The sequence below is a fragment of the Mesorhizobium sp. WSM4810 genome, from assembly GCF_055811235.1.
In genome coordinates, this window is record NZ_JBVVQV010000037.1 from 1 (window position 1) to 53,064 (window position 53,064).

Genomic DNA, 53,064 nt, shown 5'->3' on the forward strand with positions numbered 1-53,064 from the left:
TAGGGCAGTAGGGCAGTAGGGCAGTAGGGCAGTAGGGCAGTAGGGCAGTAGGGCAGTAGGGCAGTAGGGCAGTAGGGAAAGATGGCGCCTCACGAGCGCAGTCTTTTGCAGTTCACCCCATACATACTCCCTTACTCCCTTACTCCCTTACTCCCTTACTCCCTTACTCCCTTACTCCCTTACTCCCCTACCTACTGCGCCGCCGCTCCGAAGCGGGCTGAAACGCAACGCGGGCGTGATACTTGCAATAGGGTCCGGTTTCGGCCGCGTCGTTGCCGCAGAAATGGAACTCCTCCGAAAGCGGATCGCCATTCGGCCATTTGCATGTCCGCTCGGTCAATTCGACGAGCTGCAGATGCCGCGAGATCGGCACGACGACGTTCTCGACCGGACGGACATAATGACGCGTCACCGGTACGGCGTCGAATTGCGCCTGCAGCGCGGTCGCGCCGATCGACGTGGTGATATGCCGCGCAGTGCTCGCGGCCCGCGACACCGATTTCTGCACGCTCGATCCCTGCACGCTCTTCTTCTGGCGTGCCGGCGTGGCAGTCGCGCGTCCGCGGCCCGACAGTTTCAGCCGATGCACCTTGCCGATGACGGCATTGCGGCTGACACCCCCAAGCTGTGCGGCGATCTGGCTGGCGCTCAGCCCCTCCGACCACAATTTTCTAAGAAGTTCGACCCGCTCGTCAGTCCAATTCATGAGACCGCGCTCCTGCTGAAATGTGCGGCGATCGGAATCCTTCCACGATCCGGCTTCCGCCGGGCAGACACCACATATATCGGGTGATTAGGTCCGCCGCACGAAATCTAGTTATTTCTCGACCTATAATTACCTTATGCGCTGACTCGGTGACAAGAGTCCGAGGGCCAACACGAATCGGTTTTTTCGGTTTTCCCCAACTTGCCCGGTCGCTGATGAGCCGGCGTCTCGCTGGAAAGCTTGCCGCGCGTCCTTGCGCGACGTTTTCGTTGACTTCATGGCCGAAAAACACGATAAGCCGCACAGGCCGCCGCTTTGGCGGCTTTTTGATTTTCCGGTTCCGGAGACGCATATAATGAGCGGTTCGGCGCTTTTCGAGACCTTTACCCGCGCACCCCTGGCCTTCGACCATGGGGAAGGCACTTGGCTGGTCACCGACAAGGGCGAGCGGTATCTCGATTTTGGCGGCGGCGTTGCCGTGAATTCGCTGGGCCACAGCCATCCGCATCTGGTCTCGGCACTCACCGAGCAGGCGGCCAAGCTCTGGCATGTCTCCAACCTGTACGAGATTCCGGGGCAGAGCCGTCTGGGCGAGCGGCTGGCCGACGCCACCTTCGCCGACAAGGTGTTCTTCACCAATTCCGGCGCCGAGGCGCTGGAATGCGCCATCAAGACGGCGCGGCGCTACCATTTCGTCAAGGGCCATCCCGAGCGCTTTCGCATCATCACCTTCGAAGGCGCCTTTCATGGCCGCACGCTGGCGACCATCGCCGCCGGCGGCCAGTATAAATACCTGGAAGGTTTCGGCCCCAAGGTCGAAGGTTTCGACCAGGTCGGCTTCGACGACATCGACGCCGCCGAAAAGGCGATCACATCAGAGACCGCCGCGATCCTGATCGAGCCGGTGCAGGGCGAGGGCGGTATCCGCCCGGTGCCGACGCAGTCGCTGAAGCGGCTGAGGCAGCTCTGCGAACAGCATGATCTGCTGCTGATCTTCGACGAGGTCCAGTGCGGCATCGGCCGCACCGGAAAACTGTTCGCGCATGAATGGGCTGGCGTCACGCCCGACATCATGGCGGTCGCCAAGGGCATCGGCGGCGGCTTCCCGGTGGGCGCCTGCCTCGCCACCGACGAGGCCGCTGTCGGCATGACCGCCGGCGTGCACGGCACCACTTTCGGCGGCAATCCGCTGGCGATGGCGGTCGGCAACGCCGTGCTCGACGTCGTGCTGGCAGACGGTTTTCTGGAGGATGTGCAGCGCAAGGCGTTGCTGCTGAAGCAGGGGCTGGCGGGTGTCGCCGACGAATTTCCCGATGTCATCGAAGACATCAGAGGCAGCGGCCTGATGCTCGGCCTGAAATGCGCCGCGCCCAACACCAAGGTGAACATGGCGTTGCGCGACCAGCATCTGCTGGCGGTTCCGGCCGGCGACAACGTTCTTCGCCTGCTGCCGCCGCTCACCGTCACCGACGCCGAGATCCATGCGGCGCTCGACCGCATCCGCGCCGGCGCCCGGGGCCTGTCGGACGCCATCGCCGCGGCTGCGGCGAAATAACAGTCGGAAGACCCACATGAGCCTTCGCCATTTCACCGATCTTTCCGCCGTTTCCGAGGGCGATCTGCGCCTTATGCTGGACGATGCCGTCGTGCGAAAGGCAAGGCTCAAGGCTGGCGAGCGGACAAAACCGCTTGAAGGCAAGGTGCTGGCGATGATCTTCGACAAGCCGTCGACGCGCACGCGCGTGTCCTTCGACGTCGGCATGCGCCAGCTCGGCGGCGAGACCATCATGCTGACCGGCGCCGAGATGCAGCTCGGCCGCTCCGAAACCATCGCCGACACGGCCAAGGTGCTGTCGCGCTATGTCGATGCGATCATGATCCGCACCACGTCGCATGACCGGCTGCTGGAGCTGACCGAGAACGCCACCGTCCCCGTCATCAACGGGTTGACCGACGATACCCATCCCTGCCAGCTGATGGCCGACATCATGACCTTCGAGGAGCATCGCGGCCCGGTCGCCGGCAAGACCATCGCCTGGACCGGCGACGGCAACAACGTGCTGCATTCGCTGCTGGAGGCCTCGGCGCGGTTCCGCTTCAACCTCAACGTCGCCGTGCCGGAAGGCAGCGAGCCGGCGCAGAAGCATGTCGACTGGTCGAGGGCGCATGGCGGCAAGTTGAACTTCACCCGCTCGCCCGAGGAGGCCGTCCACGAGGCCGACTGTGTCGTTACCGATTGCTGGGTGTCGATGGGCCAAGAGCACCGTGCTCGCGGCCACAATGTCTTCTCACCCTATCAGGTCAATGCGGCACTGATGGCGAAGGCAAAGCCCGACGCGTTGTTCATGCACTGCCTGCCGGCGCATCGCGGCGAGGAGGTCACCGACGAAGTCATCGACGGGCCGCATTCGGTGGTGTTCGACGAGGCCGAGAACCGGCTCCACGCCCAGAAGGCGGTTTTGGCTTGGTGCCTCGGCGCTTGATCCGGGCTGCCGTTATCCTGGTCACCGTGATCCGGGCCGCCTTGATCCCGGCCGCCTTGATCCGGGAGTGCGTGATGCCTATCTCAGGCGCATCACGCAAATCGAGCGCGTTTCGACGCATGCGCCCCGGAGGGCGGCATCGCCGCGCCCCGGAGCTTTGTCATGTTGGAAACCCGTCAATTGGCTGAACATCAACCCAAACTCGGCGAATTCGGCTACGCCGGCGACGATCATGTCGTGCCCTTCGAGGTCGGCCCGCTCGACGTGCGCGGCCGTACCGTCCAGCTCGGGCCGATGCTCGACGCGATCCTCGGCCGGCATGACTATCCCGAGCCGGTCGCCCGCCTTCTGGCGGAAGCTTGCGTGCTGACGGTGCTGCTCGGCACTTCGCTCAAATTCGAAGGCAAGTTCATCCTGCAGACCCGCACCGACGGGCCGGTCGACATGCTGGTGGCGGATTTTTCCACGCCGCATGCGCTGCGCGCCTATGCCCGCTTCGACGCTGACCGGCTGGAGGCACTGACGTCTGCCGGCGAGACCTCGCAGCGGACGCTGCTTGGCAGCGGTGTCCTGGCGCTGACCATCGACCAGGGCGCCCACACGCAGCGCTATCAGGGCATCGTCCAGCTCGACGGCGAGACGCTGGAGGAGGCCGCGCGCACCTATTTCCGGCAGTCGGAGCAGATCCCGACCGATCTCAGGCTTTCGGTGGCCAAGCTGTTGACGCCCGGCATCGGCGGTGCCCGCGAGCAATGGCGCGCCGGTGGCATCCTGGCACAGTTCCTGCCGCAATCGCCCGAACGCATGCGCGTGCCCGACCTTCCGGGTGGCGACGGCGATCCGCGCGAGGAGATCCATGATCCGGCCGACAATTCCTGGCAGGAACTGCTGGCGTTGCTTGGCACCATCGAGCCGACGGAACTGATCGACCCGACGATCGGCGCCGAGCGGTTGCTTTACCGGCTGTTCCACGAGCACGGCGTGCGCGTCTTCGGCGGCGTGCCGGTAGCCGACCAGTGCTCATGCTCCAGGGAGAAGATCCGCGGCATTCTCGGAGGCTTCTCCGCCGACGAGATCAGGGACAGCACCGAGGATGGCGGCATTCACGTCGCCTGCGAATTCTGCTCAAAGCAATATGACTTCGACCCGGCGGAATTTGCTGCGGCTCAATAGAATTGAAATCACCGACGAAGCGTTGGCGCTGCCCCTCACCCTTACCCTCTCCCCGTGAAGAACGGGGAGAGGGGGCGCCAGCGTTGCGACAGGTTGTCCAGTTGATAGATGGGTTCCCTTTTACCCGTTCACTATACGGGGAGAAGGTGCCGGCAGGCGGATGAGGGGCAGCACGACCTTCCGGCCATCTATCTCTCTCAGTTCACCGTCCGCCGCGTGCCCGGCAGGTCGAGCGAAAAGGCGGGGATGGCGACGTCGAACGTCTCACCCCGCTTATTGCGCATCGTGTAGTGGCCGACCATGATGCCGGATGGCGTCGAGAGTGGGCAGCCAGACGTATACTGATAACTATCGCCGGGATTGAGTTCAGGCTGGTCGCCGACAACGCCGGCGCCGCGCACCTCCTCGACCCGGCCGGTGCCGTCGGTGATCTGCCAGTAGCGCGACAGAAGCTGCACGAATTCATCCGACTGGTTGTCGATGGTCACCTGGTAGCCCCAGACATAGCGGTTCTCCGACGGGTCGGAGCGATCTTCCAGATAGAACGGCCTGACCTGCACTTCGATGTCGCGCGTGACGGCGCTGTACATAAATCACTCCACACTATGCAGACGGAACATTCGACCCTCTCCGCAGTTCGGTCAACGGGGTGCGTCCCCTCGGTGTCTGCCATCGTTGCCCGAATTTGTTAAGCGCAGGTGCCGAAAAACAATGTCATTTAAGTGACACGTGACAATGATGGTGTGCAGGGCCGGGGATGGTGTGCAGGGCCGGGCGACTCAGCATTCTGTCGAACTGTTGAAAACGGCTTTCATGCGGCCGGTTTTTTCTGGAGCGACCAGATATTGATGGAATTGACAGTCACAGCCGCCTTGCTTTCCATAGCTCTGCTTGTTGTCAATCTCGCCAGCATCCTGCTCGCTTCGTTGAAGCTGAAGCGGCCTGGCAGGATCACGCCGCCAGCCGCCAAGGCGCCGCCGGTGTCGATCGTCGTGCCGTCGCGCGGCGTCGAGCCGTTTACCGAGGAGACGCTCGAGCGCGCCTTCTCTCTCGACTGGCCGCACTATGAGCTCATCTTCTGCGTCGCCCATGCCGATGACCCGGTGGTCGGGCCGATCACCGATGCGATCGCCCGCTTTCCGGCCGTGCCGGCCCGGCTGCTGGTCGGCGACGACCGCATCAGCGGCAATCCGAAACTCAACAATTGCGTGAAGGCCTGGGAGGCCGCGCGCCACCACTGGGTCATCCTTGCCGATTCCAACGTCTTGATGCCGAGGGACTATGTCCAGCATCTGATGACGGCATGGCGGCAGGACACCGGCCTCGTCTGCTCGACGCCGATCGGCTCGCGGCCGGACGGGTTCTGGGCGGAGGTCGAATGCGCTTTCCTCAACACGCTGCAGGCGCGCTGGCAATATACCGGCGAGGCGCTCGGCCTCGGTTTCGCCCAGGGCAAGAGCATGCTGTGGAACAAGCCATTGCTCGACGCCAATGGCGGCATCCGTGCGCTTGCCGCCGAGATTGCCGAGGATGCCGCCGCGACCAAGCTGGTCAACGGGCTCGGACTGCGCGTCAATCTCGTTGCCGCGCCCTTCGAACAGCCGCTCGGCTTGCGCACATTTGGCGAAATCTGGTCGCGCCAGGCCCGCTGGGCACGCCTGCGTCGCGTCACCTTCCCACTGTTTTTCGCGCCCGAGATCCTGATCGGAGCGGCGCCGCCGCTGGTGCTTGCGCTGGTTGCGGCAGCAGGCGCCGGTTTCAGCCTGCCGGCTACCGCCATCGCCGTGCTGATAGTCGCCTATCTGCCGGAATGCGCTCTCGCCTCGGCCAAGGGCTGGCACCTGTCGCTGCGCATGATCCCGGCGATGGTTGCGCGGGACGTGATGCTTCCCGCCATCTGGGTGCGCGGCTGGCTCAGCGGTGCCGTCGACTGGCGCGGCAACACGATGACCATCCAAACCAGCGCCGTTGCGGAATTGGAAGAGACGCCGTCGGGCGCCTGACGGCGCCTGCTTTGCAGATCAGAGCGCAGCAGTTCGGCGCGTATCCCTACCTGGCGGCTTTCAAGGCCTGCTCGATGTCTTCGAGCAGGTCGTCAGTGTCCTCCAGTCCGACGGACAGCCTGAGCGTGCCTGGCCCGATGCCAAGTTCGGCCCGCGCCTCGTCGCTCAGATTCTTGTGTGTCGTCGTCGCCGGATGGGTGATCAGGCTCTTGGCGTCACCGAGATTGTTGGAGATCAGTACGACATCGAGCGCGTTCTGGAAGGCGAAGGCCGCCTGCTTGCCTCCCTTGACGTCGAGGCAGATCAGCGTCGAGCCGCCCGACATCTGCTTCTTGACGATCGCCGCCTGCGGGTGATCGGCGCGGCCGGGATAGATGACACGGACAATTTCCGATCGCTCGGCGAGGAAGTCCGCGATCCGGCCGGCACTTTCCGTCTGCTGGCGCACGCGCAGCGGCAGCGTCTCCAGGCCCTTCAGCAGCGTCCAGGCATTGAAGGGCGAGAGGCTGGGACCGGTGTGGCGGAAGTAGTCGTGCAAATTCTCGTCGATCCACTTCTTGTCCGACAGGATGATGCCGCCGAGGCAGCGCCCCTGGCCGTCGATGTGCTTGGTCGCCGAATAGACGACGATATGGGCGCCGAGTTGCAACGGCTTCTGCTGCAAGGGCGTGGCAAAGACGTTGTCGACGATCAGCCGCGCGCCGATCGAATCGGCAAGCGAGGCTACGGCTGCGATGTCGACGACCTCCAGCGTTGGATTGGTCGGGCTTTCAAGGAAGAACAACTTGGTGTTGGGCCTGACCGCCTTTTCCCAATTGGCGATGTCGGTGCCGTCGACCAGCGTCGCCTCGATGCCGTATTTCGGCGCCAGCGTCTCGACCACCCAGCGACAGGAGCCGAACAGCGCGCGCGCCGCCACGATGTGGTCGCCGGCCCGGGCACTGCACAGCAACGCCGCCGTCACCGCCGCCATGCCGGATGCGGTGGCGCGGGCATCTTCGGCACCTTCCAGCGCACACATGCGCTTCTCGAGCATGTCGACCGTCGGATTGGCATAGCGCGAATAGATGAAGCCCGGTTCCTCGCCCTTGAAGCGGGCTTCCGCCGCTTGCGCCGTGTCGTAGACATAGCCTTGCGTGAGATACATCGCCTCGGAGGTTTCGCCGAAGCCGGAACGCAGCGTTCCTGCATGCACGAGGGCGGTCTGAGGCTTCCAGTTGCGCGTTTTGCTCGTCATCACCTTGTTCCAAACACAAAAAAATGGTCCAAACACAAAAAAACCGGCCGCGAAAGTCGCAACCGGTCGTACGGCCTTTCGGCCCGACGGTCCTTTAGCGACTTGTTTAACGTGGCTGCAAGCCGACCGGCCAAATCACCACGGGATAACGATCCTTTAGACCTGCGCAGCGCTTGCGTCAATTGCCGGCATGATTAAGAGGTTTGTACCAGCGGGTTCCACGGCAAGAACCTGCGACAAGACGAGACCACGCCCGGCCTTCGAGCGGAGCCAGACTTTGCGGCAGACAGGCATTCTTCCGGATCAGGATATTTCCGCGCTGTACCAGTCGGGCGCGCTGAAGTCGCCGCGCGCGCTCGACGCCGACCAGGTCCAGCCGGCCAGCCTGGACCTCAGGCTTGGCGACAAGGCCTGGCGGGTGCGCGCCTCCTTCCTGCCCGGCCCCAACCACAGGGTTGCTGAAAAACTCGACCGCCTGAAGCTGCACGAAATCAATCTCACCGATGGTGCGGTGCTGGAGACAGGCTGCGTCTATATCGTGCCGCTGCTCGAGAGCCTGGCGCTTCCGGCAAACATTTCCGCCTCGGCCAACCCAAAAAGCTCGACCGGGCGGCTCGACATCTTCACCCGCGTGATGACCGATCGCGGCCACGAGTTCGACAAGATCGCTGCCGGCTACAACGGCCCGCTCTATCTCGAAGTTAGCCCGCGCACCTTTCCGATCGTCGTCCGCGCCGGCTCGCGGCTGTCGCAGATCCGGTTCCGCACCGGCAATGCGCTTTTGTCGGAAAGCGAGCTGCACGAATTGCACCGTGCCGAGACGCTCGTCGCCACCGAGCCGCCGAACATTTCCGGCGGCGGCATCGCACTGTCGATCGACCTCGATGGCGACAAGGACGGGCTGGTCGGCTACCGCGGCAAGCACCACACCGGCCTGGTCGATGTCGACAAGCGCGCCGCGCAGGATGTCGTCGATTTCTGGGAGCCGCTCTACAAGAGCGGTGCCGGCGAACTGGTGCTCGACCCGGACGAATTTTATATCCTCGTCAGCCAGGAAGCGGTGCATGTGCCGCCGCTCTATGCCGCCGAGATGACGCCCTTCGATCCGCTGGTCGGCGAATTCCGCGTCCACTATGCCGGTTTCTTCGATCCGGGTTTCGGCCATTCGGCCTCGGGCGGCACCGGCAGCCGGGCCGTGCTCGAAGTGCGCAGCCACGAAGTGCCGTTCATCCTCGATCACGGCCAGATCGTCGGACGGCTGGTCTACGAGCACATGCTGAAGCGGCCGCAGGCGCTCTACGGCACAGATCTCGGCTCGAACTATCAGGCGCAGGGCCTGAAACTGTCCAAGCATTTTCGCGCCGCGCGCTGATCGCCCGCTATGATCAGACCATGCTTGCCTGACCTTACGGGTCGTGCTTGGCTGTCTTAGCCGTCAATACGGTTGGAACAAGGGGAACAAAAAATGCAGATTTCAAGATGGATCGCATCGGCAGCAACAGCCGTCATGCTGGCGATGTCAGTCGGGTCCCTGTCGGCGCAAGCACAGGAAAAGTTGAAGATCGCCACTGAAGGCGCCTATCCGCCGTTCAACACCATCACCGCAGACGGCAAGCTCGTCGGCTTCGACATCGACATCACCAATGCGCTTTGCGCTCAGATGAAGGTCGAATGCGAACTTGTCACGCAGGACTGGGACGGCATGATCCCGGCGCTCCAGGCCAAAAAGTTCGACGCCATCATCGCGTCCATGAGCATTACCGAGGAGCGCAAGAAGCAGGTCTCCTTCACCAACAAATACTATACGACGCCGCTTTCGCTGGTGGCCTTGAAGGACAGCGATATTGCCTCGACCGAACCGGCGGCACTCGCCGGCAAGACAGTCGGCGCCCAGGCTTCGACCACCCAGGCCGACTATGCCCAGGATGTCTATGGCAAGGCCGGCGCCGAGGCGAAGCTCTATCCAACCCAGGAGGAGGCGGTCGCCGACCTGATGAACGGCCGTCTCGATGCCGTCCTTTCAGACAAATTCGTGCTGATGGACTGGATGAAGAAGTCGAGCGACGACTGCTGCAAGATGGTCGGCGACGTCAAGGGCACCGAGACCGAAGCCGGTATCGCCGTGCGCCAGGAAGACAATGCGCTGCGCGAAAAGCTCAACGCCGCGATCGACGCGATCGTCGCAGACGGCACCTACAAGAAGATCCAGGCCAAATATTTCGACTTCGATATTTATTGAGAGGTCGAAGCTGCCAATCTCCCCCCTTGAGGGGGAGATGGCCGGGAGGCCAGAGGGGGTCGGTCCGGCCGGGCCCGGCTCTCTTTATCGCAGGCTCTCTTTATCGCAGACGCAGGGGGCTGGCGCTCTACGCGAGACGACCCCCTCTGTCGCCTTCGGCGACATCTCCCCCTCAAGGGGGGAGATCACGCCGTCACAGCGCCTTGACCGCCACCTTCACCGGCTGCTCGATTTCAAGCGGGTTGCGCAGCGGCAGGCCGAAATCCTTGGCCTCGATCTCGAAGACGTCGCCGGCCTCGGTCCTGACGCCGTCGGCGAAGGACAGTGTCGCGGTGCCGAACATGTGCACATGCACGTCGCCCGGCTGGCGGAAGGCCGAATATTTGAAGTGGTGATGTTCGAGATTGGCGATGGTGTGCGACATGTTCGCCTCGCCCGACAGGAACGGTTTTTCCCACAGCAGCTGGCCGTCGCGGAGGATGCGCGAGGAACCCCTGACGTCGGACGGCAGCTCGCCGATCAGGATCTCCGGTCCGAACGAAGCGTTGCGCAGCTTGGAATGCGCGAGGAAAAGATAGTTCACGCGCTCGGTGACGTGATCGGAAAATTCGTTTGACAGCGTGAAGCCGACGCGAAACGGGGCGCCGTCGTCGCCGATGACATAGATGCCGGCGACTTCCGGCTCCTCGCCGGCATCCTCGGCGAAGGCCGGCGACAGAAGTGCCGCACCGGGCGCCACTGCCATGGTGCCGTTGCCCTTGTAGAACCATTCCGGCTGCACGCCGGTCTGGCCCTTGGCCGGCTTGCCGCCCTCCAGCCCCATGCGGAACATCTTCATGGAATCGGTGAGCTGCTCCTCGCCGTCGCTGCTGAGCTTCTTGTGCATGGAATCGCGGGTCGCGGCGGAGCCGAGATGTGTCAGCCCGGTGCCGGTGAGGTGGAGATGCGCCGGGTCGGGATGGTTGATCGGCGACAATAGCCGCCCCTTCTTGTAGGCGGCATCGAGGTCGACCGCTTCACCAAAACCCTTGCGCTCGATGAGGGCGACCAGCCCGATGCCGGTGCGCGCGGCCTCCATTGCCAGCGAATAGACGCTGCGGGCGCCGTTGATGATTCTGGTCTTGCCGCCGTAGCGGGCGACGACGCGGATGGTCTCCGCCTCGTCGAGGATCTGGGAAATCAGCATGACGTACCCTCTCTCAATTGCCTTGGCCGGCCTGCCGGTCTGGCAAGCTTTTCCTGGCGCAGCTGACGGTGTCCGCGCCACGGGTGAAATTCTTCGTCCGGATTGCGCTCGCGGGCCCGGTCCCCTGGGGGGACTTCCTTGCGTCGCCCGGCAGCGCCGCGATGTGACCCGTGCCTCCTAAAAGCGCGCCGCGTTTGAAAACGGGCCCGCTTTAATCCTTGCTTTCATGCGTGCCGTTGTCCCAACACGCTGCACACGTTTGGCGACATGCATGAGTTCCCTCGCCCTCAAGCCTTGTTCTTGTTGTAGACGTCGAAGACCACGGCGCCGAGCAGCACCAGGCCTTTGACCACCTGTTGCCAATCGACATTGACGCCCATGATCGACATGCCGTTGTTCATGACGCCCATGATGAAACCGCCGACCACCGCGCCAACAACCTGACCGACGCCGCCCATCGCCGAAGCGCCGCCGATGAACACAGCGGCGATGACGTCGAGCTCGCTGCCGAGGCCGGCCGCCGGCACCGCCTGGCCAAGGCGCGCCGCAATAATCAGCCCGCCGAGCGCCGAGAGCACGCCCATATTGATGAACACCATCAGGGTCAGCCGCTCGGTCTTGATACCCGATAGCTGCGCCGCCTTGGCATTGCCGCCCATTGCGTAGATGCGGCGGCCGACCGTCATGCGTTTGGTGACGAAGACGAACAGCGCGATCAGCACGCCCATCACCACGAGAACGATTGGCAGACCCCTGTAGGTGGCGAATTGGTAAACCAGAAACAGCGCCAGGGCGCTGGTCACCAGGGTCTTGACGACGAACAGCGAGAAGGGCTCGGCTTCGTAGCCGTGCCGCTCGCGGCTGCGCCGTGCCCTGAGCCCGAAATAGGCATAGGCGACCACCGCGACGATGCCGAGCACGATCGTCGTCATGTGCAGCGTCAGGCCGCTGCCGACGATTGTCTTGCCGGCGGCGTTCACCACCGGCGGTATCAGCGTCAATGAGCCGATCACGTCGGGAATGAAGCCGGAACTGAGCGCCTTGAAGCCGACCGGAAGCGGCCCCACGGAAGACCCCCCACCCAGCAGCGCCTGGCAGATGCCGCGGAAGATCAGCATCCCCGCCAGCGTGACGATGAAGCTCGGTATTCGGTGATAGGCAATCCAGTAGCCTTGTGCCGCGCCGATTAAACCACCGACGATCAGGCAGATGATCGACACCACCAGCGGATTGCTGAAAGGGCCGAGAGGCCAGATGACCATCATCATCGCCGCCAGCGCGCCGATGAAACCGGCGACGGAGCCGACGCTGAGATCGATATGGCCGGAGACGATCACCAGCAGCATGCCCAGCGCCATCACGATGATGAAGCTGTTCTGCTGCACCAGGTTGCTCAAGTTCACCGGCTTGAACAGCGTTCCGGACGTCGTGTACTGGAAGAACACCATGATGGCGATAAGCGCCAGGATCAGGCCGTATTCGCGCAGGTTGGTGACCAGCGCCGAGACAGCAATGCGCGGCCCTTGCTGCACATCTTCGGCGACGCCGCTTTTCGGGACGGGACCGCTTTCGGTGCTCATGATGCTTTTCCTTCTCCGCGAACGATGGCGCGCATGATCTTTTCCTGGCTGGCATCACTCGCCGCCATTTCGCCGACGATACGTCCTTCGTTCATGACATAGATACGGTCGGTGATGCCGAGCAGTTCGGGCATCTCGGACGAGATGACGATGATCGCCTTACCCTCCGAGGCAAGACGCGCGATGATCGTGTAGATTTCATACTTGGCGCCGACGTCGATGCCGCGCGTCGGCTCGTCGAGGATCAGCACCTCCGGATTGGCGAACAGCCACTTCGACAGCACCACCTTCTGCTGATTGCCGCCCGATAGATTGCCGGTCATCTGATAAACGCTGGACGAGCGGATGTTGGTCTTGGCCTTGTAATCGTTGGCGACGGCGAGCTCGCGCATGTCGTCGATCACGCTATGGCGCGACACGCCGGGAAGATTGGCCAGCGTGATGTTGTGCTTGATATGATCGATCAGGTTGAGACCGTAGGTCTTGCGGTCTTCGGTGACGTAAGCAATGCCGTGTTCGACTGCCTTGCTGACAGAGGAGACATCGATGGGCTTGCCCTTGAGCAGCACCTCGCCGGTGATGCCGCGGCCATAGGAGCGGCCGAACAGGCTCATCGCGAATTCGGTGCGTCCGGCGCCCATCAGCCCGGCGATACCCACCACCTCGCCCTTGCGGACGTCGATATCGATACCCTTGATCACTTGCCGCTCGGCATGGATAGGATGACAGACCGACCAGTTCTTCACCTGGAGCACGATCTCACCGATGTCAGGCTCGCGCGACGGATAGCGGTCGTCCAGCGAGCGGCCGACCATCGAGGTGATGATGCGGTCTTCCGAGATGTCCTTCTTCGCCAGCGTCTCGATCGTCCGCCCGTCGCGGATGATCGTGACCTTGTCGGCGACCCGGTTGATTTCGTTGAGCTTGTGCGAGATCAGGATCGAGGTGATGCCCTGCCGCTTGAATTCGAGCAACAGGTCGAGCAGCGCCTGGCTGTCCTTTTCGGACAGGCTCGCCGTCGGCTCGTCGAGGATCAGCAACTGCACTTCCTTGCTGAGCGCTTTGGCGATCTCGACCAGTTGCTGCTTGCCGACGCCGATATTGGTAATCAGCGTCTTGGGGTCTTCCTTGAGGCCCACCTTCTTGAGCAGAGCGCTGGTGCGCGTCTCGTTAGCGTTCCAGTCGATGATGCCGTAGCTGGCGTGTTCGTTGCCGAGGAAGATGTTTTCGGCGATCGAAAGCATCGGCACCAGCGCGAGTTCCTGGTGGATGATGACGATGCCGCGGCGCTCGCTGTCGTGGATGCCTTTGAAATGGCACTCATCGCCGCGATAGACAATTTCGCCGTCATAGGTGCCGACTGGATATACGCCCGACAGCACCTTCATCAGTGTCGACTTGCCGGCGCCGTTCTCGCCGACAACGGCGTGGATCTCGCCTTGCTCGACGCTGAGGTTGACATTCGAAAGCGCCTTGACGCCGGGAAACGTCTTGGTGATGTCACGCATCTCCAAAATCGTCTGGGCCATCGGGAATACCACTCCTGCGAGGTCCGGAAACATACCGGGTCGTTCACTGGCGAAGCGGGGCCCTGCGTTGCGCAGGACCCCGGGTTTTACGTCTGCGGTTACTTCAGCTCTTCGGCCTTGATGTAGCCGGAATCGACCACCAGGGCCTGGTAGTTCGACTTGTCGACATCATGCGGCGTCAGCAGGATCGAGGGGACGACCTTGACGTCGTTGTTGTAGGTCTTGGTGTCGAGGCCCTCCGGCTTGCCGCCCGAGAGCACCTTGTCGACGAGCTCGACCGTCGCCTTGGCGAGTTCGCGGGTGTCCTTGAACACGGTCGAGTACTGCTCGCCGGCGATGATCGCCTTGACTGAAGCGGTTTCGGCGTCCTGGCCGGTGACGATTGGCCATGGCTGATCGGCCGTGCCGTAACCAACGGCGCGCAGTGAGGCGATGATGCCGCGCGACAGGCCGTCATATGGCGAGAGCACGCCATCGACGCGGCTGCCATCCGAGTAGTGGGCGGAGAGCAGATTGTCCATGCGGGCCTGGGCGGTGGCTGCCAGCCAGCGGAGCGTGCCGACCTTGTCCATGCCCATCTGGCCGGACTTCACGACGAGGGTCTTGTCGTCGATCAGCGGCTGCAGAACGGACATGGCGCCGTCGTAGAAGAAGAAGGCGTTGTTGTCGTCAGGCGAGCCGCCGAACAGTTCGACGTTAAACGGACCCTTGTTCTCGGGATAGCCGAGGCCCTTGAGCAGCGATTTCGCCTGGATGACGCCGACGCCGAAATTGTCGAACGTGGTGTAGTAGTCGACATTCGGGGTTTTCTTGATCAGCCGGTCATAGGCGACGACGACGACGCCGGCGTCAGCGGCCTTCTGCAGCGCGTCCGACAAGGTGGTGCCGTCGATCGAGGCGATGATCAGCGCCTTTGGGCCCTTGGTGATTTCGTTTTCGAGCTGGCTGAGCTGATTGGGGATATCGTCCTGCGCATATTGCAGGTCGACAGTGTAGCCCAGAGCCTCGAGCTGGGACTTGACGGCGTCGCCGTCGTTGATCCAGCGCTGCGAGGTCTTGGTCGGCATCAGCACGCCGATGAGGCCTTCGCCTGCCTGCGCCGGGACCGTCATGGCCGCGATGCTAAGGGCCGCGACGGCGGCCAGTGTCTTGATGATCTTCACATTAACTCTCCCTGGTTGATGGACGCGCACCCTGGGTTTCGTGGGCCGCGCGATCGTGCAGGAGCGCCAAAACGCGCCGCTGCCGCCATATCGATCTCCGGTATCCTCCCAATCGGCCCTGAGACTCTGGTTCCGGTCGATGCGATTGTTCTCGCTGGCGACGGTCAGGTTTCAGGACGCGCAAAGGTGTGGCGCTTTGCCATAACTGTCAAATGCGATCTTTGGTAGTTGCTATACCCAAACTGGTATACTGAAAGTGGCCAAAAGAATTGAAAGTGGCCAAAAGATCGGGCCGGGATTGCCGGCCGGCCACCAGCGAGGAGCAAACGGAGATCATGGCGGCGCTACGGGATTTTGGCGGACTTTCAGAGGGTTATGGGGAACGTCCCGGCAGGAGTGAGACCTTGCTGCGCAGCGGCCTCAGTCTGCGCCACATGCGCATGATCGCAGCCCTCGACGACCATGGCCGGGTCAGCGCGGCAGCCCAGGTCATGAACATCTCCCAGCCCGCCGCCTCGCGCATGATCGCCGAGATGGAGGCGGTGCTCGACGTCAAGCTGTGCGAGAGGCTGCCGCGCGGCATCACGCTGACGCCCTATGGCAAGGCGTTGGCGAGGCGCGCGCGTTCGATCCTGCTCGAGATGCGCGAGGTCGACCGCGAGATATCCGAGCTCAAGGCAGGCAAGGGCGGCTCGGTGTTCCTGGGCGCGGTGACGGCCCCTGCAATCGAGCTCGCCGTGCCGGCGATCCGCGAGATCCGGCGCATCTATCCGCGTATCGAGATCACCATGCAGGTCGAGACCTCCAATGTGCTGGCGCGCGAACTGATCGCCACACGTCACGATTTCATCATCGCGCGCATCCCCGAGGACCTCAATCCGCGGCTGTTCGAGGCCCGCGTCATCGGCGTCGAAAAAGCCTGCCTCATTGTGCGCCGCGGCCACCCGCTGGCCAAGGGCAAGGCGGTGCGGCTGGAGCAGACCGCCGCCTATGACTGGGTTTTCCAGTCGGGCGGCTCGCCGCTGCGCCAGGCGATGGAGAGCAATTTCCTGAACCGCAACATCGCGCTGCCGGACCGCATCCTCAACACCAGCTCGCTGCTGCTCACCCTGGTCATGGTCGCGCAGTCGGACGCCATCGCGCCGGTGTCGATCCAGGTGGCGAAATTCATCCAGAACCCCGAGGGGCTGGCCGGCGCCATCGACGTCGTCCAGACCGAATTCGACATCGAGGTCAGGCCTTACAGTCTGATCACCGTAAAAAATCGCGTGCTGTCGCCGGCGGCCAAGATGCTGCACGACTTCATTTTGCGAGAGGTGGGCTGACGGCGTTTAATCAAGCAATCCATTGCCTGGCTATCGCAGCTACGGCTCTTCGGCCATGTCGCTTCAATCAGAATATCGCTCGAGCGAAGGAACCACACCGGGCTGTGCCGCGTCATAGAAGCGGGCTCGTTGCAGGGCCCAGGAAGGCTATCGATGATCAGGCTTCTCCTCGTCTTCGCCGTGATGCTTGCCTTCGCATGCGGCGGGGCGCGTTCGGCCAAGCTGGACTTAGCGACCGTCAATCAGGCCCAATTCACCGCCGGCGAACCGAACGATCCGACGCTGCTCAAGGCGCAGATTCTATTGGATCGCGCCCGCTTCTCGCCGGGGCTGATCGACGGTCGCCTCTCAGAGAACTTCGCCAAGGCAATCGGCGCCTTTCAGCAGGCGAACGGACTCCGATCCGATGGCAAGCTCACTGCGGAGACCTGGAGCAAGCTCACGGCGACCTCCGCCGACCCGGTTCTGGTCACCTATGAGGTGACGCGCAAGGACGTGCGCGGACCTTTCACCAGGCGTATTCCGGCTCGCATGGAGAGGATGGCCCGCCTGCGGCGGCTCGCCTATCGCAACGCAGTGGAGAAGCTGGCGGAGCGCTTCCATGTCAGCGAAAAGTTGCTCAGGATGCTCAATCCGGGCGTCGGCTTCAGGAGGCCCGGCAAGACCTTGATCGTGCCTGATGTTGGCCGCGGCGATCCTCCCGCGGGCGTAGCCCGCATCGAGGTCGACAAGGACGCTCGCCTGGTGCGCGTGCTCGACCCTTCCGGCAAATGGCTCGCAGTCTACCCCGCCTCGATCGGCAGCGATGAAAACCCGGCGCCAAGCGGCACGGCGGAGGTCAAGCGCGTGGTGCGCAATCCGACCTATCACTACGATCCGGATTTTGCCTTCAAGGGAGTCAAGACCAAGCGTCCCTTCACCATCGCTGCCGGGCCGAACAATCCCGTGGGATCGGTGTGGATCGATCTCTCCATCGAAAGCTACGGCATCCACGGCTCGCCCGAACCTGGCAAGGTCGGCACGACCTTCTCGCATGGCTGCATCCGATTGACCAATTGGGATGTCGAAGATCTCGGCTCCATCGTGCAGCCGGGCACGACGGTCGAGTTCAAGGACGAGACCGCCGGCGCCGTCGACGAGCTTGCCCCGTAGCAAAGCGGACTGGCCCGCCACCTGCTCTCGCAAGGCCCGGGCGCGCGCCGGAGACGATGCCGGATGACGTCCTATGGACCTGGCCTTCAGGCCGGTGGCGAGCTACGAGGTGGCTGAAGACCCGTCCGACGACCCCCGCAAACGATCGCGAATGGCTTCCTCAGTTCTGTTTGCGGTCGATTCCACAACTGTGCCGACCTTGCCTGCTAGGGTGCCTGCATCTCCACCCGAGCCTTGCCGGTCGGCCTCTTCCTTGACCGTTTCGTAGGCCTCGGAAGGCTCATGGTCGGACTGCATAATGACGCGCCACGCCTAGCTCTCATTAAGGTCAAAGCTCACCGGAAGGTTGTAGTCTATTGCACGATTGGCAATCATGTTCGCCAGGTCGGAATCTGAGACCGAACATGCCGGTACGATCTGTTTGAGCGCCTTAACGGCGAGCCCCGTCGATATGAAACTATGGCGCCGCCTCCGACTGTTTACATACTGTTCGATGAGATTTTCGAGCTCACGCATGTGCAATCCTTCTTTGACGTCAACTGTGCCAATTGAACCCAGCCGTAATCGATCCGGAGCGACGGCTCATTCACATTGTTTATTTGACGAGAAATCTTGATGCCGCATCAGTGCGCCGACGCGTCTTGGCCGAGGGCGGTCACCGTGGCTCATGGAAGAGATTTAGGTAAGTCGTATCAAAGTCGGCCAGTAAGGCCAATCGCTGGAAATCAAGGATAACAATCCTCCGGTCTTTCCAGATAACCAGGTCCTTCGCTCGAAGCTCCTGCAGTGTCCGATTCACGTGAACTACAGATAGACCAAGAACGTCCCCCATTTCCGCTTGCGTCAGTGGAATAGCGAACTTCTGGTCAGAGGCCAATCCGACTATCTCTAATCGGACATACAACTCGCAAAGTATATGTGCGAGATGCTGTTTGGCGGAGCGACGCCCGAGGCAGGTTATCCAAGTCCTTTGGATCGAGGCGTCAATAGTCGTCGAAAGCCAGAGCATCCGGGTGAGATGTGGACTTCCACCCATTGCTGTAAGCAGGTCTTTGTGTCGAATGAAAACTACATCGCACGAACCCAGCGCGCTCACGCTGTGGTCCATCACTTTTAGCAGTAAACTATGCAGATCGACAAAGTCTCCCGGCACGTGAATTGCCGTTATTTGACGCTTTCCTTCCCGAATAGCCTGGTTTCGAACTGCGAACCCATTCGCGACAAGGCAGCTTTCGGTGGGGCGGGATCCCTCCCTGACGATCTCCTCATCGGGTCCGAAAGTTACCGGCCGAACCGGAAGAGCCTCAATGAGCGCGATCTCGTCTGGCGGCAGGGTGTCGCGGCGGTCGAGCATGTGAACCAGGAGGTCTTTGCCGAACATCGCGGTGCCTTTTGAGCAGATCAGGCATCGAGTTCCAGCGGCTCGTGCCAATTGACATGCCGCAGGTCCCGAGCATCTACGACTTGGCCGCCTGTCGGACACAGATAGAAAAGGTCGCTCTCATGTTCGACTTCTTGGCTATGTCGCTTGCCGGTCATGGGCGGCCCTGGTTGTGAAACGTTCGGTCGTCGTTCGAGATCCGTTCTTGTGTGGTCACGGCGTTTCCGAGCTTCCGAGCCTCCCGATACAGGGTCTCGCGATCATTGCCGTGCTTGCCAAAAAGCTCCCGGATCTGCGGTATTGAGAGGCCGAACTTGGTAGCGAAATAGCGGAATTCATAGTCTTGGTCGCGCGCGACGCGGTTTCCGTCGCCAGAACCTCTCTTGTCATCGGCCATTTGGGTTCCTCCCTGGCTGGCCTTCAGATCAAGCGCAAACGCGGATCAGCGTCTTTTGTTGCCGCCTCTTATTAGAATCACGTTATGTTCTATCCGGCTGATGTTTGCCGCTCACCTGATCATGTGGTCCTGTGAGGTGCGGCGCCGGCCGGGCCGACTGGGCAAGCTGGAGCGGGTAGCGGGAATCGAACCCGCGCGTTCAGCTTGGGAAGCTGACAAGCTACCATTACATCATACCCGCGCAGCAGCCTCGTTACCACGCAAGCCGGCATTCGGGCAATCGTTATGCGTGCACTCGTGTGCACTCGTGCCTTGCCAGCGGGCCGACTGTTACTCCGTCGTGGCAACGGCATCGTCTGTGGCAAAGGCCGGCCAGTATTTCGAAATGGCCAGCGTGGCCCCGACGGTAGAAAAATGGCCGTAATCGAAATAGAGGAACTGGCCTGCGTCGGCGTAGGAGCAGCGTCCGGCGCTGCAGAGGAAATTCAGCGGATCGATGAAGGTGGCGCCTTTGGCAAATGCGCGCACACGGTTGTTGATGTCGGGATCCATGGCCATTGGCCAGGACGTATCATCGAGATTTTCGCGCTTTGCGAAGAACGCGATTTTCCGAACATCGGTTATGAACTGCGGGGACTGGCCGATGACAAACACACGCACACCCAGACCACGAACGGTATCGATCGTTTGCTGGAGACCGTCGAAACTTCTGGCCTCGTAATCGGTCCACCGACCGCTGAGCACGACCGTCTTGATGCCAGCGTCCTGGATAATCTTCAGGGCTTGCTGATTGAACCGCATGCAATCCGGGCGTCCATAGGAGAAGTAGGAGAGAATCGGGGGACAGCCCGCGTAAGTGTATTCCACGATATTGGCCCGGAGTTGATTTATGTTGGCGTCCAGGCCTGGAACATAGTGGGCGGCGAACGAGTCACCCCACAACAAAACGGTTGTAGGGAAGCCGCGTGTGCGCGTGCAATTCTCGATATTCCAGTTTTCGATCCGGCTGAAGCCCTCGTTGAAACAGGCGCCATTGCCCCAGTCCCCGACAGGAATCCGCTGTTGGACATAGTCTGGAAAGCGTTGCGGAAAGCCGTTGCCGAGCGCCCCCGCCGCCCCGCCAAGGCAAAGAACAGCGATTGCGCCCGCTGAAAAGGCGAAGATGGGCGCCGGGGCGGTGAAGCTCCTTTTCTGCCGAAACGGCTGCTCGACGTACTTCCAGGAAAACGCAGCCAGCGCGAGGCTTGCTACCGTCAACGCAACGGTCATCGACGGGTCGAATTCTTCTAGTGAGAGATAGTGCGCGAACGCATTGATCGGCCAGTGAACAAGATACAGCGAATAGGAGATGAGGCCGATCCAGACCAGCGGCCGGACTTCTAGTATGCGGCTGGCGATCGTCGAGGGGCTGTTTTGGCCAACATAGATAAGCAGGACCGTTCCGACGCAGGGATACAAGGCGTTGTAGCCCGGGAACGGATCGCTCTCCGAGATCGCAAAGAACCCGATGGCGAGAAGGCCAAATCCGGCCAATCCGAGCAGTTCCATAAGAAACCGGCTGCTCAGGGGCGGGGGGCGTTTCAGCATGAGCACGGCGCCCAGCATGAGTTCCCAGATCCGTGTCGGCAGCAGGTAGAATCCCGCGTTTGGCGCCAGCCACGTCGCCATGACCGCCAGCACGAAACTGCCGAGGATGATCGGCAGGAGTATCGTCAGCCAGCGTTTGGCAAAAAAGCGGTAGATCAGGAACATCAGGATCGGGGCAAAGATATAGTACTGCTCCTCGACCGAAAGCGACCAGGTGTGCAACAGCGGTCGGAGCTCGGCATCGATGGAGAAGTAATTTGACGTTTTCCAGAAATAGATGTTCGACCAGAAAGTCGAAGCCGCTATGACGCTGAGACTGAATTCATGCATATCCGACGGCAGAAGAATGAACAGGGCCGCAACGCAGGTGAGAAGCGTGACAAAGATCAGCGCCGGCAGAATGCGCCGGGCGCGGCGCCAGTAGAAGCTGACGATCGAAAACTGGCCGCGTTCAAGGTCGTCCAGCAGGCTTCCGGTGATCAGATAGCCAGATATGACGAAGAAGATATCAACGCCGGTAAAGCCGCCTGGAATTGCCGAGATGCCGAAATGGAAGAGTACGACCGGCAGTACCGCAACGGCCCGAAGACCATCGATATCGCGCCTGTACTTCATTCAAGAAGCCCTGTGCTCGCAAGTCACGGTGAGGCAGCGCAGTCCGTCCATCACCGGGCGATGAGTCTGGCAGTTCGATATCAACTGGTTACCCTCTGTCGCTCAATTTTGCTGCACTGCAACATAGGTGTCAAGAGCACAATTCGGCAAAGCGCCGACCGCAGCTACTAAGCGATCGCCTTGATGCCGGGCGGCCAAGTGCGTATTTCTGGAGCTGTGCCCGAATCGGGGCAACCGAATCTGGAGACACGCCTTGTCCGCACTGACGCGCTTTCTCGGCGACACGCCGCTCCGGGTGCTCCTGAAGCTGCTGGTGCTGTCGTTCCTAGTCGGCCTTGTCATGAACGCTTTCGGCTGGTCGCCGATGGATGTGCTCTACGGCATCCGCAATGTCTTCGTCGATCTCTGGAACCTGGGCTTCCGCGCTATTGACCGTTTCCTCGGCTACATCCTGCTGGGTGCGGCGATCGTCATTCCAGCCTTCATCCTGCTCAGGATCGCCAACTACCGGAAATAGAGCAGACGCCGAACCGAAGGCCGTCAGGCGAAGCCTGAGGCCGTTTCGAACAGGATGGCGTGGCGCGCGGCCAGAGCCGCCACGTCAGTCGAATAGCCGCCGCCGATAACGCCGCAGACCGGGATGCCGAGCGCGCGGAAATGACGGATCACCATGTCGTCGCGCGCACGCAGCCCGTCGTTCGACAGCGACAACCTGCCGAGCCGGTCCTCGGCATGAACGTCGACCCCGGCATTGTAGAAAACAATGTCCCAGCGCGCCCTGGCGGTGAGTTCCGGCAGCATGCCGCCCAGCCTTTCGAGATAGGCCGCATCGCCGATGCCGTCGGGCAGGGCGATATCGAGGTCGGAAGCGATCTTGCGCGTCGGATAGTTACGATCGCCATGCATGGAAAAGGTGAAAACGCGCCGTTCAGCGCCCAAAATGTCGGCCGTGCCGTCACCCTGATGCACGTCGAGATCGACGATCAGGATATTGCCGGCGACGGCTTCGGCAAGCAGCACCAGTGAAGCCACCGCAACATCGTTGAAGGTGCAGAAGCCGGCGCCTTGCGCGCGCCGCGCATGATGGCTGCCGCCGGCGGTATTGCAGGCGATACCGTTCAGCAACGCCAGCCGCGCCGCCAGCACTGTGCCACCCGTTGCGAGCTGCGCCCTGAGCGAGACGCGTGGGCCTACCGGAAAGCCGATCTCGCGTTCGATTTTTTCTGGCACTTCGCAGGCCAGCACCTGGTCGACATAGCCGGCGGCATGGGCAAGCTCCAGCCATGATGCCGGCGCCGGTTCGGGCACATTGAGCGCGGCGGGGCTGGCCAGTCCGCGCGCGCCCAAGGCTTCCATCAGCAGCTTGTATTTGCTCATCGGAAAACGATGGTTGACGGCGAAGCCGGCGTCGTAGTCGGGATGATGAACGATCTGCAGGGGCATGAGCGGCAGGTGCTTTTTAGAGCGACTTCGGGTTAGAGCGGCTTGGATGCCCATCGGTCGAGGCTGGTATCGCGCAACTCGCGCAGTGATTTGAGCCGTTGCATGTCGGCGAACCGGACCATACCCGCAACAATGCGGCCCGGCAGTGCCGGCCCGGCATAGATCATGCCGGTATAGATCTGGACGAGATCGGCGCCGGCGCGGATCTTTTCGAGTGCCGTCTCCGCGGAATCGACGCCGCCGACGCCGATGATGGCGGGGTCCGGGCCAAGCAGTTTGCGCATCTTTGCCAGCACGATGGTCGAGCGCTCGAACAGCGGTTTTCCCGAAAGCCCGCCGGTCTCGCCGGCAAGATCGGCGCTGCGCAGCCCCGGCCGCGCGATGGTGGTGTTGGAGACGATGACGCCGTCTATTGCTTTCTCGGTGACCTCGGCGGCGATATCCTCCAGCTCGGCCTCGACCAGGTCCGGCGCGATCTTCAGAAAGATGGGCGGCTGCGCGGCCGCTGCCGCACGTGCGGCCATGACGCGCGACAGCAACTCGCCAAGCTGTTCACGCGCCTGCATGTTGCGCAGGCCCGGCGTGTTCGGCGAGGAGATGTTGACCGTCAGATAGCTGGCGTGTGGCGCAAACCTGGCAACGCCGCGTTCATAGTCACCGACGCGGTCGGTGCTGTCCTTGTTGGCGCCGACATTGACGCCGACGATCCCGGCGCGGCCCTTGCGGGCGGCAAGCCGTTGTTCGGCGGCCGCGTGACCCTCGTTGTTGAAGCCCAGCCGGTTGATCACCGCTTCGTCGTATGTCAGCCGGAAAATGCGCGGCTTCGGGTTGCCGGCCTGCGGCAGCGGCGTGATCGTGCCGACCTCGGCAAAGCCGAAGCCAAGGCCAAGCAGCGCATCGGGAACCTCGGCGTTCTTGTCGTAGCCGGCGGCCATGCCGAGCGGATTGGGGAAATCGATGTCGCAGACGCTGACTTTCAGCCTGTCGTCGCGCACGGGTCTCCCGCCTATCGGCAGCCCGCATTTCAGCGCCGCGATCGACAGGCCGTGGGCGGCTTCCGGATCGAATGCGAACAGGAACCTCTGGCCGAGCCGGTCGAGCACGCTCATTCGGCCTCCAGCGTCGGGAATTGGTGCCGGCCATCGGTGCCGAGCGGCAATGGTTGCACCCAGACGACGGCGTTGAGGTCGAGCGGGCCGTAAAGATGCGGGAACAGCGCACCACCGCGCGAGACCTCGTATTTCAGCGCATCACCCAGTCTGGCGTCATCGACGGCGACCAGCAGCAGCCCGGTCTGGCCGGCAAAGTGTTTTGCCGCGGTTTCCTTGGCCTGGCCGGCGGTGGAAAAATGAATGAAGCCGTCGGCGACATCGATCGGCGCGCCGGTGAAGCGGCGATTTCTTTCGGCCTCGCGCCACAGCGGTTCAGGCACTATCTTGTAGATAAGCTGAGACATGGTTGCGCTATAGTCCGAACCAATCGTACGGGGAAGAGGCAAGCAGGTTCCGGAAAAGTGTCACACGGTTTTCCGACAGGAACCTGCGTCAAGGTAAAGGCCAGGGTTCTTCCCCATTTCCGGCGCAAACATGCGATAAGATCGCGCTTACTGGCCTATGGAGGACAAACAATATGCGTCCGCAGCACGTCTTGATCCCTGCAGCCCTCGTCTCGCTCGTCGCGGCATCGGCCTTTTCCGAGGAAGCCGACCGCTACCGGTTGGAAAAGTCGGCCACCGGCTATGTCCGCATGGACACGCAGACCGGTGCGATGTCGATCTGTGAGGAGCGTTCCGGCCAGCTCGTCTGCAAGATGGCGGCCGATGAACGCGCCGCCTTCCAAGACGAGATCGACCGGCTGCAAAATTCGGTGAAGGCGCTCGACCAGCGCGTCGTCAAGCTCGAGAACTCGCTTGCCGCCCGCTTTGAGTCGACATTGCCCAGCGAGGAGGATTTCAACAAGACGATGAGCTACATGGAGCGCTTCCTGCGCGGCTTCATGGGCATCGTCAAGGACATGGAAAAGGACAGCGGCGAGGATGGCGCCAAGCCCAATTCGCAAAAAACCTGAGCACCGTTCACCGGGGAAGCCCGGCGCACCGGCTTGCCGCTTGAAAACGGCTGATATCGCCGCATAATCGTTCGACTGATCCCGCAAGAAGCAGACAATCATCAATGGGATTCGGGGAGGGCCATGTGCCGTCAGGCTATACTTTCGTCATCGCTGACGATCATCCGCTTTTTCGCGGTGCGCTGAGAGAGGCGCTTGCCGGCATCGGCGACGTCGCCGGCATTCACGAGGCCGGCGATTTCGAAAGCGCCAAGGCGCTGGTCGTGGCCAATGAGGACGTCGATCTGGTGCTGCTCGACCTGTCGATGCCAGGCGCTAGCGGCCTTTCCGGTCTGATCTCGCTGCGCGGCATCCATCCGACTGTGCCGCTGGTAGTGGTGTCGGCACATGACGACCCGGTGACCATCCGGCGCGCGCTCGACCTTGGCGCTTCGGGTTTCATCTCCAAATCGGCCAGCATGGAGGAGATCCGCAGCGCTGTGCAGTCGGTGCTTGCCGGCGACATCGCTGCGCCCACCGGCATCGATCTCGGCGTCGAGCGCGATCCCGAGATATCCGATCTGATCAAGCGGCTGCAGACGCTGACGCCGCAGCAGACGCGCGTGCTCGGCATGCTGGCGGAAGGTCTGCTCAACAAGCAGATCGCCTACGAGCTCGGTGTCTCCGAAGCGACGATCAAGGCGCATGTCTCGGCCATTCTGCAGAAGCTTGGCGTCGACAGCCGCACCCAGGCGGTGATCCTGCTGTCCAAGATCGGGAGCGACCCGCTGGCGGCGGCCGGCTGACCCTCCGGCTTTACTCGGCCGCCGACGCCAGCGGCCTGACCCTCGCCATCATCGAGCGCAGCACCGCTGGTTTGAGCGGCTTGTTGATCACCGGCACGTCGAGCCTGCCGGCGCTGGCGCGCACCTCGCTCGAGCGGTCGGCGGTGACCAGCACCGCCGGCATGTCATGGCCATGGATAGCGCGCAGTTTGGCGATGGCGTCAAGGCCGGTTTCGCCGTCGAGATGATAGTCGGCAAGCACGATGTCGGGCCGACGCATGCCGGACCCCTCGAGATCCCTCGAGCCGGCAAACGTGTCGACGCTGCAGCCCCAGCCTTCGAGCAGCAGCCGCATGCCGTCGAGGATGCGGGCGTCGTTGTCGATGCAGAGCACGCGGAGCCCGGCAAGCGAAGCAGCCGTGCGGACCGGCGCCTTGGCCTCGATCTCGCGCCGCGGCTCCTGCACTGCCGCGACCGGCAGGACGACGGAAAAGCGTGTGCCCTTGCTCGGGCTTGAAAATATCTGGAGTTCGAGGCGCAAGACGCGAGCGATGCGGTCGACGATCGAAAGGCCGAGCCCCAGGCCTTCGGCTTCGCGGGCGCCCTCATCGAGCCGGGTGAATTCGTGAAAGACCGTGTTCAGCTTGTCGGCGGCAATGCCGATGCCGGTGTCGATCACCTGTATCTCGGCCAGTTCGCCGCGCCGCCGCACGCCGACCAGGATGCGGCCATGGCGGGTGTATTTGATGGCATTGGATACGAGGTTCTGGATCAGGCGGCGCAACAGATTGCGGTCAGTCGTCACGCTGAGCGACGATGGCATGATCGTCAGGCTGAGTTTCTTCTCGGCGGCAAGCGGCTGAAAGTCGTTGCCGATCTGGCGCAGCAGTCCATCCAGGCTGAAGGCCGTGTCGTCCGGTTTCATCGCGCCGGCGTCGAGACGGGAAATGTCGAGGACTGCGCCGAGAATGGTCTCGACCGATTCCAGCGAGGATTCGATGTTGATCGCGGCCTTGCCCGCAGGTCCCTTGCCGGCCTTTTCGATCAGCGACGAGCAATAGAGACGAGCAGCGTTCAGCGGTTGCAGGATGTCATGGCCGGCGGCAGCGAGGAAGCGGGTCTTGCCGAGATTGGCCTCCTCCGCCAGCATCTGCGCCTGTGCCAGCTCCTCGTTGACGCGGGTCAGTTCGACGGTGCGGTTCTTGACGCGCTGTTCGAGCGTTTCATTGGCGCGCTTCAGCGCCAGGTCCTGCTCAACGCGCCCGGAAATGTCGGCATAGGTGGCAACGATGCCGCCATCCGGCATCGGGTTGGAGCGCAATTCCAGGATGCGGCCGCTGGTCTTCAGCTCCATCTGCCAGGGGCTGACGAAGCTGGTGAGGCGGTTGAGCATCGCCACCCGCTGGTCGGCCGGAATGTCGCCGCGCTCGGCAAGGTGGCGCAGGATGCGGTCGAGCGAGACGCCGACCTGGCCCATCTCGTCGGGCAGGTCGAACAGCGCCCGATATTGGCGGTTCCAGCAGATCAGCCGGAAATCCCTGTCGAAGACGGTGATGCCCTGTTCCATCTGGTCGAGCGCGATCTGCAGCAGGTCGCGGTTGTGCTGCAACGCTTCGGTGGCGTCGTCGAGCAGGCGAAAGGCGTCCTTCGCCTCTCGATCATTGCGGCGCAGCAGCAGCGACAGGATGAGCCGCGCCGAAGAGGAGCCGACGGCACTTGCCAGAAGTTGCTCGGAGAAACGGATGACGTCCATGCTGGCCTGCTCGTTGCCGTGCAGCGAAGCGCCGTTGCTCTTTTCGAACGACTGAAACGACCGTTCAGTGCGTTCGACGCCGAGATAGCGCGCGATGGTGTCCTTGAGGTCGTTGACGGTGACGGTGGTGCGGAAGCGGCGCAGGCTCGGCATCGGGCTCGCCTCGCGCGGCACGAAAATCGACGCCTGGATGCGCTCCAGCGGCACCGACGCGCGCGACAGCGAGCCTAGCACGAAGAACAGCGTGTTGACCGACAGGCTCCACAGGACACCGTGGTTCAGCGGCTCGGCGACGGTGCCGAACAGCGCTTGCGGCCGCAACGCTTCGAAACCGAACAGGCCGTGGACGACGATGCCGGTATCGGACGCGGCGAGCGAAGGAAGCAGCAGCGTATAGCTCCAGACGACGATGCCGGCGACCATGCCGAGCGCCGCCCCCCTACCGTTGGCGCCGCGCCAGATCAGCCCGCCGATCAAGGCCGGCGCGAACTGCGCGATCGCGGCGAACGACATCAGGCCGATCGAGGAGAGCCGCGCGCTGTTGGTGCTCTCGCGATAGTAGAGGAAGGCGACGAACAGCATGATGAAGATCGCCGCCCGTCGCACGTTGAGGATGAGCGCTGACCAGTCCTCGTTCTCCGATGTCGTGGTCTTGAGCAGGCGACGCACGAACAGTGGAATGACGAGATCGTTGGAGATCATGATCGACAGCGCGACGCTTTCGACGATCACCATCGCGGTGGCCGCTGACAGGCCGCCGATGAAGGCGGCCATGGCCAACACATCGTGACCGCTGAGCAGCGGCAGCGACAGGACATAGAGGTCGCTGCTGGTCCTGGTGCCGACCAGCGCCAGGCCGGCGAGCGCGATCGGCAGCACGAAAAGGTTGATCGCCACCAGATAGAGCGGAAACACCCATGTCGCGGTGCGCAGTTCGGCCTCGCTGCGGTTCTCGACGATGGTGACATAGAACTGGCGCGGCAGCATGATGATGGCGAAACCGCTCAAACACGTCAGCACCAGCCAGGTTGCGAGCGAGGTGCTGTAGCTCATCGCTTGCTGAACTTGCGAATTCTCGGCGAGCTTGTCGACCATATCGCCCGGGCCGCCGAAGATCAGGAACGTCACCATCAGGCCGATCGCCAGGAAGGCCGCGAGCTTGACGACCGTTTCCACCGCGACGGCCAGCACCAGCCCGTCCTGGTGCTCGGTGGCGTCGGCGTGGCGCGTGCCGAACAGCACCGCAAACAGCGCGAGCAGCATGGCGACGACCAGTGAGATGTCGCTGACGAACGGATCGAACGAAGGCGGCGAGCCGGTATAATGCTCGACCATCAGGCTGACCGAGCCGGAAATCGCCTTTAACTGCAGCGCCATGTAAGGCACCGCGCCGACCGTCGCGATCAGCGTGGCAATCGCTGCTACGGCGAAACTCTTGCCGTAGCGGGCGCCGAGGAAGTCGGCGATCGAGGTGATCTTCTCTGTCTTGGCCAGCCTGACGATGCGCCGAAGCAGCGGAAAGCCGAACACGAACACCAGCACCGGGCCGATATAGATGCCGAGGAATTCAAGGCCGCGCTCGGAGGAAAGGCCGACCGAACCGAAGAACGTCCAGGAGGTGCAGTAGATCGCCAGGCTGAGCGCATAGATGAAGGGCCGGGCCCGGTCAGACCCGGATGTCGTTGAGCGCCGGTCTCCGAGGCTGGCGATGGCGAACAGCAACGTCACATAGGCAATCGCAATGATGACGACGAACCAGCCCTGCACGGCCTGACAATCCTCCCTTGCCGGTTTTGCATCCGGCCTGCTGAGACGCAATCACAGCTTGGCGATCAAGTCCATCGCGGCTTTCGGCGCAGATGGCTGCGGCTTCGGAATCTTGGCCGGCGGAAACGGTCTTTTGTCCATGCTGCAACTGCAGGCTTTTGCTATTGTGCCAGTGAAGCCAACGATCGGGCGAGGGCGGCGGCCTGGCGCGTCAGAACAAGGAGGGTCGAATGCTGAAAGAATTCCAGGAATTCATTTCCCGGGGTAACGTCATGGACCTGGCCGTCGCCGTCATTATCGGCGCTGCCTTCAGCAAGATCGTCGATTCACTGGTCAATGACATCATCATGCCGATAATCGGGGCGATTTTCGGCGGACTCGACTTCAACAATTATTTCCTGCCCTTGTCCTCAGCCGTCAACGCCACATCGCTGGCGGATGCCAAGAAGCAGGGCGCAGTCTTCGCCTATGGCAGTTTCATCACCGCCGCGCTGAATTTCATTATCCTCGCTTTCATCATCTTCCTGATGGTCAAGGCCGTGAACAATCTGCGCAAGCGTCTGGAGCGTGAGAAGCCAGCTGCGCCTGCGGCCGCTCCGCCGGCCGATGTTGCGCTGCTCACTGAAATTCGCGATCTCCTCGCCAGGAAATAGCCCGAAGACAGATTCCCTGGACCAAAACCCCGGCCGTTTGCGGCCGGGGTTTTCTGTTTTCGCCTGTCGCGAAACGCGCTAGCAGTCCAGAAGACGAAAACGGATCTATCCATGACCCTGATCGAGAATTTGCGCGCCGAGGCCCGGGCCGCGCCGGAAAGCGGCATTGTCGCCGTCATGAACCGCGGCCGCGACCGCGATGGCATGATCCCGCTCTGGGCCGGCGAGGGCGACCTGCCGACGCCCGCCTTCATCACCGATGCCGCTGCCCGGGCGCTAGCCGGCGGCGAGACCTTCTATACCTGGCAGAAAGGCATCCCCGAGCTGAGGCAGGCGCTCGCCCGCTATTACGTCAGGCATTTCGGCAAGCGCTTCGCCGAGGAAGAATTCATCGTCACCGGCTCGGGCATGCATGCCATCCAGCTGGCGATCGATGCCGTCGCAGGGAAGGGGGACGAACTCGTCTATCTGTCGCCGGCCTGGCCGAATTTCGCCGCAGCCGCCGGTGTGGCGGGCGCTATTCCGGTCGCTGTCACGCTCGACCAGTCCGGCAATGGCTGGTCCTGCGACGTCGGCAAGATCGAGGCGGCGATCACGCCAAGGACAAAGGCGCTGTTCGTCAACACACCCTCCAACCCGACCGGCTGGACCGCCGACAGGGAGACGCTGCAGGCGATCCTCGATCTTGCCCGTGGAAGGGGCCTGTGGATCATCGCCGACGAGATCTATTCGCTGTTCCACTACGGCGATGGTCGCGCGCCGTCCTTTATCGATATCATGGCCGACGAGGATCGCATCCTGTTCGTCAACAGTTTTTCCAAGAACTGGGCGATGACCGGCTGGCGGGTCGGCTGGATCAAGACCCATCCTTCGCTGCAGCAGGTGTTCGAGAACCTGGTCCAGTATTCGACCTCCGGCGTTGCCCAGTTCATGCAGCGCGGCGCGGTCGTCGCCCTCGATGAGGGCGATGCCTTCATCGTCGAGCAGGTGGAGCGGGCAAGGGCGGCGCGTGACCTGGTCTGCGGCATCCTGGCTGCGACCGGCAGGGCAGGCTTCACCGTGCCGCAGGGAGCGTTCTATCTGTTCTTCGCGGTCGACGGCGTTACCGATTCACGCGCCGCCGCCTTCGACATCGTCGACCGCGCCAATGTCGGCCTGGCGCCCGGAACCGCCTTCGGCCCCGGCGGCGAAGCCTTTCTCAGGCTATGCTTCCACCGCCGCCTCGACCAGCTCGAGGAAGCCGCACACCGGCTGGCGAAGTGGATGAAGAGTGTGTGAGAGTCAGATCCGCCCGAGTGTGCGCAAGCGAAGCGACGTCGCGTAGGCCCTAGGAACCATACCGTGACCTTCGAATGCCGCGGCGTGGAAGAACAACGCGGCACCGAGAGCGGAGACCGCCATCATGCCCTCGGCTGAAGATCACCCGCCGGACTTCGGCACCAGCAGCGGAATGACGCGGTCGCATTCCCTCACGGCCGGCCGGCCCGCAGAACCGTAAGAGATACCCAAAGCATCCCAGGTCTCGACCAGAGCGTCCTGCAGTCCCGCGATCAGTTGATCCGAATGGAACGGCGTCGGCGTGATCCGCAGCCGTTCGGTGCCGCGCGGCACGGTCGGGTAGTTGATCGGCTGGATATAGATGCCGTGGACGCCGAGCAGGCGGTCGCTGGCCATCTTGCACAGCTCGGGATCGCCGACGAGCAGCGGCACGATGTGGGTAGCGGACTCCATCACCGGCAGGCCGGCGGCGGTAAGGACCTGCTTGGTCCGCGTCGCCTGGCGCTGCTGCGCGGCTCGTTCGGCCTGTGAGCGCTTGAGATGGCGGATCGACGTGGTCGCCGCGGCGGCAATGGCCGGCGGCAGCGCCGTGGTGAAGATGAAGCCCGGCGCATAGGAGCGCACGGCATCGATCACCGCACTTGTGCCGGTGATATAGCCGCCGAGCGTGCCGAACGCCTTGGCCAGCGTGCCTTCGATGATGTCGATACGGTCGGCCAGCCCTTCGCGCTCGGTGATGCCGCCGCCGCGCGGTCCGTACATGCCGACGGCATGCACCTCGTCGATATAGGTCATGGCGTTGTAGCGCTCGGCAAGTTCGACGATCTGTTTGATCGGCGCGATATCGCCATCCATCGAATAGACGCTCTCGAAGACGATCAACTTGGCGCGCTCGCGGCCCGCCGCCTGCAGCAGGCTTTCGAGATGCGCAACGTCGTTGTGGCGGAAGATCTTCTTCTCGGCGCCCGAACGCCGCACGCCCTCGATCATCGAGGCGTGGTTCAACTCGTCCGAGACGATCAGGCAGTTGGGCAGCAGCCGCGCAATGGTCGAGATCGAAGCTTCGTTAGAGACGAAGCCGGAGGTAAAGACGAGCGCGGCTTCCTTGTCGTGCAGGTCGGCCAGTTCCAGTTCGAGCTCGACCAGCGGATTGCTGGTGCCGGAGATGTTGCGGGTGCCACCGGCGCCGGATCCCATCTTGCCGGCGGCGTTCTGCATCGCGGCGATGACGTCGGGATGCTGGCCCATGCCGAGATAGTCGTTGGAGCACCAGACGGTGATTTCCTGGGCGCGGCCGTTGGCGCGCCAGATGGCGCGTGGGAAGTTCCCCACGATGCGCTCGAGGTCGGCGAAGATGCGATAGCGACGCTCGGCGTGAAGCTGGTCGATCGCGTCTTCGAAGAACCGCTGATAGTTCATTTCGGCTTCCCAATTTTTGCGTGGGATCATAATCATTGCCCTATTCGCCGTCTACTTGGCCTTTTTGGTCAAAATGCCACGCCCCAAGCCTGTTCCTAACGGCCACGGATCATGGCCTATTCCCTTGATGTGGATCAATTTTGTTTCAGGACGATGCCATGCGCCGATGAGACTGGTTACCGCAGGCACTGATGGAAATGGACTAATGGCCCAGTGGCAGGCTTTCCAGTAAGGCGGGTGTGGAGACAGCTTCCGATTAATCTTGAGCAGCGAGGACACGGATGACGGTTTTGGTGACAGGCGGCGCTGGCTATATCGGCAGCCATATGGTCTGGGAACTGCTGGACGCGGCCGAGAGCGTTGTCGTCCTCGACCGGCTTTCGACCGGCTTCGAATGGGCGGTGGCGCCGGAGGCAAAGCTTGTCGTCGGCGATGTCGCCGACAAGGAGCTGGTCGGCGGGGTCATCCGCGACAATCATGTCAATGCGATCATCCATTTTGCCGGCTCCATCGTGGTTCCCGAATCGGTCGCCGACCCGCTCGGCTATTACGAGAACAACACCTGCAAGACGCGCACGCTGATCGAGACCGCGGTGCGCGAAGGCGTGCCCAATTTCATCTTTTCCTCGACCGCCGCCGTCTATGGCGGCGCCGGGCTGGAGCCGGTGCGCGAGGATGCGCGCCTTGCACCGGAATCGCCCTATGGCCTGTCCAAGCTGATGAGCGAATGGATGCTGCGCGACGCCGCAATCGCCCACGGCTTGCGCTATACGGCGTTGCGCTACTTCAACGTCGCCGGCGCCGATCCGAGGGGCCGCACCGGTCAGTCGACGCCGGGCGCCACGCATCTGATCAAGGTCGCCTGCGAGACGGCGCTCGGCAAGCGGCCCTTCATGGAGGTGTTCGGCACCGACTATCCGACGCCCGACGGCACTTGCATGCGCGACTACATCCATGTCAGCGATCTGGCGGCGGCGCATCGGCTGGCGCTGGAACGGCTGCGCGCCGGGGGACCAAGCCTCGTCGCCAATTGCGGCTACAGCCACGGCTATTCGGTGCTCGAAGTTATCGACAGCGTGCGCCGCGTCTTTGGCCATGATTTCGACGTGCGGATCGGCGAGCGCCGTGCGGGCGACGCGGCGGCGGTGGTCGCCAATTCGGAGCTGGCGCGCCGCGAGCTCGGTTGGACCCCGCAACGCGATGACCTCGACCGGATCGTCGCCGACGCGCTGGCTTGGGAGCGTATCCTGACCGGCAAGAATTCGGCGCGGAGCTGAAGTCCCGGTTTTTCCTCCGTGGGCTCGTAGATCGAGCGTGGAAGCGCTATTGAAGGAGCTGCGCGGCTGAAACGTGGAGGCGTTTCGGCCGCGTCTGATCCTTTGGGGGCGGCATGAAGATATTGGTCCTTGGCGCTGGCGTCGTCGGCACGGCGGCGGCCTACTATCTGGCGAGCGACGGCCACGAGGTGACCGTGATCGAACGCCATCCGATGGCGGCGCGAGGCACCAGCCAATCGAATGCGGGCCTGGTGTCGCCAGGCGACGCCACCGCCTGGGCCTCGCCCGCTGCGCTGAGGACGTTTTTGCGCGCGCTCTACAACCACGATCTCGGCATCAAGGTGAGGCTGCGCTTCGATCCTTATTTCTTCGCCTGGAGTCTGCGCTTCCTGCGCCAATGCACGCATGCGCGACTGCGCGCCAACACCGACATCAAGCTGCGCCTGGCGCTTTATTCGCGCGACTGCATCAACGCCATCTCGGCCGACACCGGCATTCACTATGACGAGCGCAAGAAGGGCATTCTCTATTTCTTCCGCTCGCAGCAGAGTTTTGATACCGGCACCGACAATTACCGCTATCTCGCCGAGCACGGTCTGCCGATCGAGATCGTCGGCCGCGACAGGCTGGTCGAGATCGAGCCCGGCCTTGCCGGGGCCAGGGACAGAATAGCCGGCGGCGTCTATTCGCCGATCGACCAGACCGGCGACTCCAGCCAATTCACCCGAAACCTCGCTGCCTATGCCGCCGAGAAACTCGGCGTCCAGTTCCTCTACGGCACGACGGTCGAAGGCCTCGACATCGAAGGCGATCGGGTGCGCGCGGTGATGACCTCGGCCGGCCCGATAACAGCCGACGCCGTGGTCATCTCGATGGGGCCGGAGAGTGGCCTGCTCGGCCGCCGCTACGGCATCGACCTGCCTGTCTATCCGGTCAAGGGCTACACCGCGACCGTGCCGCTGGAGGACGAGGGCAAAGGGCCGACCATGGGCGGCGCCGACGAGGATCAGCTTATCGGCTATTCCAGGCTCGGCAACCGGCTGCGGCTTGCTTCGACCGCCGAGTTCACCGGCTTCGATCGCAGCCACAAGCCGAGCGATTTCGCCGCCATGTTCAGGACCGGCAAGGAGCTTTTCCCAGGCGCCTTCGACGAGAACAAGGCCGAGCTCTGGGCCGGCTTGCGGCCGATGATGCCGAACTCGGTGCCGGTCATCGGCCGGGCGCGCTACAGAAATCTCTACCTCGACACCGGCCACGGCCATGTCGGCTGGACCATGGCCTGCGGCTCGGGAAAATTCCTTGCCGATGTGGTCGCCGGCCGCAAGCCGGAGATCGACCCGCAAGGGCTGGTCTATGTCAATTGAGGGAGAATTAATCGTCGTGTCGGCACCGGGAAGATAAATGCGTCTAATACCGTGCACAAATTCTGAGTAGAAAAATGTCGGGACCGCAAGTCGCCATCGACCTTGGCCGCATCGAGCGCAATGCGCGCACCATCGTCGACCGCTGCGCCCTGTCCGGCATCAGGGTATTCGGCGTTACCAAGGGCACCTGCGGCATGCCGCAGGTGGCGCGCGCCATGCTGCGCGGCGGCGTCGCCGGCATCGCCGAATCGCGCTTCGAAAACATCCGCCGGGTGCGCGACAGCGGCATCACCGCCCCGATCATGCTGCTGCGCAGTCCGCCGATGGCACGCATCGAGGAGGTTGTGCGCACCGTCGACATCAGCCTGCAATCCGAACTCGCCACCATCCGCGAATTATCGCGCATCGCCGAGCGTATGGACCGCGTCCACGACATCATGCTGATGATCGATCTTGGCGACCTCAGGGAAGGCATCTGGCCGAACGACCTCATTCCGACGGTCGAACAAATACTGGCGCTCAGCGGCGTGCGCATCGCCGGCATCGGCACCAATCTCGGCTGCTTCGGCGCCATCATGCCGACGCAGGAAAATCTCGGACAGCTCGTCGCCCATGCCTACAAGACCGAGCGCCTGTCCGGCGCAAGGCTCGACTGGATCTCGGGCGGCGCGTCATCGTCGCTGACGCTGCTGCTCGAAGGCAGGCTGCCCGCCGGCATCAACAATCTGCGGGTCGGCGAGGCGATCCTTCAGGGTGGCGTCGAAACCTTCCGCGAGACGCCGTGGGCCGAACTCGAACCCGATGCCTGCCGGCTGACCAGCGACATCATCGAGGTCAAGCTGAAGCCGTCGCGGCCGATCGGCCAATCCGGCTACGACGCTTTCGGCAACCAGCCGGTGTTTGCCGACGATGGCGACCGGTTGCGCGCCATCGCCAATATCGGCCGCGAGGATGTCTTGATCGAAGGTTTGACGCCGATTGCCAAGGGCGTGCGGGTGCTTGGCGCCTCCAGCGACCATCTGCTTCTCGACGTGACCGATGCCGAGCCGCCACCCGCCGTCGGCGATCGTGTCGCCTTCCGCATGAGCTATGGCGCCATGCTGCTGGCAATGACCTCGGAATATGTCGAAAAGGCGCCAATGCACGATGTCGAGGATTTCTCCGGCCGCAAGATGGTGTCGATATCTGCCGCACCGGCGGCGGCCGGCATCCTGGCCAGGGAGGCGACCGGCGCCCGGCTGGAGGCGATGAATTTCGATGTCGTCGAACTGGCCGATATCGAGCGGCCGCCGTCCGGCCTGGTCCGGCTCACCGCCGGCAGCGACCGGCGCATCGCCCACACGGCGCTGACGGCGACCGCGCGGGCGACGCACTCGTTTGGCCTGATCTGGATCGATTCCATCGCCGCGCTGATGCCCGAGGACGAAGACGGCATCGACCTGCCGGAAGCTTCGGTGCTGGCGCGGGCGCTCGGCCTCGATCACAAGCCCGGCGCGCTGCAGCCACAACTGTCGCCGGAAAACGTCGTCATTGTCGGTTTGCGCCATGCAGATCCGGCCGAGGCCCGGGTGCTGAAGGATTCGCGCGTCTGCGCCTTCACCATGACCGACATCGACGCCATGGGCATGCGCGACGTGATGCACGAGGCGATCCGCATCGCCAGTTCCGGCACGCAAGGCTTTCATGTCAGCTATACGCCTGAGGTGACCGAATTCGCCGGCTGGGCGGCAGGCTCCGGCGGCATCACGGTGCGCGAAACGCATCAGGCCATGGAGGCGATCGCGTTGTCCGGCGGGCTGTTGTCGATGGACGTTTCCGGCCTGACATCAGCTCTGGAACCGCGATTGGCGGCGGAAACGGTCAATTTCGTCATGTCGGCGTTTGGCAAGCGGATTTTGTGATCAGCCCTGTGCGTCGACCGCCGCGCGCCATGAACGTGCGTAATCCGCCCAGGCCGGGTCGACCGGCGGTTCGAACCTTTCGCCGGCGCCTTGTACCGTTCCTTGGTCCGACGCCAACAGGGCGGCGCCGATGCTGGTGCCGGTTGCGGCCTCCGACGCGATGACGGCACGTGCGGTGGCTGCAGCGAGCATGCGCGTGAAAAGCCGGTTGCGGGCGAACGGCCCCTCGACGGTCGTCGGGCCGCCGGCGTCGATCAGGTCGAGGCAGGTCGCGGTCATCAGCGCCAGGTAGAAAGAGATGGCGGCAAAGCGCTGGCCGCCGTTGATGCCGTCTCCGTCGAGCCATGCTGCCCTGTGATGCGGGAACGGCCCCGAACCCTGTTGGGTCGAAGGCAGCAGGGACGTCTTCCGCGCGAGCGCTGTGGCGATATCCTCTTTGGTCCAGTCTTCCGATTGGCCTTCCGTCAGCAGCGAAAACTCACGGCCGCCCATGAAACGCGCCGACGGCACCGGATCACCGAGCGCGTTGACGTTGACGAGCGTGTCGCGGGCCGGGTCGAGCGCGATCTTGTTGCCGCCAACCGCCATCGACACCACCCAGGTGCCGGTCGAGACGACCGAGAACGGCGGCGTATCGGACAGGAGATGCGGCAGCAGCGAGGCGTTGGAATCGTGCAAGCCGCAAAACACCGGCGTTTGCGGATCAAGCCCGGTCCGTATCGCAAGCGCGGGCAGGATCGGGCCAAGGCGATATTTCGCCGGCCGCACCGGCGCCATCAGATGACGCCATTGCATCTTGTCGACCAGCGACGAAAAATCGGCCTTCCACGGGTTCCACAGATCGGTGTGGCAGCCAAGCGAAGTCACTTCGTTTGCGGCGACGCTGGTCAGGCGCAAGGCCCAGTATTGCGGGTACATCAGCATCGCGGCGGCCTTGGCGAACTCCGCCGGGAAGCGCTTCTGCTGCCAGAACAGCTGCGCGCCGAGATTGAGGCCGACCGGCAGGCGCGGCGTGCCCGTCTCGGCGAAGGCCGGACGGTTCGTGTCATAGTCCTCGGCAAGGGTGTCGGGCCCGGCAAATTCATAGTCGAGCACCGGCAGCGCCAACTCGCCGGCAGTGTCCACCAGCACGCCCGTCGCGCCATGGGTGGTGATCGATATCGCGTCGATGCGCTGTTCGCGATTGATCTCGGCGAGGCTGTCGAGGATGAACGACCACAGAAGCTCAACATCGTGGTGCGGGTAGGGACCGTCAAGGACAGGCGCGTTCGCCATGCGGCGCAGCGCAACTTCGCGCAGATCGGCGAGATCGACCAGCGCCACCTTGGCGTTGGTCTTGCCGATATCGATGACGGCGACGTGGCGGGTCATTCCATATGGAACATTGTTTCCAGCGGCTCCGCCACCGGCTCGTTATCAGGCCTGGTCTCCATGATGTTGGCCATTTCAGCCCACCAGCGCTGCATCACCTTGTGCTTCGGCAATTCGTCCATGCCGTGGCCGTCGCGCCGCCACAGCACGCCGAACAAGGTGTTGGTCTCATGTCGAGATGGATCGAATAGTCGGAAACGCCGGCCTGTTTCAGCAGTGCGACCAGCGACGGCCAGATGTCGTTATGACGCCTTTTGTATTCGGCCTTCATGCCGGGATTGAGCTTCATCTTGAACGCGTATTTCTCGGCCATCAGGTAAAACGCTCCCGCCGCACCCGCCGCCAGACGATGGGCAGCGCGATGACGATGATCAGCAGCAGGCCGATGAAGATCGACATGACTATGCCGGGCACATTGAGCAGCCCCAGGCCGAAAGTCACCAGCCCCATGATGAAGGCGGCGAGCACCACGCCCAAAATGCTGCCGGCGCCGCCCAGGATGCTGACGCCACCCAGCACCACCATGGTGATGACTTCCAATTCATAGCCTTGCGCGATCGATGGCCGGGTCGAGCCGAGCCGCGAGGTGATCAGCACCGAGGCGATGCCCGCCATCAGCCCGGTCAGGCAGAACAGGATGAACTTGATGCGGCCGACACGCACGCCGGAAAACTGTGCCGCGACCGGGTTGTTGCCGATTGCGAAGACGCGACGGCCGAAGCTGGTCCGGTGCAGAAGGAACCAGTAGATGACCGCCGCGACGAGGAACAGCGTCAGCTCGAACGACACCACCCACCAGACATAACCCTGGCCGAAGAAGGCGAAGCTGGAGGGATAGCCTTTGTAGGCCTGGTCGCCGAGGACGATGAAGGCGATGCCGCGAAACAGGCTCATCGTGCCGATGGTGACGACGATCGACGGCAGGCCGAGCCTGGTGACGAGCAGCCCGTTGAAGGCGCCGCAGCCGAGCCCGACCAGGATGCCGATCGCCACCAGCACCGGCGTGCCGGCGCCGGCCTGCACCGCCATGCCCATCATCGTCGAGGCCAGCGCAATGATGGCGGCGACCGACAGGTCGATCTCTCCGGAAATGATCAGCAGCGCCATGGCGAGCGCGATCAGCGCCTTCTCGGTGAAGTTGAAGGTCAGGTCCGACAGCGACCACGCGTCGAGGAAATAGGGCGAGGCGAAGCTGTTGACGGCAAAGATGGCGACCGCCACCGCGACCAGCAGCGCCTCCCACGAGAAGATCGCCGAGTTGAGCGGCGTGTCGAGCCGGTCGGGAATGTGGCGCGGGGCTGGGGTGTCGGTCATGCCGCTTCCGCCTTCTTGAGAATAATGCGGCCTTGCCGGCGTTCGCCGCGCGCGTTGAGCACCACGGCCAGGATGATGGCGCTGCCCGAAATCGCCATCTGCCAGAACGGCGAGATGTTGATGACCGGCAGCGCGTTGGAGATGATGCCGAGGAACAGCGCACCAAGCACTGCGCCGCCGACCGAGCCGATGCCGCCGGCGATCGAGATGCCGCCGATGACGCAGGCGGCGATGATGTTGAGCTCGTAGCCATTGGCGACCTCGACCGAGGCGATGACATAGCGTGAGATCCAGAGATAGCCGCACAGACCGGCGGCCATCCCCGAGATGCAGAAGACAATGAACTTGGTGCGGCCGACATCGATGCCGGCGTAGATCGATGCTGTCGGATTGACGCCGATGGCATAGATCGAGCGGCCGAGCGCGGTGCGCGTCATCAACAGGAAGAACAAGGCGATGACCAGTATGACGATCCACGACAGCACTGGAATGCCGAGAAAGGCCGCGCGCTGCAGGCCGATGAAATCAGGGCTCATCTGATCGGCATTGACCCAGGCGCCGCCTGAAATGACGAAGGTGGCGCCGCGATAGATGGTGAGCGTGCCGAGCGTCACCACGATCGAGGGAATGTTCAGCCGCCATACCAGCAGGCCGTTGATCGCGCCGAGCACCAGGCCGACCAGAAGTGCGATGACGATCAGCAGCGGGATCGGGATTGCCGGATGCGCGGCGTTCAGCATCGCCACCACCATGCCGGTGAAGCACAGGTTCGACGCCATCGACAGGTCGATCGAGCGGGTCAGGATCACCACCATCTGCCCCAGCGCCAGGATCATCAGGATCGAGGTGTCGTTGAACACCTGGCGCAGATTGCCGAAGGCAGCAAAGCCCGGAAAGCGCATCGAGATCAGCCCGATCAGCACGACGATTGCCGCGAGCAGCCAGACTTCGCGATATTTGAGCAAAACCTTCATGCCACAATCCCTGCTGCCGTCTTGACCAGCGTTTCGGCGTCGAGCCCCTTGTTGTTATAGATCGAGGCGATGCGGCCCTCGCGCATGACGATGACCCGGTCGGACATGCCGAGGATCTCGGGCAGTTCGGACGACACCATGATCACCGATAACCCTTGAGCGACCAGTTCGGCCATGAAGCCGTGCACGGCGGCTTTCGAGCCGATGTCGATGCCTTTGGTGGGCTCGTCGAGGATGATCACCTTGGGCGCGGTCGCCAGCCATTTGGCGATGACGATCTTCTGCTGGTTGCCGCCCGACAAAGTGCCGACGTCCTGGCTGAGCGAGGCAGCGCGCAGATCGAGCCGCTCGGTATAGGAACGGGCTAGCGCGAACTCTTCGGCCAGCTGCAACACACCTGACTTGGATGTGCGCTTGAGCGAGGGCAGCGAGATATTCTGGAAGATCGGCAGGCCGATCACCACGCCTTGCTTGCCGCGTTCTTCCGGCACGTAGACGATGCCGGCGTCGATCGAATCCGCCGCCGATTTCGGCATGATCGCCTTGCCTTCCAGCGTGATGGTGCCGCTGCTGGTGCGGGTGATGCCTGATATCGCCTGCATCACCTCGCTGCGCCCGGCGCCGACAAGGCCGTAGAAGCCGAGGATCTCGCCTCTGTGCAGCTCGAAGCCGATGTCGTCGAACTCGGTCGGGTGCGACAGGCCGGAGACGGCAAGCACCGGCGCGCCGATCTCGGCCTTGCGTTGCGGAAAGATGTGATCGACGGCGCGGCCGACCATCATGCGCACGATCTGGCTCTGGCCGGCATCCCTGATCAGGCCTTCGCCGACCATCTCGCCGTCGCGGAACACCGTGTAACGGTCGGCGATGCGATAGATCTCGTCGAACTTGTGGCTGATGAACAGGATCGCCTTGCCTTCGCTCTTCAGGAACTCGACCAGCAAAAACAGCTCCTCGATCTCCTTCAGCGACAGCGCTGCGGTCGGCTCGTCCATAATGACGATCTGGGCGTCGATCGACATGGCGCGGGCGACTGCGACGAGGTGCTTGTTGGCGATGCCGAGATCCTTCAGCCGCGCATCGGCGTCGATGTGGCCGGCGCCCATGGTGTTCAGTACTTCACGAGCATTCTTGCGCATGGTGCGCCAGTCGATGGTGCCGAGGCGCGATCGCGGCGCATGGCCGAGAAAGATGTTCTCGGCCACCGTCAGGTCGTCGAACAGCACGGTTTCCTGGTGGATGGCGGTGATGCCGTGCCCGAAGGCGGCATGCGCGCTGGGCAAGGTCACGGCCTGGCCATCGATACTGATCGTGCCTGTGTCAGGCTGGTAGATGCCTGTCATGATCTTGACCAGCGTCGACTTGCCGGCGCCGTTCTCGCCGATCAGCGCGGTCACCTGGCCTGGGTAGAGCGACAGGCTGACGTCGTGCAGCGCGCGCACGCCGGGAAAACTCTTCGAGATGCCGGCCAGGGTCAGGCGCGGAGCCGCAGCCAAAGGCTGCTCAGTGGTCGGGTCGAGTTGGGCTGTCGTGTCCATAGTCGTATCAAGCCCTTAAGCAGGTCCGTTTGAGGACGCGGCGGAACTTGAGCTCCGCCGCGCCGGCTTGAAGGGCTCCAGGATCAATAGATCTTGGAGAACTCTTCGATGTTCGACTTGTCGAACTTGAAGGGCGGAGCCATCGCGGCCGAGTTGGTGTCGTCGAGGGTGACCTTGCCGACACGGCCGATCGACAGCGTCGCACCCGGCTTGGCTTCTTCCTTCTTCACCGCCAGATCATGGGCGAGGTAGACGGCCGAGTAGCCGAGATCGATCGGGTTCCACAGTGCGACAGCCTGGCTGGCGCCGTTGTCGATGAACTTCTTGAACTCCGACGGCAGCGCCAGGCCGGTGACATTGACCTTGCCGATCAGGCCCTGGTCGGTCACCACCTGGGCAGCGGCCACGACGCCGACGGTGGTCGGTGCGATGATCGCCTTGAGGTTCGGATAGGATTTCAGCAGGCCCTTGGCCTCGTCCGTGCTCTTGGCCGAGTCGTCGTCGCCATAGACGGTGGCGACGAGATTGATCTTGGGGAATTTCTCCGGCAGCACCTTCTTGGCCGCTTCGATCCAGGCGTTCTGGTTGGTCGCGGTCGACGAAGCCGACAGTATGGCGACATCGCCGCCTTCCGGCAGATAGTCGGCGGCAAGCTTGATGATGGTCTCGCCGATCAGGTTTGTGTCCGAGGGGTTGAGGTGGAGCTGGCGGCCTTCCGGAGCGACGCCGGAATCCCACGAGATGACGGTGATGCCGCGATCCATCGCCTTCTTCAGCGCCGGCACCAGCGCGTCGGCGTCATTGGCCGAAATGGCGATCGCGTTGACCTTTTGGGCGATCAGCGAATTGATCACCTCGATCTGCGCTTCGGCGGTCGCCTTGGTCGGGCCGGTGTAGATGATATCGACGTCGCCGAGTTCCTTGGCCGCCTCTTCGGCGCCCTTGTTGGCGGCATCGAAGAAGCCGTTGCCGAGCGACTTCACCACCAGCGCGATCTTGACGTTCTCGGCATAGGCCGCATTCACGAAGATGGCGGCCGAGAACGCCGCCGTAACCATCAATTTCTTCAGAAAGCTCATCGAATATCCTCCCTTGAGCGTTGCATTCCATCGCCGCTGCGAACCCTCAGGCCTGCAGCGAAGATTCTTCCCTATTGCCTGCCGTTGTGCGGGCGACGACCAGCGTCACACCGGCGGCCTCCAACATCTTGGCCTCGCGATCCTCGATGCCGTCGTCGGTGATGACCGTGGCAATGCGCGACAGGCCGCACAGGATCAGGCTCGAGCGTTTGCGGAATTTTGACGAGTCGACCAGCACCACCAGTTCGTCGGCCTGATCGATCAGTTTCTGCTCGGCCTGGATCAGCAGCGGATCGCCTTCCATCAGGCCGAGTGGCCCGAGCCCTTGCGCGCCCATGAACATGCGGCGCGCATAGAAATTGCGCGTCACGTCATTGTCGAAGGGCGACAGGATGATGTTCTGCTCGCGGTAGATGGTGCCGCCCGACAGCATCACCGTGTTCTTGGAGTGCTTGAGCAGGTGCTCGGCGATCGGAAAGGAATTGGTGAAGATCGGCATGCGGCGGCCGGTCAGGAAATACACCATCTGGAAGGTGGTGGTGCCGCCATTGATGATGATCGGCTCGCCGTCCTTGCACAGTTCCACGGCGTCCCGCGCGATCGCCCGCTTCTGCACAGCGTTGATCGTCTCGTTGACGGAAAAAGGCCGGCCGGCAAGGCCGATGAATTGCGGCGGGGTGATCGCCTCGGCGCCGCCACGCACGCGGCGCAGGCGCTTTTGCACATGCAATGCAGCGATGTCGCGCCGGATCGTCGCCTCGGACGAGTCCGTCAGGTCGACCATCTCCTGCACCGTCACCACAGGCTTTTCCTGGACGGCGGACAAAATGATCCTGTGGCGCTCCTTTTCGTGCATGGTTCCTCCCTGCCAGCACATCTAGGCACTCAAAACGCGCAGTGTCAATCATTTCCGATCAGATAAATTCATTGTGCAGCGCAATATGATCGATGTTGATCGTTTGTGATTGACAACGCCGCCGCTTGCGTAGAAATTCGGCCCAAAGGGACCGCACCGTTTGCGCGTCTCACGTCACGGGAGGATTACCTATGCTTGACAAGCGCTCCGGCACGCGCCTCACCAATCTTTGGGATGAGGCGACAGCCCTGGGAATGAGCGAGCCGGAACGTCTCGTCTATCGCTCGAATGTTCTTGGCTCCGACAAGCGCGTCACCAACTATGGCGGCGGCAACACCTCTTCCAAGATATGGCAAAAGGATCCGCTCACCGGCGAAAGCGTGGAAGTGCTGTGGGTGAAGGGCTCGGGCGGCGACAGCGCCTCGATTAAGCTCGACGGTTTCGCCACCCTCTACATGGACAAGTTGCGCGCGCTTAAGGGTCTCTATCGCGGCCTCGAGCATGAGGACGAGATGGTCGCCTATCTGCCCCATTGCACCTTCAATCTTAACCCACGCGCGGCCTCGATCGACACGCCGCTGCACGCCTTCGTGCCGAAGCCGCATGTCGACCACATGCATCCCGACGCCATCATCGCGATTGCCGCCGCCAAGGATTCGCAGGCGCTGACCAGGGAGATCTTCGGCGACGCGATCGGCTGGCTGCCATGGAAGCGTCCGGGCTTCGAGCTCGGCCTGTCGCTGGAAAAATTCTGCTCCGAAAACCCTGAGGCCAAGGGCGTTGTGCTGGCAAGCCATGGCCTGTTCACCTGGGGCGACACTCCAAAGGAATGCTACGAGACGACGATCTCGGTGATCAACCAGGCGATCGACTGGTTCGAGCGCAAGTCTGAAGGCAAGCAGATCTTCGGCGGCGAAGTCGTCAAATCGCTCGACGCGCCGGCGCGTCGCGCCGTGGCCGCAAGGCTGATGCCGAGGATCCGCGGCCTGATTTCGGAGAACAGCCACAAGCTCGGCCATTTCGACGATTCGCCGGCCGTGCTCGAATTCGTCAATTCGAAGGATTTGCGCCCGCTGGCGGCGCTCGGCACCTCCTGCCCGGATCATTTCCTGCGCACCAAGATCCGGCCGCTGCTCATCGAATTCGACCCCAAAAATCCTGATGTCGACGCCGTCATTGCCCGTCTCGCCGACGATTTGGCGGAGTATCGCGTTGGCTACCAGGCCTATTATGACAGGTGCAAGCATGCGGATTCGCCGCCGGTGCGTGATCCGAACGCCGTGGTCTATCTGATGCCCGGCGTCGGCATGTTCACCTTCGCCGGCGACAAGGCGACGGCGCGCATTTCGGGCGAATTCTACGTCAATGCCATCAATGTCATGCGCGGTGCCTCGACAGTGTCGACCTATGTCGGCCTGCCCGAGCAGGAAGCCTTCGACATCGAATACTGGCTGCTCGAAGAGGCGAAGCTGCAGCGCCTGCCCAAGCCGAAAGCGCTTGCCGGCCAGATCGCGCTGGTCACCGGCGGCGCCGGCGGCATCGGCCGGGCGACGGCCAACCGGCTGCTGCGCGAGGGCGCCTGCGTCGTGCTGGCCGACATCGACGAGACCGCCCTTGCCAGCGCCAATGACGAATTGGCCAAGGCCCATGGCAAGGATTTCGTGCGGCCGGTGGTGATCGACGTCACGTCAGAGGACCAGGTGATCTCCGGTTTCGCCGAGACGGCGGTCGAGTTCGGCGGCATCGACATCCTGGTGTCGAATGCCGGCCTGGCAACCTCGGCGCCGATCGAGGAGACGACGCTGGCGCTGTGGAACAAGAACATGGACATCTTGTCGACCGGCTATTTCCTCGCGTCGCGCGAAGCATTCCGGCTGTTTCGGGCGCAGAAGATCGGCGGCAATGTCGTCTTCGTCGCCTCCAAGAACGGGCTTGCCGCATCGCCCAATGCCGCCGCCTATTGCACGGCCAAGGCCTCCGAAATCCATCTGGCGCGCTGCCTGGCGCTGGAAGGCGCGGAGGCCCAGATCAGGGTCAATGTCGTCAATCCCGACGCCGTGCTGCGCGGCTCGAAGATCTGGACCGGCGAGTGGAAGGAACAGCGCGCCGCCGCCTACAAGATGTCGACTGACGACCTTGAGGAACACTACCGCTCACGCTCGATGCTGAAGCGTTCGGTGTTCCCCGAAGACATCGCCGAGGCGATCTATTTCTTCGCCTCCGACATGTCGGCCAAGTCGACCGGCAATATCGTCAATGTCGACGCCGGCAACGCCCAGAGTTTTACGCGCTAGGCGATCATTTTTTGAGGGTGGCGCTGCCCCTCACCCTTACCCTCTCCCCGCGAACAACGGGGAGAGGGGGTCGCCAATGCCGGACACGCTTGTCCTTCTCCCGGTCGCCATACGGGGAGAAGGTGCCTGCAGGCGGATGAGGGGCAGCGCCAACCGAACGCATTTGGGAGGAAGCACCATGTCCGAAACCATCATCTCAGCCGACATCGTCGACAAGGACAATCTCGCGCGCTCGGCCGAGCTCAAGCGCGATTACGATGCGCTCGGCGAACGCCTCGACCGCCGCGGCATCGCCGTCGACGCCATCCGCGACAAGGTCGAAAAATTCGCCGTGGCGATCCCGTCCTGGGGCGTCGGCACCGGTGGCACCCGCTTTGCCCGCTTTCCCGGCGCCGGCGAGCCGCGCGATATCTTCGACAAGATCGAGGATTGCGCCGTCATCCGGCAGTTGACGCAGGCGACACCCACCGTCTCGCTGCACATTCCGTGGGACAAGGCCGACCCGAACCGGCTGAAACAGGCGGCCTCGCGCTTCGGCCTTGGCTTCGACGCCATGAACTCCAATACCTTCTCCGACGCCAGTGATCAAAAACTGTCCTACAAGTTCGGCTCGCTGTCGCATGCCGACGCCGGCACCCGCCGGCAGGCCGTCGAGCACAATCTCGAATGCATCGAGATCGGCAAGACGCTCGGCTCCAAGGCGCTGACGGTGTGGATCGGCGACGGCTCGAATTTCCCCGGCCAGGTCAATTTCGCCAAGGCGTTCGAGCGTCATCTCGACGCAATGAAGGAGATCTACGCCGGACTGCCTGACGACTGGAAGCTGTTCACCGAGCACAAAATGTACGAGCCGGCCTTCTATTCGACGGTCGTGCAGGATTGGGGCACCAACTACATCATCGCCAAAGAGCTCGGCGACAAGGCCTTTTGCCTGGTCGACCTCGGCCATCATGCGCCCAACGTCAACATCGAGATGATCGTGTCGCGGCTGATCCAGTTCAAGAAACTCGGTGGCTTCCATTTCAACGATTCGAAATATGGCGACGACGATCTCGACGCCGGCTCGATCGATCCCTACCGGCTGTTCCTCGTCTTCAACGAACTGGTCGATGCCGAGCTTGCCGGTGCCGAAGGTTTTGATCCGGCTCACATGCTCGACCAGAGCCACAATGTCACCGACCCGATCGAAAGCCTGATGTTGTCGGCGGTCGAGGTGCAGCGCGCCTATGCGCAGGCGCTGCTGGTCGATCGCCAGGCGCTGGAAGGCTATCAGGATGCCAACGACGCGCTGATGGCGACGCAGACGCTGAAAGCCGCCTATCGCACCGACGTCGAGCCGATCCTCGCCATGGCGCGGCTGAACACGGGCGGCGCCATCGATCCGGTCGCCACCTATCGCGCCGCCGGCTACCGAGCCAAGGTCGCGGCGGAACGGCCGGCGGTTGCCGGCGGCGGCGGTGGGATTGTTTGATGTCGGCCTGAAACAAAAAAACCCGCCTGAGGCGGGTTGCGGCGCGATGCGAGAGAGGCGTCGGCTAATTTCGAAAGCCTTCGCTTGTCATCAGCCTACCTACGCTGCGACGCAACTGCCAAATCTCCGCCATCTGCGATTAGCTACAAGCCAACACGCCTTCGTCATCCTAGGGGGAGCAGGAGCGAAGCGACGTCGCGGAGACCCTAGGATCCATGCCGTTACATCAGCCGAAGATCGCAACGGTGGTTACGAACCGAACCGGCGCAGGCGTGCAAGCCCGGCGAAATCTTCTTTATTGTCAGTAGACTCGCCCGCTCCAAACGGCTTTTCTAGGCGCATCCCCCGCCTCGGAGAACGGCCATGCACCGCCGCACCCTAATCGCACTCAGTCTTTCCCTCACCTTGACCTTTGCACCGCTGGCGGCCGCATTGGCCGCCTCGCCGCAGCCGGCGAAGGGCGAGCATGGCATGGTGGTGACCGCCCAGCATCTGGCGTCGGAAGTCGGCGTCGAGGTGCTGAAGAAGGGCGGCAACGCCGTCGATGCCGCGGTCGCCGTCGGCTACGCTCTGGCTGTGGTCTATCCGAACGCCGGCAATATCGGCGGTGGCGGCTTCATGACCATCCGCTTCAAGGACGGCCGCTCGACATTCCTCGATTTCCGCGAGCGCGCGCCGCTCGCCTCGACGAAAACCATGTATCTCGACAAGGACGGCAAGCCGGTGAAAGGCGCCAGCCTCGACGGCTATCTCGCTGTCGGCGTGCCGGGCTCGGTGGCAGGCTTCGAGACCGCACGGGAAAAATACGGCACGCTGACGCGGCAGGACTTGATGGCGCCGGCCATCCGCTATGCCAGGGATGGTTTTGTGCTGGAGCAGGGCGATGTCGCCTCGCTCGAAGGCGGCGCCGCGCGGCTGGCCAAGGACCCGGCCGCGGCCGCCATCTTCCTGAAGCCTGACGGGAAGCCCTATGCCGTCGGCGAGCGCCTTGTCCAGGCCGATCTCGCCGCCTCGCTCTCGGCCATCTCGGAACGAGGTCGTGATGCCTTCTACAAAGGACCGATCGCCGACGGCATCGTCAAGGCGAGCGCGCAGAAGGGCGGCATTCTGGCCAAGGCGGATTTCGAGACCTACGCGGTCCGCGAGCTCGAGCCGGTGACCTGCAATTACCGCGGCTATGAGATCACCTCCTCGCCGCCGCCGAGCTCGGGCGGCGTCATCATTTGCGAGATACTCAACGTGCTGGAATTCTACCCGCTGTCCTATCTCGGCGCGGGTTCTGCCGAAACCATCAAAGTCATGGTCGAGGCGATGCGTCACGCCTATGTCGACCGCAATTCGGCGCTCGGCGATCCCGACTTCGTCGACAATCCGGTCGAAAAGCTGCTCGACAAGAACTATGCGAAAGAAATCCGCGAAAAGATCGATCCGTTCCGGGCCGGCGTGTCGCAGGATCTGATGCCGAAGGGTTTTGGCGAGAGCCAGGAGACGACGCATTATTCGATCGTCGACAATGACGGCAACGCCGTCGCGGTGACCTATACGCTGAACGGCTCGTTCGGCGCCGCCGTCGTCGCCGACGGCACCGGCATCCTGCTCAACAACGAGATGGACGATTTCACCCAGAAACCGGGCGTGCCCAATCTCTACGGCCTCGTTCAGGGCGAGGCCAATGCGATCGCCCCGAGGAAGACGCCGCTGTCGTCGATGAGCCCGACCATCGTCGCCAAAGACGGCAAGCCGTTCATGGTCATCGGCAGCCCCGGCGGCTCGCGCATCATCACCATCACGCTGGCAGCGATCGTCAATGTCGTCGATCACAGCATGAACATCCAGGAGGCGATCGACGCGCCGCGCATCCACCACCAATGGCTGCCCGACACGGTCTATATCGAACCGTTCGGCCTGTCGCCCGATACCAAAAAACTGCTTGCCGGGATGGGCTACCGCCTCGACGTCACCGATGCGACCTGGGGTCAGGCGGCCGGTATCCTGGTAGGCGGCAAGAGCCTGACCGAGATCGAAAAGGGCGGCGGCGCCCGCTACAATGGCGCCATCGACAGCCGCGCCGCGTCCGGCGAGGCGATCGGATATTAGTTTCTTTCGGTCAGATGACCAGCGTGATGGTGGACGCAATCAGCATCACCGCCGCGATGCCGACGAACAAGGCATAGATACGCGGCCGATCGAGCAGCAGCGCATTTCCCGATATCCACGCCGCGGTGGCGCCGCCAAGCGCGTACAGGAAGCCGTTACGGTGCCCCAGGGCAAGGTTTGCGGCCATCAAGCCGCCAATGATGAGGGCGCCGAACACGATGATCACGGCGACCGCGTATTTCTCGAAATCGTTGCTGGCCACACCCGGACCCATCACGTTCAACGTCGTCAGGTCGTCCGGGTCGAAGGGGCTGGCCGACCCATATTCGTCTTGACCGGCAGGCTCGTGCATCATTCATTCTCCTTGAAGCGGCAACAAATCATCAAGCCTTGCCGAGTGCAACCAGATCGCGACAGGTTCAATGCCATCGGCACGGTCTTCAACACTTTCTGGCCGCGGCTTGCTACCGTCTTTTTGGATTTAATGCATGTCGCGCAAAAGTGTGCAGCGGTTTTGCGGTAACGACATGCAAAAAAACAACAACCTGAAGCGGCGTCGCCGGTCAAACGCGACGCGCTTCAGGTCGGATCGTGCTGCCGCTCCAGGCGATCTGTCGCACTGGAATCGCCAGTCAGGGCGTTTTGACATGAAAGGCCGCCGCTCTGGAGGCGGATTAAGAACCGCTGTCCTGGCTTCGGCCTGACCGCGCGTGAAGTTGCCGGTGGCGAAGATTGGGCCGGTGGCCAAGATTGGGCCGGCGGCGAAGATTGGGTTGGTGGTGAAGAGTGGCCGGCGCCACTTTGGGGGGGCGTTGGGGTAGATTGCCTGATGGGCGCCGGCCAAGCGGAAATCAGGTCCGCCGCGAGCAAACATAGCAAGGAATGGCGCGGTATGGCAGTGGTGTGATCGCGGAAGATGGTTCGCGCTTTCCCGGTGCGGTGTCCCATTATCGGTCAACCCGTCTGGCACCTGAATTGCACAGTAAGCAATGCCGGGGCAACGGCCCGGAAGTCGTTCCCGAATATCGAGGCTCGCCGCTTCGCAAATGGAGCGGCGGGCCTTTTTGGCTAGAGCATCGACCCCGAACGTGGCTACCGGTTGCGCAGCCCGCCGAGATTTGTCAGGCGGCGGGAGCCGGCGGCAGTTCGAACAGATGGGCGCCATTCTCCTGGCCCCGCTCGACATAGCCGATTATCCGGAACCATTTTGCGACGTCCGGTCTCTGGAGCCAGCTGCGCGAGTGAATGGGGAGGTTGCCTGCAAGCGCCTGGATATGGCGAATGTGCCGCTTGCAGAAGCGAACGGTCGCGGCGCTGAAGAAATCTTCCTGCGCGGCGAACAGCGTATCGGCAGCGTCGCTATTCTCGTGCCAGGCGATGAGCGCTACGGTTTTTTCGCCCTGCACGAGCGCATGAGCACGGCCTTCCTTCAAGTTCATCATCAGATTGTCGTAGGCGATCTTACTGTCCTTGCCGGCCGCGACGTACTCGTCCGATATCCGCTTGGACAGATCACGGAAAACACTTTCCAGATCTCCAACCGTTGCTGCGCGTGCTCTCATTTCGCCTCCTGGAGCCCCAACGGGCAGTTTGCCCTAAGGATAGGGGATCACCAAGCAAATCAAATCCGTCATTCGCCCAATGCGAGCAAACAGTTTCGCCAGTGCCGGCCCTGTCGGGCGCCGAAAAAATGATTTGAGGTCGCCGAGAACCGCTACGCAACCTGCCGCAACACGGCGACCTGAATTCCCCCAACCGATTTCAGCCAAGCGGGCGCCATGCGCAACTTGCTGAAATTGCCTTGGAAAAATGGTGCCCAGAGGCGGAGTCCAAGCGATGGGAAAATCGCTCTGTTTCCAAATGGTTAGGGCTCCGCTATAGCAGGACTAGCCAACAAAAATACCAACAAAATATTTCTGTGGATTGGTTCGGTTCCCGTTATCGCTCTATTCGCTCAATGCCATCGGTCCCAACCTTATCTCAAAAGCCCATGCTGTCGCTACTCGAGTTTGGTCCAGATAGGTCCTCTCGATTGCATTGCATGGTGCGTGAGCTAATCGGAGGTCCGCTGCCTCCGATTCCCGACATCTGATCGCTCTACCATTGAAGATGGCGGAGAGAGCGTCTTTCGATTCCCTTCCCATCCCATTGGAAATAACTGCATCCTGCTCGCAGAACTACAGTCAGTCTGCGATGTGCCCGTTTCCTCAGCGAGCCGAGATCGGGCAGCAGGTGCTCGTGGAAATGCTTCACATTCCATCCAAGGTAGCGAAAACGATAGAGTTCCAGCATCTCTTCAATCGCTTCGGCAGGCACCCGACGGGGGGAACACGATCTGGCGACAATCGTTCGGGCGCCAACAAAAGCGCCGTACCGTCAGATCGAGGACAAAACAATGCAGGAAAGGCAAGGCTTAACCGATAAAGAAAAACACAATCGACAGGAGCGCACGTCGGATGCTGCGCGGGCATTAACAGACATTGAGCGCGCAGCACGAAATGCAAAGACTGCTCGGCTGCGAGAGCAACGACTTAAAGCCGAGACTGCTCTCCCTGCTGCATCGGCACCGAAACCGAAGAGGAATTCGAAGACCAAGAAGTCGTAGATGGCACGCTGCACCTGCGCCCT

43 protein-coding genes, 1 tRNA gene, 1 pseudogene and 1 riboswitch are annotated in these 53,064 nt (G+C 62.5%); of the genes and pseudogenes, 19 read left to right on the forward strand and 26 right to left on the reverse strand.

What is annotated here, in order from left to right:
* Positions 1-187: 187 nt before the first annotated feature.
* Entirely contained in the window at positions 188-706 is a 519-nt protein-coding gene (locus tag AC0L3O_RS31695) for a GcrA family cell cycle regulator (protein WP_023802183.1), read from the reverse strand.
* A 355-nt stretch (positions 707-1,061) separates the two neighbouring features.
* Here AC0L3O_RS31695 and AC0L3O_RS31700 point away from each other — a divergent pair, with 355 nt between their 5' ends.
* The 3 genes from AC0L3O_RS31700 (at position 1,062) to AC0L3O_RS31710 (ending at position 4,362) form a co-directional block, all read left to right on the forward strand.
* The gene (locus tag AC0L3O_RS31700) at positions 1,062-2,261 is read left to right on the forward strand and encodes an aspartate aminotransferase family protein (protein ID WP_287345646.1); all 1,200 of its coding nucleotides are present in this window, start codon (positions 1,062-1,064) and stop codon (positions 2,259-2,261) included.
* Between the two features lie 16 nt (positions 2,262-2,277).
* A complete protein-coding gene (gene argF / locus AC0L3O_RS31705; protein ID WP_027155178.1) occupies positions 2,278-3,189 on the forward strand; it encodes an ornithine carbamoyltransferase in 912 nt (303 codons plus the stop codon).
* Between the two features lie 162 nt (positions 3,190-3,351).
* On the forward strand, positions 3,352-4,362 hold the full coding sequence (locus tag AC0L3O_RS31710; protein WP_023802186.1) for an Hsp33 family molecular chaperone: 1,011 nt from the start codon (positions 3,352-3,354) through the stop codon (positions 4,360-4,362).
* A gap of 197 nt (positions 4,363-4,559) precedes the next feature.
* Here AC0L3O_RS31710 and apaG read toward each other — a convergent pair whose 3' ends face one another.
* A complete protein-coding gene (gene apaG / locus AC0L3O_RS31715) occupies positions 4,560-4,952 on the reverse strand; it encodes a Co2+/Mg2+ efflux protein ApaG (RefSeq protein WP_023802187.1) in 393 nt (130 codons plus the stop codon).
* A 258-nt stretch (positions 4,953-5,210) separates the two neighbouring features.
* On the opposite strand from apaG, the gene AC0L3O_RS31720 reads away from it, so the two are divergent.
* Positions 5,211-6,365 carry a ceramide glucosyltransferase gene (locus AC0L3O_RS31720; protein WP_023802188.1) on the forward strand — a complete coding sequence of 385 codons (1,155 nt, stop codon included), beginning with the start codon at positions 5,211-5,213 and terminating at the stop codon, positions 6,363-6,365.
* Between the two features lie 46 nt (positions 6,366-6,411).
* Here AC0L3O_RS31720 and AC0L3O_RS31725 read toward each other — a convergent pair whose 3' ends face one another.
* Positions 6,412-7,602, reverse strand: a complete 1,191-nt coding sequence (locus tag AC0L3O_RS31725; RefSeq protein ID WP_473617601.1) for an O-succinylhomoserine sulfhydrylase — start codon at positions 7,600-7,602, stop codon at positions 6,412-6,414.
* A gap of 74 nt (positions 7,603-7,676) precedes the next feature.
* A riboswitch (SAM riboswitch) is annotated at positions 7,677-7,754 on the reverse strand.
* 125 nt (positions 7,755-7,879) lie between these two features.
* On the opposite strand from AC0L3O_RS31725, the gene AC0L3O_RS31730 reads away from it, so the two are divergent.
* Positions 7,880-8,974, forward strand: a complete 1,095-nt coding sequence (locus AC0L3O_RS31730; RefSeq protein WP_473617602.1) for a 2'-deoxycytidine 5'-triphosphate deaminase — start codon at positions 7,880-7,882, stop codon at positions 8,972-8,974.
* Positions 8,975-9,067: 93 nt separating this feature from the next.
* Positions 9,068-9,841, forward strand: a complete 774-nt coding sequence (locus AC0L3O_RS31735; protein ID WP_023802191.1) for an ABC transporter substrate-binding protein — start codon at positions 9,068-9,070, stop codon at positions 9,839-9,841.
* A gap of 193 nt (positions 9,842-10,034) precedes the next feature.
* On the opposite strand, the gene araD1 is transcribed toward AC0L3O_RS31735, so the two are convergent.
* The 4 genes from araD1 to chvE all read right to left on the reverse strand — a co-directional run bounded on the left by araD1 (position 10,035) and on the right by chvE (position 15,299).
* Positions 10,035-11,027 carry an AraD1 family protein gene (araD1, locus tag AC0L3O_RS31740; RefSeq protein WP_473617603.1) on the reverse strand — a complete coding sequence of 331 codons (993 nt, stop codon included), beginning with the start codon at positions 11,025-11,027 and terminating at the stop codon, positions 10,035-10,037.
* A gap of 287 nt (positions 11,028-11,314) precedes the next feature.
* A complete protein-coding gene (gene mmsB / locus AC0L3O_RS31745) occupies positions 11,315-12,607 on the reverse strand; it encodes a multiple monosaccharide ABC transporter permease (protein WP_128177935.1) in 1,293 nt (430 codons plus the stop codon).
* Entirely contained in the window at positions 12,604-14,211 is a 1,608-nt protein-coding gene (gene mmsA, locus AC0L3O_RS31750; protein ID WP_473617613.1) for a multiple monosaccharide ABC transporter ATP-binding protein, read from the reverse strand. The genes mmsB and mmsA overlap by 4 nt, the downstream gene beginning before the upstream one ends.
* Before the next feature lie 23 nt (positions 14,212-14,234).
* On the reverse strand, positions 14,235-15,299 hold the full coding sequence (gene chvE / locus AC0L3O_RS31755) for a multiple monosaccharide ABC transporter substrate-binding protein (RefSeq protein WP_023802196.1): 1,065 nt from the start codon (positions 15,297-15,299) through the stop codon (positions 14,235-14,237).
* 335 nt (positions 15,300-15,634) lie between these two features.
* Between chvE and AC0L3O_RS31760 the strand changes: the two genes are divergently transcribed.
* Both AC0L3O_RS31760 and AC0L3O_RS31765 read left to right on the forward strand, forming a co-directional pair.
* Positions 15,635-16,624 carry a LysR family transcriptional regulator gene (locus AC0L3O_RS31760; RefSeq protein WP_128177941.1) on the forward strand — a complete coding sequence of 330 codons (990 nt, stop codon included), beginning with the start codon at positions 15,635-15,637 and terminating at the stop codon, positions 16,622-16,624.
* 153 nt (positions 16,625-16,777) lie between these two features.
* Positions 16,778-17,776 (forward strand): L,D-transpeptidase family protein, encoded by a 999-nt coding sequence (locus AC0L3O_RS31765; RefSeq protein ID WP_473617605.1) that lies wholly within the window; start codon positions 16,778-16,780, stop codon positions 17,774-17,776.
* Positions 17,777-18,431: 655 nt separating this feature from the next.
* Here the strand turns inward: AC0L3O_RS31765 and AC0L3O_RS31770 are convergent.
* From AC0L3O_RS31770 to AC0L3O_RS31785, 4 genes are all read right to left on the reverse strand, one after another.
* The gene (locus AC0L3O_RS31770) at positions 18,432-19,157 is read right to left on the reverse strand and encodes a Crp/Fnr family transcriptional regulator (protein ID WP_353843297.1); all 726 of its coding nucleotides are present in this window, start codon (positions 19,155-19,157) and stop codon (positions 18,432-18,434) included.
* Positions 19,158-19,311: 154 nt separating this feature from the next.
* Complete coding sequence (locus AC0L3O_RS31775) at positions 19,312-19,554, reverse strand: DUF3606 domain-containing protein (RefSeq protein WP_473617606.1); 243 nt, start codon at positions 19,552-19,554, stop codon at positions 19,312-19,314.
* Positions 19,555-19,721: 167 nt separating this feature from the next.
* Positions 19,722-19,795 (reverse strand) — tRNA-Gly (locus AC0L3O_RS31780).
* 89 nt (positions 19,796-19,884) lie between these two features.
* A complete protein-coding gene (locus tag AC0L3O_RS31785; RefSeq protein ID WP_473617608.1) occupies positions 19,885-21,756 on the reverse strand; it encodes an acyltransferase family protein in 1,872 nt (623 codons plus the stop codon).
* A 253-nt stretch (positions 21,757-22,009) separates the two neighbouring features.
* Here AC0L3O_RS31785 and AC0L3O_RS31790 point away from each other — a divergent pair, with 253 nt between their 5' ends.
* Positions 22,010-22,273, forward strand: coding sequence for a DUF6460 domain-containing protein (locus tag AC0L3O_RS31790; protein ID WP_027155530.1), 264 nt, complete (start codon positions 22,010-22,012; stop codon positions 22,271-22,273).
* A gap of 23 nt (positions 22,274-22,296) precedes the next feature.
* Here the strand turns inward: AC0L3O_RS31790 and AC0L3O_RS31795 are convergent, their stop codons facing one another.
* From AC0L3O_RS31795 to AC0L3O_RS31805, 3 genes are read right to left on the reverse strand one after another with little or no spacing between them, the layout of a single operon-like run.
* Positions 22,297-23,199: a histone deacetylase family protein gene (locus AC0L3O_RS31795; RefSeq protein ID WP_473535804.1), complete on the reverse strand. Its 903-nt coding sequence runs from the start codon at positions 23,197-23,199 to the stop codon at positions 22,297-22,299.
* Positions 23,200-23,231: 32 nt separating this feature from the next.
* Positions 23,232-24,308 carry a quinone-dependent dihydroorotate dehydrogenase gene (locus tag AC0L3O_RS31800; protein ID WP_473535803.1) on the reverse strand — a complete coding sequence of 359 codons (1,077 nt, stop codon included), beginning with the start codon at positions 24,306-24,308 and terminating at the stop codon, positions 23,232-23,234.
* A complete protein-coding gene (locus AC0L3O_RS31805; RefSeq protein WP_128247553.1) occupies positions 24,305-24,655 on the reverse strand; it encodes a DUF952 domain-containing protein in 351 nt (116 codons plus the stop codon). The genes AC0L3O_RS31800 and AC0L3O_RS31805 overlap by 4 nt, the downstream gene beginning before the upstream one ends.
* 173 nt (positions 24,656-24,828) lie before the next feature.
* On the opposite strand from AC0L3O_RS31805, the gene AC0L3O_RS31810 reads away from it, so the two are divergent.
* Together AC0L3O_RS31810 and AC0L3O_RS31815 are read left to right on the forward strand one after the other, a co-directional pair.
* The gene (locus tag AC0L3O_RS31810) at positions 24,829-25,266 is read left to right on the forward strand and encodes a hypothetical protein (protein WP_128169125.1); all 438 of its coding nucleotides are present in this window, start codon (positions 24,829-24,831) and stop codon (positions 25,264-25,266) included.
* A gap of 125 nt (positions 25,267-25,391) precedes the next feature.
* Positions 25,392-26,051 (forward strand): response regulator transcription factor, encoded by a 660-nt coding sequence (locus AC0L3O_RS31815; RefSeq protein ID WP_023803301.1) that lies wholly within the window; start codon positions 25,392-25,394, stop codon positions 26,049-26,051.
* A 10-nt stretch (positions 26,052-26,061) separates the two neighbouring features.
* On the opposite strand, the gene AC0L3O_RS31820 is transcribed toward AC0L3O_RS31815, so the two are convergent.
* Positions 26,062-29,550 (reverse strand): hybrid sensor histidine kinase/response regulator, encoded by a 3,489-nt coding sequence (locus tag AC0L3O_RS31820; RefSeq protein ID WP_287248565.1) that lies wholly within the window; start codon positions 29,548-29,550, stop codon positions 26,062-26,064.
* Positions 29,551-29,780: 230 nt separating this feature from the next.
* Here AC0L3O_RS31820 and mscL point away from each other — a divergent pair, with 230 nt between their 5' ends.
* On the forward strand, positions 29,781-30,203 hold the full coding sequence (mscL, locus tag AC0L3O_RS31825; RefSeq protein ID WP_287364425.1) for a large conductance mechanosensitive channel protein MscL: 423 nt from the start codon (positions 29,781-29,783) through the stop codon (positions 30,201-30,203).
* 111 nt (positions 30,204-30,314) lie between these two features.
* Entirely contained in the window at positions 30,315-31,481 is a 1,167-nt protein-coding gene (locus AC0L3O_RS31830) for a pyridoxal phosphate-dependent aminotransferase (RefSeq protein WP_473535802.1), read from the forward strand.
* A 141-nt stretch (positions 31,482-31,622) separates the two neighbouring features.
* Here the strand turns inward: AC0L3O_RS31830 and hemA are convergent, their stop codons facing one another.
* Positions 31,623-32,900: a 5-aminolevulinate synthase gene (gene hemA / locus AC0L3O_RS31835; RefSeq protein WP_473535801.1), complete on the reverse strand. Its 1,278-nt coding sequence runs from the start codon at positions 32,898-32,900 to the stop codon at positions 31,623-31,625.
* 281 nt (positions 32,901-33,181) lie between these two features.
* Between hemA and galE the strand changes: the two genes are divergently transcribed.
* The 3 genes from galE to AC0L3O_RS31850 all read left to right on the forward strand — a co-directional run bounded on the left by galE (position 33,182) and on the right by AC0L3O_RS31850 (position 37,442).
* Positions 33,182-34,177 carry a UDP-glucose 4-epimerase GalE gene (galE, locus tag AC0L3O_RS31840; RefSeq protein WP_473535800.1) on the forward strand — a complete coding sequence of 332 codons (996 nt, stop codon included), beginning with the start codon at positions 33,182-33,184 and terminating at the stop codon, positions 34,175-34,177.
* A 113-nt stretch (positions 34,178-34,290) separates the two neighbouring features.
* Positions 34,291-35,541, forward strand: coding sequence for a D-amino acid dehydrogenase (locus tag AC0L3O_RS31845; protein ID WP_128169122.1), 1,251 nt, complete (start codon positions 34,291-34,293; stop codon positions 35,539-35,541).
* 74 nt (positions 35,542-35,615) lie between these two features.
* Entirely contained in the window at positions 35,616-37,442 is a 1,827-nt protein-coding gene (locus AC0L3O_RS31850) for an alanine racemase (RefSeq protein WP_473617609.1), read from the forward strand.
* Here the strand turns inward: AC0L3O_RS31850 and AC0L3O_RS31855 are convergent, their stop codons facing one another.
* The 7 genes and pseudogenes from AC0L3O_RS31855 to AC0L3O_RS31885 form a co-directional block, all read right to left on the reverse strand.
* Positions 37,443-38,813, reverse strand: coding sequence for an FGGY-family carbohydrate kinase (locus tag AC0L3O_RS31855; RefSeq protein ID WP_473535798.1), 1,371 nt, complete (start codon positions 38,811-38,813; stop codon positions 37,443-37,445). It abuts the gene before it with no gap.
* A pseudogene (gene rhaM / locus AC0L3O_RS31860) lies at positions 38,810-39,126 on the reverse strand (L-rhamnose mutarotase). The gene AC0L3O_RS31855 and the pseudogene rhaM overlap by 4 nt, the downstream one beginning before the upstream one ends.
* Complete coding sequence (locus AC0L3O_RS31865; RefSeq protein ID WP_023803290.1) at positions 39,126-40,127, reverse strand: ABC transporter permease; 1,002 nt, start codon at positions 40,125-40,127, stop codon at positions 39,126-39,128. Before AC0L3O_RS31865 ends, rhaM begins: the two are co-directional and overlap by 1 nt.
* Complete coding sequence (locus tag AC0L3O_RS31870; RefSeq protein ID WP_473535796.1) at positions 40,124-41,101, reverse strand: ABC transporter permease; 978 nt, start codon at positions 41,099-41,101, stop codon at positions 40,124-40,126. Before AC0L3O_RS31870 ends, AC0L3O_RS31865 begins: the two co-directional genes overlap by 4 nt.
* The gene (locus tag AC0L3O_RS31875; protein ID WP_473617610.1) at positions 41,098-42,639 is read right to left on the reverse strand and encodes a sugar ABC transporter ATP-binding protein; all 1,542 of its coding nucleotides are present in this window, start codon (positions 42,637-42,639) and stop codon (positions 41,098-41,100) included. Before AC0L3O_RS31875 ends, AC0L3O_RS31870 begins: the two co-directional genes overlap by 4 nt.
* 83 nt (positions 42,640-42,722) lie before the next feature.
* Complete coding sequence (gene rhaS, locus AC0L3O_RS31880; protein ID WP_023803287.1) at positions 42,723-43,718, reverse strand: rhamnose ABC transporter substrate-binding protein; 996 nt, start codon at positions 43,716-43,718, stop codon at positions 42,723-42,725.
* A 46-nt stretch (positions 43,719-43,764) separates the two neighbouring features.
* Positions 43,765-44,574, reverse strand: a complete 810-nt coding sequence (locus tag AC0L3O_RS31885) for a DeoR/GlpR family DNA-binding transcription regulator (protein ID WP_287345633.1) — start codon at positions 44,572-44,574, stop codon at positions 43,765-43,767.
* 191 nt (positions 44,575-44,765) lie between these two features.
* On the opposite strand from AC0L3O_RS31885, the gene AC0L3O_RS31890 reads away from it, so the two are divergent.
* The 3 genes from AC0L3O_RS31890 to ggt all read left to right on the forward strand — a co-directional run bounded on the left by AC0L3O_RS31890 (position 44,766) and on the right by ggt (position 50,436).
* Positions 44,766-46,868, forward strand: coding sequence for a bifunctional rhamnulose-1-phosphate aldolase/short-chain dehydrogenase (locus AC0L3O_RS31890; RefSeq protein WP_473535795.1), 2,103 nt, complete (start codon positions 44,766-44,768; stop codon positions 46,866-46,868).
* A 178-nt stretch (positions 46,869-47,046) separates the two neighbouring features.
* Positions 47,047-48,339, forward strand: coding sequence for an L-rhamnose catabolism isomerase (gene rhaI / locus AC0L3O_RS31895; RefSeq protein ID WP_128177971.1), 1,293 nt, complete (start codon positions 47,047-47,049; stop codon positions 48,337-48,339).
* Between the two features lie 363 nt (positions 48,340-48,702).
* A complete protein-coding gene (gene ggt, locus AC0L3O_RS31900; RefSeq protein ID WP_473535794.1) occupies positions 48,703-50,436 on the forward strand; it encodes a gamma-glutamyltransferase in 1,734 nt (577 codons plus the stop codon).
* 10 nt (positions 50,437-50,446) lie between these two features.
* Here the strand turns inward: ggt and AC0L3O_RS31905 are convergent, their stop codons facing one another.
* From AC0L3O_RS31905 to AC0L3O_RS31915, 3 genes are all read right to left on the reverse strand, one after another.
* Positions 50,447-50,791: a hypothetical protein gene (locus AC0L3O_RS31905; RefSeq protein ID WP_036263803.1), complete on the reverse strand. Its 345-nt coding sequence runs from the start codon at positions 50,789-50,791 to the stop codon at positions 50,447-50,449.
* Between the two features lie 766 nt (positions 50,792-51,557).
* Positions 51,558-51,998 (reverse strand): hypothetical protein, encoded by a 441-nt coding sequence (locus AC0L3O_RS31910; protein WP_128177700.1) that lies wholly within the window; start codon positions 51,996-51,998, stop codon positions 51,558-51,560.
* An 814-nt stretch (positions 51,999-52,812) separates the two neighbouring features.
* On the reverse strand, positions 52,813-53,064 hold a 252-nt coding region (locus AC0L3O_RS31915; protein WP_473617612.1), incomplete at its 5' end, for a hypothetical protein.

What these genes read in the sequence shown, in the direction of transcription:
- AC0L3O_RS31695 (WP_023802183.1), bottom strand. Translation starts at nt 706, where the DNA reads ATGAATTGGACTGACGAGCGGGTCGAACTTCTTAGAAAATTGTGGTCG.
- AC0L3O_RS31700 (WP_287345646.1), top strand. Translation starts at nt 1,062, where the DNA reads ATGAGCGGTTCGGCGCTTTTCGAGACCTTTACCCGCGCACCCCTGGCC.
- argF (WP_027155178.1), top strand. Translation starts at nt 2,278, where the DNA reads ATGAGCCTTCGCCATTTCACCGATCTTTCCGCCGTTTCCGAGGGCGAT.
- AC0L3O_RS31710 (WP_023802186.1), top strand. Translation starts at nt 3,352, where the DNA reads ATGTTGGAAACCCGTCAATTGGCTGAACATCAACCCAAACTCGGCGAA.
- apaG (WP_023802187.1), bottom strand. Translation starts at nt 4,952, where the DNA reads ATGTACAGCGCCGTCACGCGCGACATCGAAGTGCAGGTCAGGCCGTTC.
- AC0L3O_RS31720 (WP_023802188.1), top strand. Translation starts at nt 5,211, where the DNA reads ATGGAATTGACAGTCACAGCCGCCTTGCTTTCCATAGCTCTGCTTGTT.
- AC0L3O_RS31725 (WP_473617601.1), bottom strand. Translation starts at nt 7,602, where the DNA reads ATGACGAGCAAAACGCGCAACTGGAAGCCTCAGACCGCCCTCGTGCAT.
- AC0L3O_RS31735 (WP_023802191.1), top strand. Translation starts at nt 9,068, where the DNA reads ATGCAGATTTCAAGATGGATCGCATCGGCAGCAACAGCCGTCATGCTG.
- araD1 (WP_473617603.1), bottom strand. Translation starts at nt 11,027, where the DNA reads ATGCTGATTTCCCAGATCCTCGACGAGGCGGAGACCATCCGCGTCGTC.
- mmsB (WP_128177935.1), bottom strand. Translation starts at nt 12,607, where the DNA reads ATGAGCACCGAAAGCGGTCCCGTCCCGAAAAGCGGCGTCGCCGAAGAT.
- AC0L3O_RS31760 (WP_128177941.1), top strand. Translation starts at nt 15,635, where the DNA reads ATGGCGGCGCTACGGGATTTTGGCGGACTTTCAGAGGGTTATGGGGAA.
- AC0L3O_RS31765 (WP_473617605.1), top strand. Translation starts at nt 16,778, where the DNA reads ATGATCAGGCTTCTCCTCGTCTTCGCCGTGATGCTTGCCTTCGCATGC.
- AC0L3O_RS31770 (WP_353843297.1), bottom strand. Translation starts at nt 19,157, where the DNA reads ATGTTCGGCAAAGACCTCCTGGTTCACATGCTCGACCGCCGCGACACC.
- AC0L3O_RS31775 (WP_473617606.1), bottom strand. Translation starts at nt 19,554, where the DNA reads ATGGCCGATGACAAGAGAGGTTCTGGCGACGGAAACCGCGTCGCGCGC.
- AC0L3O_RS31785 (WP_473617608.1), bottom strand. Translation starts at nt 21,756, where the DNA reads ATGAAGTACAGGCGCGATATCGATGGTCTTCGGGCCGTTGCGGTACTG.
- AC0L3O_RS31795 (WP_473535804.1), bottom strand. Translation starts at nt 23,199, where the DNA reads ATGCCCCTGCAGATCGTTCATCATCCCGACTACGACGCCGGCTTCGCC.
- AC0L3O_RS31800 (WP_473535803.1), bottom strand. Translation starts at nt 24,308, where the DNA reads ATGAGCGTGCTCGACCGGCTCGGCCAGAGGTTCCTGTTCGCATTCGAT.
- AC0L3O_RS31805 (WP_128247553.1), bottom strand. Translation starts at nt 24,655, where the DNA reads ATGTCTCAGCTTATCTACAAGATAGTGCCTGAACCGCTGTGGCGCGAG.
- AC0L3O_RS31810 (WP_128169125.1), top strand. Translation starts at nt 24,829, where the DNA reads ATGCGTCCGCAGCACGTCTTGATCCCTGCAGCCCTCGTCTCGCTCGTC.
- mscL (WP_287364425.1), top strand. Translation starts at nt 29,781, where the DNA reads ATGCTGAAAGAATTCCAGGAATTCATTTCCCGGGGTAACGTCATGGAC.
- AC0L3O_RS31830 (WP_473535802.1), top strand. Translation starts at nt 30,315, where the DNA reads ATGACCCTGATCGAGAATTTGCGCGCCGAGGCCCGGGCCGCGCCGGAA.
- hemA (WP_473535801.1), bottom strand. Translation starts at nt 32,900, where the DNA reads ATGAACTATCAGCGGTTCTTCGAAGACGCGATCGACCAGCTTCACGCC.
- galE (WP_473535800.1), top strand. Translation starts at nt 33,182, where the DNA reads ATGACGGTTTTGGTGACAGGCGGCGCTGGCTATATCGGCAGCCATATG.
- AC0L3O_RS31845 (WP_128169122.1), top strand. Translation starts at nt 34,291, where the DNA reads ATGAAGATATTGGTCCTTGGCGCTGGCGTCGTCGGCACGGCGGCGGCC.
- AC0L3O_RS31850 (WP_473617609.1), top strand. Translation starts at nt 35,616, where the DNA reads ATGTCGGGACCGCAAGTCGCCATCGACCTTGGCCGCATCGAGCGCAAT.
- AC0L3O_RS31855 (WP_473535798.1), bottom strand. Translation starts at nt 38,813, where the DNA reads ATGACCCGCCACGTCGCCGTCATCGATATCGGCAAGACCAACGCCAAG.
- AC0L3O_RS31865 (WP_023803290.1), bottom strand. Translation starts at nt 40,127, where the DNA reads ATGACCGACACCCCAGCCCCGCGCCACATTCCCGACCGGCTCGACACG.
- AC0L3O_RS31870 (WP_473535796.1), bottom strand. Translation starts at nt 41,101, where the DNA reads ATGAAGGTTTTGCTCAAATATCGCGAAGTCTGGCTGCTCGCGGCAATC.
- AC0L3O_RS31875 (WP_473617610.1), bottom strand. Translation starts at nt 42,639, where the DNA reads ATGGACACGACAGCCCAACTCGACCCGACCACTGAGCAGCCTTTGGCT.
- rhaS (WP_023803287.1), bottom strand. Translation starts at nt 43,718, where the DNA reads ATGAGCTTTCTGAAGAAATTGATGGTTACGGCGGCGTTCTCGGCCGCC.
- AC0L3O_RS31885 (WP_287345633.1), bottom strand. Translation starts at nt 44,574, where the DNA reads ATGCACGAAAAGGAGCGCCACAGGATCATTTTGTCCGCCGTCCAGGAA.
- AC0L3O_RS31890 (WP_473535795.1), top strand. Translation starts at nt 44,766, where the DNA reads ATGCTTGACAAGCGCTCCGGCACGCGCCTCACCAATCTTTGGGATGAG.
- rhaI (WP_128177971.1), top strand. Translation starts at nt 47,047, where the DNA reads ATGTCCGAAACCATCATCTCAGCCGACATCGTCGACAAGGACAATCTC.
- ggt (WP_473535794.1), top strand. Translation starts at nt 48,703, where the DNA reads ATGCACCGCCGCACCCTAATCGCACTCAGTCTTTCCCTCACCTTGACC.
- AC0L3O_RS31905 (WP_036263803.1), bottom strand. Translation starts at nt 50,791, where the DNA reads ATGATGCACGAGCCTGCCGGTCAAGACGAATATGGGTCGGCCAGCCCC.
- AC0L3O_RS31910 (WP_128177700.1), bottom strand. Translation starts at nt 51,998, where the DNA reads ATGAGAGCACGCGCAGCAACGGTTGGAGATCTGGAAAGTGTTTTCCGT.